Raw genomic sequence first — 56310 nt, 5'->3', positions numbered from 1 at the left:
TGCGCCCCGGCGCCGGACGCAATCAGATCCGCGCGATGGCCGCCGACAAGAAACTGGCCGAACTACTGGACACCCAAGCCGGCACCCCGCTGCTGATGCTGCAAGGCCAAGGCATGGACCAGCACGGCAAGCCGCTGGAATGGTTCACCACCTGGCACCGGGCGGAGCAGCTTGTGTTCGACGTCGACGTCAGCATGGGCCACGAGAGCGTGCAGCCCCGGCTGCAAGACACCGCCGCCCAGCCGGATGCCGCGCCCAATGGACACGATCCGCTTGAACGGGCGCAGGCCCTGGTGGCCGAGCTTTCCGCCGAACTGGCCAGGCTACGCAGTCAGTCCTGAACTTCGCGCCGTAGATCCTTGAGCCGTCAGGTTCTTGCTTGCGGCCATGGGATGCGTGCGGCAAAATAAGCCCCGCCTTCCGCCGCCTTCCCCCTCAGGGTTGGCCAGTCCAATGACCGACTCCGTCTTATTGTTCAACCGTCACCGGCCTCGTTTGTACGGGATCGCCTACCGCATGCTGGGCGCGGTCGCCGAGGCGGAAGATGTGGTGCAGGATGCCTGGCTACGTTGGCACGATACCGACCGTGGCGCCATCGAAAATGCCGAGGCCTGGCTCGTCACCGTCACCACCCGCTTGTCCATCGATCGCCTCCGCGCGGCCAAGGCCGAACGGGCCAACTATGTGGGTGTCTGGCTGCCAGAGCCGATGTTGATGGCCGCGCCGTCCACGCCGGAGCAGATCCGTGAGTTCGCCGATGACGTTTCGGTGGCGTTCCTGTTCATGCTGGAACGGCTGTCGCCGGACGCTCGCGCGGCGTTCCTGATGCGCGAAGTGTTCGACGCCGACTACGACGACATTGCCCTTACCCTGGACAAGACCCAAGCTGCGTGCCGCCAGCTGGTGCGGCGGGCCAAGCAGCAATTGCGCCAGGGCACCCCGCGCGAGGCGGTGCCGCGCGCGACGCTGCAACGCCTGCTGGTCACCTTTGCCGATGCCATGCAGCGTAGCGACTTCCATGGCCTGCACGCCTTGCTTAGCGACGATGCCGAGCTCATCGGCGATGGCGGCGGCAAGGTCACCAGCTTTGCCAGCCTGGTGGGCGGCAAGCGCCTGGCGCAGCTGTTCTACGCCGGCAAGCGGCGCTTTCGCGATGCGCTGGATGTTCAAGTGGTTCAGGTGAACGGGCAATGGACACTGCTGCGTTTCATCGACGGCAGCCTGGAGTCCGTGCAGTCCTACGAAACCGATGGCCAGCGCCTGACCCGAGTCCTGGTGCAGCGCAACCCGGACAAACTGGCACGCATCGCCGCCGCGCTGGTCCAGGGCTGACACCCGGCTTTGGTGCATGGCAGGCAACACGGTGATCCCCTGCGCGTGGCTACCGCCGCGCCGCCCGGGCTTCTACGATTGGCCTGCCAATACAGCCCAAGGAAAAGCCATGTCGAAGATCGCCAAAATCGGATTGCCCTTTATCGCAGCCGGCGCGCTGCTGAGCCCGTTGGCCCACGCAGCGCAGCATGCCACGCACGCCGCCACGCCGGCCGATCCCATCGTCACGGCGCTGATGAACAAGGACCTGCCGGACATTCCCGGCAAGGACGCGCTGATGATCGTCGTCGACTATCCGCCTGGCGCCGCCGACCCCATCCACCGCCATGACGCCTATAGCTTCGTCTATGTGCTGGAAGGCAGCATCATCATGCAAGTCAAGGGTGGCAAGGAAGTCACGCTGACGCCCGGCCAGACGTTCTACGAGGGCCCGGACGATATCCATACGGTGGGCCGCAACGCCAGCCAGACCCAGCCCGCCAAGTTCCTGGTTGTGCTGATCAAGAAGCAAGGCGCCCCCGCGCTGCTTCCCGCCAATTAATAAGGGACAAATCAACCCGATTTCCAAGGGTCGGTGCTGACACGGCTCACCGCTGGTCTTTCCCCGTATTTTTGGGAGAGCCAGCATTTTTTTTGCGACCAGTGTCACAACGGGGGCCAGCGCCACGTCTTAGCGATAGGATCAACCATTCGCGGCGCCGCCACCATGTCGACACCCTTATCAGTTCCCTCGATCACCACGCTCTCCAATGGGTCGGACTCCCTGGCCGACAGCTTTGCCACCAGTTATGCCGGCGTCGTGGCGTTTATCGCCGTCGCCGCCGAAGGCAACTTCGCCAAGGCCGGGGACCGTCTGGGCATCGGCCGGTCGGCAGTCAGCCGCAGCGTGCAAAAACTGGAAGACCAACTCGGCACGCGCCTGTTCGTGCGAACCACCCGCAGCACGACATTGACCAGTGAGGGCGAACGCTTCTTTGAAAACTGCCATCCGGGCGTGGATCGGATCGTCCAAGCCATCGACGACATGCGGGAATTGCGTGAAGGCCCACCCTCGGGCCTGCTGCGCGTCTGTTCCACCGTGGGCTTTGGACGCAAGGTCGTCGCCCCCCTGCTGAATGGCTTTCGTGAAGCCAACCCGAGCATCGCGGTCGAGCTGACGCTGGATGACCGCCCCACCGACTTCACGATGGACCGCATCGACGTGTCGTTCCGCAACGGCCGCATGGAAGACAGCCAGGTCATCGCCAAGAAAGTGATTCCCATGCAGATGCTGCTGTGTGCCTCGCCCTCTTATGCCGCCAGGCATGGCCTGCCCGGCGATATCGATGAATTGTCCAGACATGACTGCGTGAATTTTCGGCTGGCATCCGGGCGCGTGTATGAATGGGAATTCAAGGTGGGCGGCCATCTGCGCAAGGTGGCGCCACCCGCCATGCTGACCTTCAACGACGCGGATCTGGTGCTTCAGTCGGTGCTGGACGGCCATGGCGTCGCGCAGATGGCGGGCTATCAGGTCTGCGACCATCTGCGCAACGGCACGCTGGTGGCCTGCCTGCCGCAATACGCGCCCGATGACCGCGGCCATTACCTGTGCTTTCTCAGCCGCCAGCACCTGCCCACGCGCATGCGCGTGTTCATCGATTACATGACGGAACACATCCGCGCACTGGACTTGCCGATTCTGGATAGCCTGCTGTCCGCGCAACCCTGAATCGCTATTGCGTCAACGCCACCACGCTTTCGATTCCGTTCTGGGCCATCTTGGAATAGGGACAAAGGCGCTCCGTATTGCGCACCAGTTCCTCGGCCACGGCCTTGGCCACCCCAGGCAGGTGGATATTGATATCCGCGGTCAACGCAAACAAGCCATCGACCGGATCGCGGCCAAACGAGATGGTAGCCGTCACGGACGCATCCGGGATGAGCACGCCCGCGCGCTCGGCCAACATGCTGAGCGCGCCATGAAAGCAGGCGGCGTAGCCGGCCGCGAACAGCTGTTCGGGGTTGGTCCCGCCCCCGGAGCCGCCCAATTCGGCGGGCAATCGCAGGTTCACCAACAGTTCGCCATCGTCCGACGCGGCGATGCCGGAGGCACGTCCGTGCCCGGCCTCCCCGCCTCGAACGGTGACGCTGGTGGTGTACTGGGGATGAAAATCCTCCCCCCGGTACTTGTCCAGCAGTGTCTGGGGAGGAGGCCGTAGTTTGCTCATGAAGGTCCTTGCGTTCGCCGTTACTTTCTTGCGCCCGACTGGCTGAACCACGTCTCGAAGTCGATCGTGCCCAGACGCGGCCGGGTGCCGGGCACCAGGGTATCGTCATTGAGTAGCGCGCCAAAATAGCGCGCGCTGGCGTCCGCCTGCACGGTGCGGGCATCGCCCGTCTTACCCATGTAGCGTTGCGCCAGTTCGGCCAGACGCACGCGGTGGGGGCCAGCAATCTCGACAATGCCGTTCACCGGCGCCCCCAGCGTGGCATCGGCCATGGCCAATGCCACGTCATCGGAAGCAATCGGCTGCACATAGGCGGGCGACAGCCGTACCTCGTTGCCCTGCGTGCCCGATTGCACGATGCCGCCCAAAAACTCGAAGAACTGCGTGCTATGGACGATGGTGTAGGGGATATCCGCCGCTTCGATCAGAGCTTCCTGAGCGATCTTGCCACGGAAGTATCCACTTTCGGCCAGGCGGTGCGTGCCGACCACCGACAGTGCAACGTGGTGACGCACGCCCGCCTTGGCCTCAGCCGCCAGCAGGTTGCGGCCGGACGTCTGGAAGAATTCCAGCACGGCCTTGTCCTCAAAGGACGGCGAATTGGCCACATCGACCACGACATCAACGCCGGCCAGCGCGTCGTCCAGCCCTTCGCCGGTGATCGTGTTGACGCCGGTGGAGGGGGCCGCGCCAATGGCGTCATGTCCACGTTCAATGAGTCGTTTGACGAGTTTGGACCCGATCAGGCCGGTACCGCCGATTACCAGGATTTTCATGATGAGGTCCTTAGTTCAGTTGAGCCTTGTCCAGCCCGTAAGCCTTGTCCGCGGAGCCGGGAACGGTGCGGAACCCCACGTTGAGGCGGTTCCAGCCATTGATCGCCATGATCGCGAAACTGAGATCCGAGATTTCTTTCTCGGACAACTGGGTCCGCACACGCTCATAGATCTCGTCGGGCACGCCCGTCGCGGGCAAGGTCGTCAGCGCCTCGGTCCAGGCCAGGGCGGCACGCTCGCGGGGCGAGAATTGCGTGGATTCACGCCAGATCGCGATGTGGTGCAGGCGCAATTCGCGTTCACCGTGAATCTTGGCTTCTTTCACGTGCATGTCCACGCAAAAGCCGCAGCCATTGATTTGCGAGGCGCGGATCTCGATCAGATCCAGGATCGACTGTTCGATCGTCCCGGCTTTCAAGAGCATGCCGAATTCGACAAATTTCTTGAACAGCTCGGGCGATTGACCGAAAGCGTTTAGACGTTGACTCATGGTGACTCCCTCGATTGGTTGGCGCTGTCCGGCGGGGCTCAACCGGGTGCGGCGCATCTGGAACAACGCCCAAATCGTAGGTCGCGGGAGGAAGTGGCAGAAGACCCGGCCAAGGGATCACGATGTTGCCTCAATGGCAACAATCCGAAGACGGCGCGCGCGGCGGCCAAAGGGCCACGCAACGCGCCGTCCCTTTATTGCAGGACGCTGTTGGCGGCCACTTGCCGCGCCAACGCCTTGCGGTCGACTTTGCCCACCGCATTCTCTGGCAGGCGTTCAATCCACAGCACCTCGCGGGGCACGTAGATCCGGCCCAGCCGCGCCAGCACCTCGGCCTGTATGCCGGAGGCATCGGGTGCGGCCTCGCCATTGCGCTGCACGAAGATCACCGGCACTTCGCCCAGATCCTCGTCCGGGGCGCCCACCACGCAGCAGGCCGCCACCCCTGGCACCGCCGTCACCACGCCTTCGATCAAGGCTGGCGAGATGTTCTCGCCGCCCCGGATGATCACGTCCTTGATGCGGCCGGTAATGGTCAGGTATCCCTGCGCATCGAAACGCCCCAAGTCTCCCGTGTGAAAGCGTGACGCTGTCCCGCCATCCGCCTGCTCCACGCCCAGGTAGCCCAGCATCAGGCTATCGCCTTCAATGCTGATCTCGCCTTCACCGCCCGGCGCGGCCTCCGAACCGTCCGGCAACCGCAGCGTCACGCGCTGCCCGGCCAGCACCGTTCCCACTGAACCGACGCGCCGCGCGGCAGGCGGATTCATCGTCGACGTGCACGTGGCCTCGGACAGGCCGTAGGACACCACCAGCGGGCACCCCAGGAAGGCCTCGATACGCCGGTGCAGCGCTTCGGTGATGGGCGCCGACCCGCACCGTGCAAAGCGCAAACCCGCCAGGCTTTGCGGATCAAACGCCAGTTCCAGCATGCGGGCGTACATGGTGGGCACGCCGGTGATGATGGTCGGTTGGAACGCGCGCAGCAAACCCGGCATGTCGTCGGCCCGGAAACGGCCCGCCAGGGCCACGCAGGCGCCCGCCAGCAGCGGCGTGAAGATCTGGTTATTCAGGGCATTGGTGTGATGCAGGGGCATCACGTGCAGCAGACGGTCGTCCAGCCTTAGTCCGGTGTGCGCCAGCACGCCCCGTGCATTATTTGCCAAACCCAGATGGCTAAGCAGCACGCCCTTGGGGTTGCCGGTACTGCCCGAGGTGAACAGCAGCAAACCGGGATTCGCGGTCGGGACATCGCTGCCCGCCCAGTCCACCGGCCCCAACGCCACGCGGGCGGCTGGCAGCAAGCGGGCGGGTTGCAGGCCGCTTGCCTTCGCCGTCTCGGCATTGGCATCGTCGTGCAGCATCCACGCCAGGCCCACCGCCGACACGCGACGCGCGGTTTCCTCGACCGACAGCCGTGGCTCCAGCGGGCAAGGGCAAGCCCCCGCCGCCATCACGCCCAAAATGGCCACGACTTGCGCCAGCGAACGCTCCATCGCCACCGCCACAAATCCACCGCGCGGAACGCCAGCGGCGCGCAGGCCGCCTGCCACTTGGCCCACCCGGCGATGCAATTGCGCATAGCTCAGCGTTTCATCCGCGGTCACGATGGCGGGCCGCGTCGCCCATTCTGGCTGGCTCCACGCACGCGCAAACGCCGCCACCAAGGTGGCATCGGCAATCGTCATGGCGTTCTCCCCTAGCGCAGCGCGACAGCCGCGTCGCGTTCAAACTGCCCATCCGCGTCCAGCTCGCGCAAGGCGCGAGCCTCGTTCGCTGAAGGGGGCTCGGTCGGCACGGCGCCCGTGGCATCGAACTCGAAGCCGGTGCGTTCGCGCACTTCCGACAAGCTGCATTCCGGATGCCAGGATTGCAGCGCCAGCCGCCCGTCCCGCTTGATGAACACGGCGATCGGCGTGACCACGCCGTGGAAGCCGCCCCAAGACGTCATGAAATCCAGCTTCTGCACGAACGTGCGACGCGAATGCTCGGTGCGCCAGGTGCAGGCCCGCTTGGCCGTGGGCAGCATGACCGCCCCGCCGCCACCGCCGGGCAAGCGCACCTTGGGTTCATGCCAATCACCGATGCAGGAGTTGTTGGCGCAGCCAGCGCCATCGATCTGCGCCGCGCCCAGAAAGGTCAGATCCATTCGGCCGCGCGTGCACAGGTCGTAGAAATCCTCGTTCGAGAAGATCGACGCCGTCTGTTCGGCCAACACCGGATCAGAGCTGGAAATTGGAATGTGCGAGGGCTTCGGATTCACCCCGCCCGCCACGTTGATATAGACGAAGTCCCAGTCGTAGGCGCGCTTGGCCAGCAGGCAGGCCAACATCGGCATCGTGGAATTCACGCCGCTGAATGTGATTTCGTCGGGGCGGATGAACCGCGCCAGATTGGTGACGATGTACGAAAAACCCGACCATTGCTCAGCCATGATTCCCCCCTTGCGCTTCGGGCGCCGCGGCCAGATGCGCTTGCAGATCGCTGTTCTTGTCCATGTAGGCTTCCACCGCCGGATAGTCGATGGCGTAATCGGGCCAGCAAGACCCCGGCCACGCACTGCCCGGCGCCACTGCGTAGGCTTGCACCATGAAGTACGGCACCAGCGTGGATTCCGGCTGCGCCTGGAAAACGGCGGTATCCACCACCTTTTCAGCCACCACCAGCACGCTGCCCGCGGCACGCGACATGATGCGGTCCCAATGTGCCGTGCCATGAACACGCACATTGCCCTGAGCATCCACTTCCGACGCCTGGATCACGGCGAAGTCAGGCCGGATCGCGGGCACCACCCAGGTCTTCTGCCCACTGCCGTAGGGATCATCCAGGCAGGCCCAACCATTCAACGCCGGCAGGCCGCTGCCATGCAGGCCGCCACATGGCTGGAACGGCACGCCGAACGCCGCGGCGCGCAGTCCGGCCGTCAAACTGGCGCACGCATGTTCTTCCAATTCGATTTCTCGCCGCTCCACCGCACGCCGATACCACGGCGCCAGGCCGAAGTTGCCTTCCATCGCCACGATGCCCGCGCGCACGCGGCGCAGCACGCCAGCGCGACACAGAATATCGACGTCGTACCCGGGCGATTGCTTGATCAATTCCAAATCACGCTTGCCCTGGCGGATCAGTTCGCGCACGAACGCGAACGGCCCGCGATGCAAGAAACTACCGCCCAAGGCGATCGATGCGCCGTCCGGCACCAGCGCCGCCAGCTCTGCCAGCGAACACTGCTTGTTCTGTTGATTGAAACCCGAAGCCATTGTCATCCTCCCTGCTGATTTTTTTCGTTAGCGCGCTTGCAGATAGGCGGCCACGCGGTCTTTCAACCCCGGCGCGGCCGCCGACCGCACCAGACGGGCCAAGTCGGCGTCAGGTGTCTCAAGCGACAGCGCCGCATAGAGTTGGACGCGGCTGGCGTCCGACAACGCGGCAGCCGTATCCGATGCCTGCTGCTCCACGTCAGGCCATTCCTGCGGCGCCGCCAGGCGGCTGGCGAAGCCGTCGCGCAATGCGTCTTCCGCGCTGAACGTTGCGGCCTGCTCCAGCACCGTGCGAGCACGCTCGGCCCCCACCAATGAAGCAAAACGGCGCGAGCCCAGCACCAGCCCGAACTTCAAGCCCGGCATCCGGAACGTGGCGTCGGGCGCGCTGATGCGCCATTTGCAGGCGCCGAACACGTCGACACCCGCGCCGAAGTTGCGGCCATGCGCCAGTGCCACCGTCAGGCACGGCGATGCCGCCAGCCGTTGCAGCAAGGTCTCGATGCGCACGAAACGCAACAACAGATCACCCTCGCTTTGCGTCTGCCAATCGCTGAAATCAAAGCCAGCGCTGAAGTTCTTGCCCTCGCCCTTGAGCACGATCAGCTTTGCGCCCTGCGCCTCGGCATCATCCACCGCCGTCAACAACGCTTCCACCAGTTCGGCGGACAAGGCGTTCATCTTCTCGGCACGTGTCAACGTCAGCACGTGCCGTGTGCCCTGCTTGTCGATCCGCAGCACGCCGGTCATGCCGTCACCCCTTTCTTCGCGGCGCGCAACTTGCCCAGCACCTCGTCGTTGTGCTCGCCCAGCGCTGGCGGGCGCAAGCGCAACGCCGTGGTCTGACCGTCGAACCGCACCGGCAGGCCGAAGGTGCGGGTCTGCACGCCGTTGGGCAATTCAACCGGCTGCACCCACCCCATGTGCTCCACCTGCGGGTCCGCCAGCACTTCGGAATACGTGTTGATCGGCGCGCAAGGCACGCCCGCCGCGCGGAACCGTCCCAGCCATGTCTGCGCGTCCTCGGCGGCGAAGATCGCCTCCAGGATCTCGCGCAGCGCCGTCTGGTTGCGGGCGCGGGCGCTGGTGTCGGTAAAGCGCGGGTCGGCCAGCAGGTCTTCGCGGCCCACCGTGGCGCACACGCCCTTCCACAGCGCCTGGTTGCCTGCCGCCATGCCGAAATAGCCGCCCTTGCAACGGAACGCCTGATAGGGCGCGTTGCGCGGATGCGCGGAACCCAGCTTGACCGGATCCTTGCCGCTGCCGAAGAACTCCGACGTTTGCAACGCGGCGATACCCAGCGTGGCGCCCAGCATCGGCACATCGATATGCGTGCCCTGCCCGCTGGCCTGCGCGGCGCGCAATGCAGACGCGATGGCGAATGCGCCATACAAGCCCGCCGAAAAATCTGCCACGGGCACGCCGCATTTCACGGGTTCGCCCCCGGCTTCGCCCGTCACGCTCATCAAGCCGCTCATGGCCTGGATGGTCAGGTCGAAACCCCCTTCCTGCGAACGCGGGCCTGACTGCCCATAGGCCGAGATCGAGCAATAGACCAGCTTGGGATTGGCCTCGCGCAATTCCGCATAGCCAAGTCCCAACCGATCCATCACGCCCGGCCTGTTGTTCTCGATCAACACATCCGCGGTCAGCGCCAATTCACGCGCCAGGGCCAAGTCGCCGGGATCTTTCAAGTTCAACGTCACCGACTTCTTGTTGCGGTTCAAGGACGCGAAATTCTCGCTATAGCCGTCGGAAATAGGCGGCCAGCTGCGCAAGGTGTCGCCGCCCTCGGGGTTCTCGACCTTGATCACGTCGGCGCCCATGTCGGCCAACAACATGCCGCAAAAGGGTCCCGCCGCGACATTGCAAATCTCCAGCACCGTGATGCCGGCAAGTGCCGAACTGGGTGTCATGTCTGACCTCTCATTATAAAAATTCAATATTTAGGACTTATAAAACAGTATAAGAGCGCCGCTTTCCAGATGGCATCATTCTGGGCCAGCCTGCGCGGTCACGCCAGAGATGCCGATGATTACTAGAGCAATCCCTAGGTGCAGCGCTTAATTGTTGACCAGCATATCACCGTGTGGAATTCTAGGTAAACCATTTATTGGAATACGAGTCCTATATATTAGGACACATAAAAACTGGACCGCAGCGTTACCAGCGACCGCAACCGCGGCATGCCCTCACGCATGACGGCCCGCCCCACCAAGGAGACTTTCATGAAGCAGACGTGGCGCATTGCCCTTGCCAGCGCCGTGCTGGCGTTCGCCGCCAGCCCCGCCCTGGCACAAACCTGGCCTTCAAAACCCGTGCGCATGGTGGTGCCGTTCCCACCCGGTGGCGCCACGGATGCCGCTGCCCGCATCTACGCGCAGCACTTGGGCGACTTCCTGGGACAAGGCGTGGTGGTCGAGAACAAAGCGGGCGCGGGCGGCGAGATCGGAGCCGAATACGTGGCCAAATCGGCCCCCGATGGCTACACGCTGCTGATGGGCGCGGTGGGCAGCCACGCGATTCACGCTGCCATGCCGGACAAGCCGGGTTATGACTTCGCCACCGCTTTTGTCGGCGTATCCATGGCGACCAGCATGCCGATGGCCGTTGCCGTCAACAGCAAGGTGCCCGTCAAGAATGTGCAGGAACTCATCGCACTGGCAAAGAGCAAGCCAGGCACCATCACATTCGGCTCGGCCGGCCCTGGCACCTCGCAGCACATGGCGGGCGAACTATTCCAGGTGGTGACGGGCACCCGGCTGATGCATGTGCCGTACCGAGGCAGCGGCCCGGCCATCACCGATTTGTTGGGCGGCCAGATCGATATGGTGATCGAAACACTGCCCGCATTGCTGCCGCAGGTCGCCAGCGGCAAGATCCGGCTGCTGGGGGTCACGACCGCCACGCGCGCCACCGCCCTGCCCGACCTGCCCACGCTGATGGAACAAGGCGTGAAGGACTATTCCGTTGCCACCGCATATGCCCTGCTCGCGCCCGCCGGCACGCCGCCTGAGGTCGTGGAGAAACTGTCGGCAGGCATGCAAAAAGCCGCCGCCATGCCGTCGGTGCAGCAGGCCGCGCTGAAGCTTGGCGCCGACGCGGTGGCCACCTCGCCCACCGACACCAGCCGTGTGCTGAAGCAGGAAGTCGCCCGTTGGGCGGACGTGGTGCGCATGTCGTCGGCGAAATGATGCCAGCCGCCCCACGCTCTTCGTCGATGGCCGCGGACCTGGCCATCGTGGGCGGCGGCTCGGTCGCCGTCAGCCTGCTGTATCAGTTCCTGCTCGTGCGGGAAGCCGCCGGCGTCAGTCCTGCCTGCCCACCGCTCCACATCGTCCTGTTTGAACCCCAAGCCGAACCCGGGCCGGGCGGCGCCTATCAGGACGACTTGCCCAGCAACCTGCTGAACATCCCCGCCGGCAACATGTCGGCTCGGGCCGACCGGCGGATGGACTTTGTTGATTGGCTGCGCGAACAGGATCCCGCCTGGCTGCGCGGGATGGGCGTCGATGGAGTAGCCGCTTCGGACTTCCTGCCGCGCCCGCTGTTCGGCGCCTATCTGCGTGCCGTCCATGCGCGCTGCCGCAAGCTGGCGGCAGCGCTTGGCGTCACGCTGCTGCATGTGCAAAGCCGGGTGCGGCGTGTCGTCCCGTTGCCCGATGGCGGCGCGCGCATCGATCCCGAACACGGAGCTTCCTGGCTTGCCCGCCATGCCGTGCTGTGCAACGGCAACTTGCCCTCGCAGGCATTTCCGGACTTGCAGGACAAGCCGGGCTATTTCAACAGCCCATACCCCGTCTCGCAATTGGCCAGCACGATTCCCCAGGATGCCTCGGTGTGCGTGGTCGGAACCAGTCTCAGCGCGGTGGACGCCATCGCCGCCTTGCAGCAAAGCGGTCATCACGGCCCCATCTTGTGCGCGTCGCGCAACGGGCGGCTGCCATCGGTACGCAGCCCTCACAATCAAGCACCTGCCGCGTTGCGCCATCTAAGCCGGGACGGCGCCGTGCAATTGGCCGCGCGCCATGGTGGCGCGCTGTCGGTGGACGTGATCGCACAAGCGTTGAAAGACGAGGTGCAGGCATTGGGCGGGACCTTGGATCCGGACGAGATCGTGGGCCTGCCGGCCGACGCGCAAACCGCCCTGGATGAAGAGATCCGCCGTTCATCGCACGGCGCCCGGCCCTGGCAAGCCGTGGCCGCCGCCACCAACGCGGCGGTGGACCAGATCTGGCATTTGATGCCGGATTCGGAGCGCCATCGTTTTCAATCGCAATGGCGGTCCCTCTGGATGGCACGCCGCGCGACCTTTCCGATGCGCAACGCGCTCAAGCTGCAAGCGTTGTTGAAAACCGGCCAACTGCAAGTGCACGCCGGGTATGTGGACAGCCATTACGACCCGGCGAGCCAGCAGTTCCACACGCAACTGCGCAGCGCCGATGGCAATGTGACACATCGCAGCCAGTATCTGATCAACGCCACGAGTTTTTCGGTGGATGCGCAGCGCACCCGCGACCCGCTGATTGCCGCTCTGCTACACGACGGCCATGCCCGTCCCGATCCGTTCGGCGGTCTGGCGCTGGATTTTGAGACGGGCTGCCTGAAAGACACGAACGACTCAGTGCTACCGCAGATATCAGTGCTGGGCAGCTTGGCCGGCGGCACCTACTTCTGGACCACGTCAATGGACGTCAATGCGCGGCTGGCCCGTGATCAGGCGCAACGGATCGCGGCTGCGCTCGGACGCCCTGCCACGCTTACTGATCCAGAAACCCCCGCCGATAACCCATCCCCTGCGAGATGGACTGCGCACAGGCCGACACATCCGGCGCCAGCAGCTTCATCCTAGCGGCGCTCAGGCGGTCCAGCGGGCCCGAGATCCCCACGGCCGCCACGGGCTGGTCCAAGCTGTTGAACAGAGTCACGGCCAGCCCGCCCACGCCTTCGCGCCATTCGCCGCGATTCACGGCATAGCCCGCACGGGCGATCTTGCGCAGTTCGTCCTTCAACAGCGCCATGGACACGATGGTGGAAGGCGTGTGGCGCACCAGTTGTTCGGCGTAGCGCTCGACATATCCCTCAGGTTGGTACGCCAGCAAGGCCTTGCCGGTGGCGACCGCGTAAGCGGGCGCGCGTCCGCCCACCATCGAATAGGCGCGAATGGGCTGGGGGCTGTCGATCTTGTCCACGTACACGACGTCAAACCCGTCCAGCACCGACAAGTGCACGGTTTCGCCGGTCTGGTCCGCCAGGGTGCGCATGAATGGCGCGGCCAGTTTGCGCACATCCAACTGCGCCAGCTGCCGGGCAGCCAGTTCAAACAAACGCACCGCGCCGCGGTACCCGCCCCCGTCATCGTCCTTGATGACATAGCCCGCGTGGATCAAGGTCTGCAATGTGCGATGCGTATTGCTGCGAGTCAGGCCGACCCGGGCAGCCAGCGCATCGATGGTGCGCGGCGGATTGTCCACGTCAGTCACCGCCTCCAACACCATCAACCCCTTGAGCAGTGTCTTATCCATTTTCTTTTTTCCTAATATTTAGGACAGAAACATAGCATGAGACGCCACGTGCGAACAGCGCTTTCAGGCGACCGGCCGTTCGCTTTTCATCCAGGGATCGCCGCGCGCACGGCGGCGGAGCGGTCCCACAAGTTGGGCAGGCTAGGCGATGAATAGCCGGAAACAAACGGCTTGGGCTGCCCGGTCGCCGGATCATAAACATGACGCGACACGGCGCCGATATTGCCGCCGTAAAGGTGAACGCTGATCGACACGCGATCCGCGAAAGCGTTGGACACACGGTGGATGTCCCCCTCTTCGGGAGACAGGCGTTCAACATCCCCCGGCTGCAACGTAGTGGCCTCGCCCGCAGCCGTCAAGCGGCCGTCGGGCTGGCGCGTGTAGCGCTGATTGATCTCGGCGCCGCGCAACATGCCCACATATCCCCACACCTCGTGGTCATGCACGGGCGTGAATTGCCCCGCCCCCCAGACAAAGCTGACCAGCGAAAAACGCTCCAGGGGATCGCAATGCAGCAGGTACTGCTGGTAATACTGAGGATGCGGCGCGGTACAGGCGTCGGGCAGCCAATCGTCATGGCGCACCAGGTCAGCGAAGGCGGCTTGCAGCGCGGGCGTCTGCGCCAGCGCGTCCGGCGCCGCCAACCGGGTCGCGGTGGCGATAAAGCGGCGAAGCCGGTCCAGACCGGGGGAAGCATCAGACATTGCGGGTCTCCAACTCATGGGGCAAATCCCAGATGAGAAAAATAGTATCCACCATTCAGGATTCTTATGCACGCTTGCCCCTGCCGCCTTCCCGGCGATCGGCTGCAAGCCGCGCTTGACAGGCCTGCCCCTGAGCGCGCAGCGTAGCGGACTGTCTTCAAGGTTGGAAATGAAAAACACGCATCACGATATTCCGCCCGCGCTGGTGGATGCGTTGCGCAGCGCGCAGCGCATCGTCGTCTTCACTGGCGCAGGCGTCTCTGCGGAAAGCGGCATTGCCACTTTCCGGGATGCGTTGACAGGCTTGTGGTCGCGCTTCGACGCGCAGGCGTTGGCGACACCGGAAGCGTTCCGCGCGCACCCCGATATCGTTTGGGGCTGGTATGAATGGCGCCGCGCGCAAGCGCTGAGCGCCGAGCCGAACGCCGCGCACCGCGCCATCGCGGAACTGGCCCGCCACGTGCCAGAACTGATCGTCGTCACGCAGAACGTGGACGACCTGCATGAGCGCGCCGGCAGCACACGGGTGGCCCATCTGCATGGCAGTTTGCACGCGCCGCGCTGTTCTGCCTGCGCCGCGCCACATGCCTTTCCTGTTGCCATGCCAGACGAACCCGACGAAGGACGCCGCATCCCGCCACCCGCCTGTACCCAATGCGGCGCACCGGTACGGCCCGGAGTCGTGTGGTTTGGGGAAAGCCTGCCCGCCGACGCCTGGAGCGCCGCCTTGCGCGCAGCCGAACAATGCGACCTGCTGTTCAGCATCGGCACATCGGCGCTGGTCTACCCCGCCGCCGAACTACCGCAACGCGCGTTGGCCGCTGGCGCGACCGTGGTTCAGGTGAACCCCATGGCGACGCCGCTGGACCATCAAGCCCACTGCAATCTGCACGGCGCGGCCGCCGACGTGATGCCACGCCTGCTGGCAGCAAGCTTCGGGCCCGACGCCCGTTGATTCCCCCCTTTCAGCCCTGATCCATCAACGTATCGGCTACCCCTGGCACCCGGCAAAACACGCAAGCCATCAACCCTTGGCGACGGGCAACGCCGGGAGGATGGCGTCGTGTTTGGTGAGCATTTGTGAAGATCTTTAGGGGCAATGTGGAGTAGAAACAAGCTTGCCGCACCAGTCGAGGGGAAACCCCAAATCTCACCGCTTCCCCAGCAGATTACATTGATGGAAGTGGTTTCGGTCGTGGAGAGCATCATCCCTTTTTCCTGGAGACTTCCCGATGTTTTCGTGCGTTCATCAGACGGTGTCTTGCATCGTGTGGTGCGGCACGCCACAACCACGGAAACCATCGCCAAACTTGAGAACATTCCCAGCAATTTCCATCTGGATTGCGAATGCATGCTCGACAATGGCGAAACGCTTTCCTGGATAGGCAGTAATCGATACCGTCAGACCAATGGCGATACCATATACATCGCCGAATCCGACATCACGACGCCTCGTGGCGAATTCCGCAAAAGCGGTGCCACCAAACGGAACGTGCCGGATGCATACCGGACTGCCCCGCACAAGAAACTGACTGCGGCAAGCAATCCGCTACCACTAGCTGTCGTCAATCTAAAAACCGGCAACAATTGGAGTTTGATACGCGCCTGGCGTGAGCACCTCAATATCAGCACTGCGGATATGGCTGCCCGACTTGGCGTCGATCACTCTATATACATTGAATTGGAACGGCCACGTCCACGGCCACGCCAGGTAGTCCTGGACCGCGTATCAGAAGCATTGGGCGTGTCACCCGACCAACTCGATGATTCATTGTTAGGAGGACGTTTTCTTTAATGCCGCGCGGGGTTTCCCCGATTTCGTCTGGCATCTTGAAACGTCCACGTGACTTTGGCGCCGCAGGAATGACGGCCCGCGCAGGAGGTATGCAGTATGCTCGGCACCGCAAGACGATTGACGGATGTGCTTGTCACGTCCCCCGATGGCACCCTGTATCGCATTGAACGCTTCGTGGCCGATCTCGACGCTTATTCCGCGTTGGGCACATCGCGCTTCGACCCGAAGATGCATTGCATCTGCCGGACCAGTTCAGGCGAGAAGGTCACCTGGCTTGGCGGGCAGGCCTACCAGATGCTCAAGAACGGCATCTCATTGACGGCGGTTGATCGACGACGGCGCTGACCGCCCCCCTACCGCGTGAACCGCTCAACCAGGAAGTCCACGAAAGTCGTGAGCTTGGGCAACGCCTGCCGGTCCTTCGGATACAGCAGCGTGATCGGTCGCGCGGCAGGCCAATACGGCTGCAAGATGGGCACCAGCCGGCCCGCGCGCACATCCTCGCCCAACAACAGTTCGGGTTGCAGCACCACGCCAAAGCCCGCCAACGACGCCTGCCTCAGCGCCTGGCCATTGTTGGACACAAAGCGGCCACTGGGATACCCCACCTGGTTGCCGTCCTCGCTGTTCAACTGCCAACCCGTACGCCGCCGCCAATAGGAAAAATCCAGGCACTGGTGGCGCATCAGATCATCGGGCGTCATGGGGGTGCCGTAGCGTTCCAGATAGGCGGGGGCGGCGCAGATGATCATCTGATAGCGCCCGATCGTGCGGGCAACCAAACCCGAGTCCGCAGGTTCACCGATGCGTACCGCCAAGTCAAAACGTGCGGCCACGATGTCTTCCACGGCATCGCTCAACATCAGCTCCGTGCTCACATCGGGATAGATGGAAAGGTAATCGGCGATGGCCGGCGTCAGCGCAAACGACCCGAAGGTAACGGTCGATGTAATGCGCAGATGCCCTCGGGGAGTCAGGCGCAATGCCTCCGCACCCTGTTCCGCCTCGCGGATCTCGGCCAGGATCGTCTTGCAACGCGCGAAATACGCCTGCCCCGCTTCGGTCAGGCTCTGCCGGCGCGTGGTGCGGGTCATCAACCGCACCCCCAGGCGGGCCTCCAGGCCCTTGATGTGCTTGGCCGCCATCGCCGGCGACATCTCGTGCCGTGCCGCCGCAGCGGTCAGGCTACCCAGATCCACGACCGCCACGAACACTTCCATGCTGAGCAAGCGGTCCATGAATTACGCACCCTGAGTGTGAAGTGTTTCCACCATTACCGCATTTTTCCATGGAAATCGAACGGCGAGAATGGATGCATGCACTGGCACTGGGCCAGTGACCCAAACTCAGCAGGATTCGGGCAAGCCCCGGGAGAGACTCTATGAAAATCATCCTTATCGGCGCCACCGGCACCATCGGCCGGGCCGTCGCGGAAGTGCTTGGCCAACACCACGAGATCATTGCGGTCGGCAAGACCCACGGGCAATACCAGGTCGACATCACGCGCAGCGACAGCATCCGCAGCCTGTTCGAGCGTGTGGGCAAGGTCGATGCCATAGTCTCCACCACGGGCAACCTGCACTTTGGCCCCTTGTCCGAGATGACGGCGGAACAGTTCAAGATCGGGCTGCATGACAAATTGCTGGGCCAGGTCGATCTGGCGCTGATCGGCCAGCACTACGTCAATGCGGGCGGCTCCATCACGCTGACCAGCGGCATCGTCAGCGACGAACCCATCCGCTTCGGCGCCAACGCATCCGCGGTGAATTCCGCCATCGATGGCTTTGTGCGCGGCGCGGCGGTGGAACTGCAAGACATCCGCATCAACTCGGTCAGCCCGACGGTACTGCAAGAGTCGATGCCCAGCTACGGCCCCTACTTCCCGGGCTTTGAAGCCGCGCCGGCCAGCCGCGTGGCCCTGGCCTACCGCCGCAGTGTCGAAGGCGCACAGACGGGCCGTACGATCCGCGTATGGTGATCAGCGTAGGTGATCCGCATATGGTGATCCCAGGGGGCTGGATCCGAACGCATCTGTCCGGTGATCCCCCGCAGTCTCTGCCGCAGTCACAGCAATAAAAAAAAGCGGCTTGATGGAAGACCATCAAGCCGCTTTATCTATTGCTTTTGCCTTTCGGCTGAACCGCGGCATCAGTGATACCGCCTGTTCAAAATAAGTTGGTGCGCCCGGCAGGATTCGAACCTACGACCCCCTGGTTCGTAGCCAGGTACTCTATCCAGCTGAGCTACGGGCGCCCCGAAAGAGGCGTGTTTATAACATGAAAAAATACGATCATGCAAATCGCCAGATAAAAACATGCTGTTTTCGATGGGAATGGTCCGCATGCCTTGCGCCACATCAACGCTGGCGTGGCACTCGCGCATTACGCTGAATGTGCAGCAACCCGGGCCCCATCCCGACCGACATCAAGCACAGGCAGACCATGGCCAAGAAATTTCCAATGCATCCCAAACACCCCGAACGCATCTGCTGGGGCTGTGATCGCTATTGCCCGACAGATGCCATGAGCTGCGGCAATGGCTCCGACCGCACCATGCATCCCATCGAACTGCTGGGCGATGATTGGGCAAGCGTGGGCGATTGGGGATTTGAAGACGCAGAGGATGCGCAGCGTGGTTCGCAGGCATCGACCACGTAAGGTGAGGCCGCGACAGGCCATTCATCGATAGCGCATTGCGCGCCAACAAAACAAAAAGGCCTTCGATGCGAGATCAAAGGCCTTTCCATTTTCTTTGTCTTTCAGTGCTTGATCACGAATGATCGGCACTGGTTTTTGGTGCGCCCGGCAGGATTCGAACCTACGACCCCCTGGTTCGTAGCCAGGTACTCTATCCAGCTGAGCTACGGGCGCATCAAAAAGCAAGCCTTGAATAATAGCGTTGTTTCAGAAAACGCGCAAGTCGAGGCGGGGGAATTTCACATCAAAGCGCCTGCGCCGCTTGGCATCACTGCGGCATGCCGCACACGCATACAGCTTGATGACAGCGGATGGTCACATCGATAGAACCTTGACTCTTTAGCCTAGCGGCCGTGAACGATGCCGGCTGTCATCCGGCGATCCCGTAGCGCAATGACAGTGCGCCACGCCACCTGCTAGCTCAAGAGTCCTTCCTCATGTCTGACAAAGAAAAGAACACCGACGCACCGTCCGCCGCGCCTTCGGACGCGGAGCCCCCGATGCGTCCCACGCGCCGTGGATTTCTGACCGGCATCGCCGCGCTGGGCGCCAGTGCCGCGGCGATGGGCGCCCTGTCCGGCTGCTCCAGCGACGACGACGATGACAGCCCCGCCACGCCCGCGCCGCCCACTACGCCAACCACGCCCGTCCCCGCGCCCGATCTGACCAAGCAATTGCGCGACAACGTGAAGACGGTGGTGGTGATCTTTGCCGAGAACCGCAGCTTCAACAACTTGTTCGCCAATTTTCCTGGCGTGGAAAAGCCCCTGTCCGCATTGACTGCCGCGGACTACGCGCAGAACGACCGCGACGGCACGCCGCTGTCCGTGCTGCCGCCCGTGTGGAACGGCATGGTGCCCACCTCGCAGCAGGCCAACCACATCACGTATCAGGTCGACCAGGCCGCGCCCTACATGAACAACCTGCCCAACGCGCCGTTTTCGCTGTTGGGACCGCAAGGCGAACCGCTGCCACAGGGCGTCGTCACGCGCGACCTCTGGCACGTGTTCTATCAGAACCAGATGCAGATCAACGGCGGCAAGAATGACCGCTTCGTCGCCTGGGCCGACTCCGGCGCGCTCGTCATGGGCTACTACAGCGACTCCGCCTACAACCTGCGCTTGTGGAAGCTCGCCCAAGAATTCGTTCTGTGCGACAACTTCTTCCAAGGCGCGTTTGGCGGCTCATTCCTGAACCACCAGTATCTGGCCTCTGGACGCCCGCCCTTCTATCCCGATGTGGCGAACTCGGTCGCGAAGACCCAAATCGCGCAACTGCAAAGCGCCGACCCGACCGATCCGCGCCTGCAACCCAAGTCCACGTCGCCCGCCAGCGCACTGACGGGTATTCCGCAATTCGGCGCCAGCGCCTTGTCGCCTGACGGCTACGGCGTCAACACCATGGCTCCGCCCTATTGGCCTTCGTTCAGCCGCGACGCGACCGATCCGACGCTGGCCGACGCCACCAATCCGCAAACGATGGTGCCGCAAACGCACAGCAATATCGGCGACCTGATGACCGCCAAGGGCCTGGACTGGGCCTGGTATGCCGGCGGCTGGCAGGCCGCCGTGGACTCCACCGCCAACAACGGCTTTCCGTCGTCGCCCAACTTCCAGGCGCATCATCAGCCCTTCAACTACTTCAAGAGCACCGCGCCCGGTACTGCCGCGCGCACGGCGCACTTGCGCGACGGCGGCCTGGGTGATCTGTCGTCCACCAATAAATTCCTGGCTGATGCCGAAGCCGGCAAACTGCCTGCGCTGACGTTCTACAAGCCGCAAGGCAATCTGAACATGCACGCGGGATATGCGGACGTGGATTCAGGCGACCGCCATATCGCCCACATCGTCGACAGCCTGCGCAAGAGCGCACAATGGGAGAACATGGTGATTGTGATCACCGTGGACGAGAACGGCGGCTGGTGGGACCACGTGGCGCCTCCGCAGGGTGATCGCTGGGGGCCGGGCACGCGCATCCCCGCGCTGGTGATCTCGCCCTTTGCAAAGAAGGGCACGGTGGACCACACGGTGTACGACACGGGTTCGATTCTGCGCCTGGCGACGCGCGTGTTCGACTTGCCGATGCTGGAAGGCCTGAAGGCACGCGATGACGCGATGACGGCGCGTGGCCAGCTCGCCATGGGCGACCTGAGCAATGCGCTGACGTTCAGCGCTTAGGCGCGAAGACCCAGGCGGGCGGCGCCCACCTGGGTCATTCAGTAAAGCACCAGCGTCGGCCGCCTGGCGCTGCTACCGTTCCAGGCGACTGGCAGGCCAGTCGCTTCGGCGGTGCGCACAATCAATTCGCCGACCCGCAGCATGTCCGCATCCGCGCCTTCGGGTGCGCCCCAGAAAGCCAGGTCCAGTCGACCTTCTTTCTTTGCCCGGTTGCGGTCCTGCCGCGTGTAAAAGCAGAAGCCGTGCAGGCCGGCCGTTGCGCCGCCGCGCTCGTGAAAGATCTCCGCACAATCAGAAAACCCGTCCGACTGCGTCGTCCCCGCATCCTGCAACGCCACCAGGCCCGCCTCCGTCAACGACGCAAACAGCACATCCAGCCGGACTTGCGCCTCGCGCCATTGCGCGGCGCTGAGCTTGACGGGGTCGGGCTCCGGTTCCGGCACTTCCAGCGCCACGCCTGTCAGCGCGGACAATAACGCTTGTACCTCGGGCATCATCGCATTCACGGTGATGTGATTGCCGTGGGCATCACGAATATCCGCGTTGGCGCCCGCGTCGATCAGCAATTGCACCGCATCAGTACTGGGCGCGAACTCGGCGGCCAGATACAGAGCCGTGCGCCCTTCACTCTGGAATTCAAGCGGACTGCCGGCATCAATCAGCAATCTGAGCACCGCCAGATTCCCTGGGATGTCCGTGTCATTGGCCCCCATCGCGGCCCGCTGAAGCGCGGTGAATCCATACGAATCAACCGCTGCCGGGTCCGCGCCCGCCGCCAGGCAAGCGCCTACCCCTTTCACATCGCCACTACTGGCAGCGTCGAATATCTTGGTGAGCTTCATCGGTGGCTCCTAGGTTTGCGTCTTGCCCGCGCCATGCACGAGCATCGCATAGATCTCCGCAACCCGTTCTGTCGTAATGCCCCTGCGCTGCTCGACGGCCAGGGGATGATCGGTGGGTTCCAATTCAATCGAAGGCCTGAGGCCGCCGTCGCGCAGATGCACATGCGTCTTCAAGCTCAGCGTGTCCGGGTAAGGATCCAATCGCGTATTCAACCAGCCGAACATGGCAGGCGTTTGCGCCCGTTCCGGCGCATCGGACGTGCGTACCCACGTCTCGTAACTGGCCAGGCTGACCGACACCCATACCCCCCACACGAAGGGCTCGGGATAATCCTGGATGGGAAGCTCGATGCAAGCGCGCACGAAGAAATGCTGCTCGTCGATCACGCAGTCATCGCTGCCCAGATCACAGCGCTGTTCCCGCTCTTGCGGCGCGATGCGGTAGTAACTTTCAGGCGCATCGGCGCCAAAGCTCGGCAGGCCGTGGTGAACCTGATCACATGTGGCGCATTTGAATGAGAATTCCATATTCCTGGCAGGCAAGACGAATGCGGGGATGATAGCAACCCAGCGGATCAAACCCGCGCGGCGGGAAAGCCATTATTCTAGTGAGCTCTTTCCCGTCCTTTTCGATCAACGCAACGGCGCTTAACGTGAAACACCTGCTCGCCAGCCTAGACAAGCTGGCTGAATTCGACGAGATCATCGATGTGCGCTCGCCGCTTGAATACGCCGACGACCACATTCCCGGGGCCATCAACGCCCCGGTGCTCAGCAATGAAGAGCGCGTGCAGGTCGGCACCTTGTACCGCCAGGTCTCGCCCTTCGAGGCATCCCGCACCGGCGCCGCGATCGTCGCGCGCAACATCGCGCGCCACCTGGAAACCACCTTTGCCGACCGGCCACAGGGTTGGCGTCCGCTGGTGTATTGCTGGCGCGGCGGCAAACGTTCCGGTTCGATGACGGTGATGTTCAACATGATCGGTTGGCGTGCGCGCCAGCTGGATGGCGGCTACAAACGCTATCGTGGCGCCACGCTGGAAGCCTTGGATGCGCTGCCGGCGGCGTTGCAATGCGTGGTGCTTGTCGGCCCCACCGGCAGCGGCAAGACGCGCTTGCTCACCGCTCTGGACCAGGCGGGCGCACAGACGCTGGACCTGGAACGACTGGCCTCGCATCGGGGGTCACTGCTGGGCGCCTTGCCGGGCATCGCGCAACCTTCGCAAAAGCGGTTCGATACGCTATTGGCCGCACGCCTGCGCGAATTCGATGCCAGTCAACCGGTTTACGTTGAAGCGGAAAGCCGCAAGATCGGGTCGGTGGCGCTGCCGCCCGCGTTGCTGCAAGCCATGCACCAGGGCAACTGCGTCGAAGTGATCTCCACGCGCGAAGACCGCGCAGCCTTCCTGCAACAAGACTACGCACAACTGTTCGAGAATCCTGATTGGCTGAAGGCGCAACTGCAACGCCTGCTGGGCTTGCATAGCCGCGACGTCATCAACAGCTGGCTGCGGATGGTGGACGAAGGCCGTCGCATTGATCTGGCACGCGAATTGATCGACCGCCACTACGACCCTGCCTACACCCGCAGTTGCCACACGCACTTCACGCAATTGCCGCAAGCCCTGCAAATGCCATTCCGGCCGAACGACCCGGACGTTGTGGATCAGGCCCGAGCGCTACTCAATTCCGCACGCCCATAAACGATTGCTTCACGCCCTTGAATCCATGAAGAACATCACCGTTGAATATCGCCATAACTTTCCGCTGGATCCGCTGGACGTCGTTCGCGTCTTCGATCAATCGGGAATCAAGCGTCCGACCAGCGATCTCCCAAGAATCGCGCGCATGTTCGCCGCGCCCAGCCTCGTACTGTCGGCATGGGTTGATGGCGAGCTCGTGGGAGTGAGCCGATCACTGACCGACTATGCGTATTGCTGCTATCTATCGGATCTGGCCGTCAACAAGCAATATCAAGGCGCCGGCATAGGCAAAGAACTGATCAAACGCACCCAGGCCATCATTGGCGAAGAGGTGTCCTTGATACTGCTCTCCGCGCCCGACGCCATGTCCTACTACCCGACGCTAGGCTTTGAACTTGCCGGCAATGCGTACGTCATCAGGCGCAAGCGCTAGACAACACGCGGCCATCGCCAGGCGCCTTACAGCATGAAGGGCAAGAGGATGATGCCGTGGAGCAGAACAAACGCGCCAAATATAGCCATCAAGGTGTGCCTCTGTCAGAAAGCCCGTCAGGGAAGATAGGGCCAGCGGGAAAACGAGATGCCCGCGTCGCTGGCCCACATGATGACCGCAAGAAGGGTCATGATGCCCACCAGGATGGCTAGTGGACGAATCGTATTGGTGTAGGCGCGCTTCGTTGAATCAGAAGCGCCTTCCCCGCCCGCGTCGGCCGCCTTCCAAAGACGCTTGAGGATGGTCATTATCCAGATCCCAGATCTTGTTCTGACCGCATTCTACTGTCGAGGCGTGAAGACATCGAGCGTGCATTCACCCACGCAAACGCCGCCCATGAAAAAAAACCGCAATCACTTTCGCGATTGCGGGTTTTTTATCTTCAACGCTGGTACTGAGCCAGCGCCGAAGCTTATCTGGCGGAGACGGTGACACTAGCGGGATCTCCTAAAACCCGCCACCAGAAAGCGACAGTCAGTCCTAAAAAAAAAATACCCGCAACGAATTTGGCCGCATTACCAAGCAGAAATCATCACCAGACCCGTCCATGCTCTCGCAAAAAAAAACACAATATGTGACGCCACGTAACGAATGGGCTATAAAGCGGGAAGACAAATTTTCGAGTCACGCCATGCGTTCGCTTTTTCCTGGACACTACCGACCCAGCATACCGTTTCCTGATGCGCTAAAGGGCGCATTGGTTATCTTTGACACGAACGCACTATTGAACTTTTACAGCTTATCTGAAGCATCACGGAAAAAGTTGTTCGGTCTTATGGAGACGTTGGAAGATCAGCGTTGGATCCCTCATCAAGTTGCGCTGGAGTTCCATCGAAATCGGATAAACCTCGTCGATAAAGCCAATGCCACTTACCAAAAGATTCCCACCGAAGTAGCGGGCGCGGTGACTAAGGTCAGGCAGCTCTGCGACGCGCAGGATATTTTGCGCATAGCGCATGCCACACCGGGCCTCCTGCAAGCGTTCGAAGATAGCGGCAAAGCGCTCATCGAGCACTTGAGCGCCTGTGCCGCCGATCTTCCTAAGCACGGCAATCAAGACGCCATATCGGAAACATTTGCCGATTTGTTTGAACACCGCGTAGGTCCAGCTCCGGAGTCACAAGAAGCCCTAAATAAGTTGTGGGATGATGGTGACGCACGATACGAGGCGGAAATTCCGCCCGGGTTTGGAGACGTTAAAAAGGCGGAGGTTTACCGTCACGGCACGCTGCAATACAAGAGCAAATTTGGGGACTTGATCCTCTGGCGCCAGATCCTCGCTCACGTTGTGTCGTTGAATGCGCAAGGCCCTCGGCAACTTATTTTCGTGACCGACGACGCTAAGAAGGATTGGTGGCTAACGGCGGGATCGAACTCGCTTGGACCCCGGCCGGAACTAGCAATGGAGCTTAAAGAGGCAGATCCAAATTGGTCGCTTTGGATGTTCACATCCTCGAAGTTTTTCCAAGAAGTGGCGAAAGTCAATGCACATACCCTTGATAAAAACACCATTGCGGATGTGGAGCATGCGGCGAGGGCCGGCCAGCTCGCCACAATGGAACAATTCATCGACGTTGCACCACACGAAGAGGAACTGGCCCTAGACCTCACTCAAGATTTCGCGAGCCGGACTCTTAAGGATCACCTGATAGCGTTTCGAAAAAATGGAACGAAGCTCGCATCGTCCGCATTTGTCGATTGGCTGCGCACGCATTACGACGTGATTAAGGTTACCTCAGCCCCATTTAGCTCTGCCGTATTGCAAGCCATTGTCCGGCCAGAAGGTCAACCTGACGACGTTCTACCAACCGTAATGTTGTTTCTCCACGCCCATTTACCCGGCCGTGGATTTGAAAAGCAGCTCGAAGAATTAGGCAAATTTGCAAGCAAGGTAGGCAATCCAGTGATAGCCACGATTCACCTACGCAATCGAGCGAGCAGAACCACTTCGGGGATGGTGAAAATGAGCGCCACTGAAATGCAGATCGAAGCACTTAACATCGTTCACACCCATCCAGACGTTCAAAAGTTGGCAGGCGTTAATTTCAGCACCCATCGCCCAGAGTTCAATGTGTGGCCGGTGCTGCCATAGCCTTCATGTGATTCCGAGTTAGCTTTGCGTCGCAGCTGCGTCTATCTGAGTCGCATGCAATGCCCCCCCAGGCGGGATAAGCGCATCAAGCCTGACAGATGCCCCCTCGTGGGTGAGTCTTTTCCCCTAGATTTAGCGCGCAGGCGTGGAGGGGGGGAAGACTGCGCGCCAAAGGGTCTACCCACCCACATTGCTGTATGTATACACAGCACCATGAGAACCCCATCAGGTTGCGTTCCGTGCATCAGAGGATCGGCCAAAAAAAAGCGCCCTCCATGGGGCGCTGATTGGTACGCGCGGTGAGGATCAGCCTTTAAGCCACTGCATCCACCACCCTTGGTAGTAGCGCTTGCCGTCGATCTCCTCGAAGCCACAGACCATCATCCCCCGATCCGACGAGAACGTAAGCAGCTCGGGCTGTAGCAGGTCAGGGATGGGGCTTTTCGCAGTGGCGCCGAACTTGGCTAGATCATCCATCGTCATGACGCGGATGTACCGCTTCAAGCCCTCGCGCAGCACCGAGTACATCCGTACCGTCCCGGTGATGGTGGGGCCGGGGTCTCGATCGTGGCGTTTCTCGCCTGGGTGGTGGGTGCGAACGACAGTGCAGAGCATGATTTTCCGCTCGGAAACACTGTATAAGCATGCCTAGAATTCGCATGACTGAAGTGGAATGGACGCAGCGGGACGCTTACTGCTGGCAGGAGCCGCCAAGCTGGACGATCTGCTGCGTGTTTGTCGATGGCATGTGGCAGTACGAACTATTATCCAGCCGTAGCGGTACTGGCACTATCTACTTGTGCTTGTCGCGCGCCGCCTTCATCGTGACTTCGGGATAGACGCCCAGCGCCATCGTGCGTGCGCGGTCGATGAACCGATAGTCATAGCGCCAATACTTGCCACCATCCGCCTTGACCAGCAGGTACAGGCCGCCGCCGTCCGAAAGCTTGTGGTTCGTTCGGCCCGGGCTTGGCCGAACGAACGTTGATCTCTGTGAGCTTCTCCAGCGCCTTGACGGTCATATGCAGGTATTTTTCCGGTGTATGAACGGGTTACCCCGAAGTACCTGCAAAAATACCTGCCTATGTGGTGACCTGTCCAGGTACGAGCTGGGACAACGAGAACCAATGAAAAACCCGCAGAGCGTTAGCTTCTGCGGGTTTTGAGACATCGCGGTTTATCGCGGTATCTGTATTTGGCGGAGACGGTGGGATTCGAACCCACGATGCAGTTTTTAGCCACATACTCCCTTAGCAGGGGAGCCCCTTCAGCCTCTCGGGCACGTCTCCGAAAAGAGAACGAGATTCTAGCACGAATTTTTTCAGTGTTGCCCGCAAACGGGGCCATCATGAAAAAAAACGTGCCGGAGCCGTTGCCTTATTCCTTCGCGGCGGGCGCTTGGTCCAGGCCAAAGGCCTTGTGCAAGGCGCGCACGCCCAATTCCATGTACTTGTCGTCGATGATGACGGACGTCTTGATTTCGCTGGTGCTGATCATCTGGATGTTGATGCCTTCTTGCGAAAGCGTCTGGAACATCAAGCTGGCCACGCCCACGTGCGAACGCATGCCGATGCCCACGATCGAGACCTTGGCAACCTTTTCGTCGGTGGACAGTTCACGCGCACCCACGGCGGGGATGACTTCGCGCTTGAGCAAGTCCACGGCGCGCGCGAACTCGTTGCGGTTCACGGTGAACGAGAAGTCGGTCGTGCCAGCCACGGACTGGTTCTGCACGATCATATCGACATCGATATTGGCGGCGGCGACCGGGCCCAGGATGGAGAAAGCGATGCCCGGTTTGTCGGGCACGGCCAGCAAGGTGATTTTGGCTTCGTCGCGGCTGAAGGCGATGCCGGAGACAACGGCGGCTTCCATTTTTTCGTCTTCCTCAAAAGTAATCAGCGTGCCCGAGACCATTTCTTCGTCGAGCGGAATGAGCGGGTCGGTCAACGAGGACAGAACCCGGACCGGTACACGATATTTGCCGGCGAATTCAACCGAGCGGATCTGGAGCACCTTGGAACCCAGCGACGCCATTTCCAGCATTTCCTCGAAGGAAACGACGGCCATGCGGCGCGCTTCGGGCACCACGCGCGGGTCGGTCGTGTAGACGCCGTCCACATCGGTGTAGATCAGGCATTCGTCGGCCTTGACGGCCGCTGCCACGGCCACGGCCGAGGTATCCGAACCGCCACGGCCCAGCGTCGTGATGTGGCCTTCCGGGTCAATGCCCTGGAAGCCCGTCACGATCACCACGCGGCCCGCATCGAGATCGGCGCGGATGCGCGTGTCGTCAATGGACTTGATGCGCGCCTTGGTGAAGGACGAATCGGTGCATATGGGCACTTGCCAACCGGCATAGCTGCGCGCCGGCACGCCTTCGGCCTGCAAGGCGATAGCCAACAAACCGCTGCTGGCTTGCTCGCCGGTGGCGGCGATCATATCGAGTTCGCGGCCGTCGGGCTGGGGCGAAATTTCGCGTGCCAGGCCAAGCAGGCGATTCGTTTCGCCCGCCATTGCCGACGGCACAACAACAACCTGGTGGCCGGCAGCATGCCACTTTGCGACGCGACGCGCCACGTTTCTGATGCGCTCGACCGAGCCCATCGAAGTACCGCCATATTTGTGAACGATCAGGGACATCTCGTACTCTGGCTGGAAACCCGCCGCAAGAGTGTTGACGGGCAAAACCATATATTCTAGCGCGGCGGTAAAAATTTGCTCAGTTTGAGGAAATTTATGTTCATTGCACGGCTATTTTTCTGCGGATTCTTTCCAAGACAGCCATTTTCACCCTCTGGGCTCTACCCAGACGCGCCCCCGGTGGCAACGGACGACATGCCCCGCCTGCTCCACCCGCAGCTGGCGGTCATGCCCCAGGCTGTGTAGTTCACGCAGTTGGCGCAGCAAGTCGCGCAGGCGCGCGTCGGTCGGCATCCGGGCACCGTTTCGGGCAAGCCAGTGGCGCAGCACGTGCGCCTGGCGTGCCGCGGACAACGCGCGCCACGCCAGCAATGAAAAACTCACGCCGTCCGGGCTGGGTTCCAACCGGGCGAAATCCTCGCGCGCCACTTCGTCCAGAATCTGCGCCGCTTCGGCCATGTGGCCTGCGTGCCGGGCGACGATGCCCCGCCAACCCGGCCAACGGCCATCCAGCACGGGTGCCAGCAGTTCACGCACCGCGGCCCGCGTGTAGCGGGGGTCGGCATTGGTCGGGTCTTGCACCGGCTTCCAGCCGCAAGCGGCCTCCACCGAAGCCGCAGCCTGCAAGATCGCCGCGCGGTCCTGCGCGAGCCATGGGCGCAGGTACAGAATCCCGTCACGCTGCGTGGCCGCAGACATGGCCGCCATGCCGGCCAGCCCCGTGCCGCGCAACAGGCGCAGCAACACGGTTTCGGCCTGATCGTTGCGGTGATGGGCCAGCAACACGTGGCGCGTGCCGTGCGCATCGGCCAGTTGGGCCAACGCCGCGTAGCGCGCGTCACGAGCAGCAGCCTCGATGCCTTTGCCCGCGGCTTGCTCGACCTGGACCCGGGCCTCGGCCACGGGCACGCCCAGCAAGCCGCCCAGCGCATGCACCTGACCGCCCCAGGCATCGGCTGCGGCTTGCAAGCCGTGATGCACATGGAACAACGACACGCCGATACCCAGTTCGCGGGCCACCGCCGCCGCATGCACGGCCAGCATGGCCGAGTCCGCGCCGCCGCTGACGGCCACCGCGATGCGCGCGGGGCGCTCAGGCAGGGCCAGCAGCGCCTGCCGCAATGCGACGGCCAGATCAGGGGACAGGGGTAGCGCAGGCGGCCCGGAATGCACAACGCCCGACGGGACCGCTAAGGGAGTGTCGGGCGTTGGCCGGGCGTTCATGAGGGGTGGCGCGGAAAGCGCGGTCGTGGAGCAGGCACTACTGCCGACTCCCCTGGCCGCGTCAGGCGCGCACTTCCTGGTAGGCGCCGTAGGACAGCAGGCGTTGCACGCGCTGTTCCACGAGTTGCTCGGGCGTCATGCCCTGAAGCTGGCGCAGGGCATCGCCCAGCGCGCGGCGCAGCAAGCGCGCCATGACGCGGGGGTCGCGGTGCGCGCCACCCACGGGTTCGTTCACCACGCGGTCCACCAGGCCCAGGTCCTTCAGGCGCGGCGCGATGATGGCCAGCGCCTCGGCGGCGTCGGGCGCCTTGTCGGCGCTGCGCCACAGGATCGAGGCGCAGCCTTCCGGCGAAATCACGGCATAGGTGGCGTATTGCAGCATCAACACGGCATTGCCCACGGCAATGGCCAGCGCCCCGCCCGAACCGCCTTCACCGATGATCGTGCAGATCACGGGAACCTTGAGTTCGGCCATGGCGTACAGGTTATGGCCGATGGCTTCGGACTGGCCGCGCTCTTCGGCGCCGATGCCGGGATAGGCACCCGGGGTGTCCACGAAGGTGAACACGGGGATGCCGAATTTCTCAGCCAGGCGCATCAGGCGCAGGGCCTTGCGATAGCCTTCAGGACGCGGCATGCCGAAATTGCGCGCGGCGCGTTCCTTGGTGTCGCGGCCTTTCTGGTGACCGATCACCATGCAGGGGGTGCCATTGAACCGCGCCAGGCCACCGATGATGGACTGGTCATCGGCGTACATGCGGTCGCCGTGCAGTTCATGGAAGTCGGTGAACATTTCGCGCACGTAGTCCAGCGTGTAGGGACGCTGGGGGTGGCGGGCGACAAGAGCCGTCTGCCAGGGCGTGAGCTTGGCGTAGATTTCCTTGGCCAAGGTCTGGCTCTTCTGCTGTAGACGACCGATTTCATCGGAGATGTCTACCGCGGAATCGGCCTGCACGTAGCGCAGCTGCTCGATCTTGTTCTCAAGTTCGGCCAGCGGCTGTTCAAATTCCAGAAATGTATTGCGCATGTAGTGTGGTTCCGTAGATGGGCTGCCTGGGATGCATCAGTATTGAACCGGTGTCGGTTCCAGACTGCGCCATAAGTACCAGGTTGCCACGGTACGCCAGGGCTGCCACGCCAGCGAGACTTCGCGAGCCTCGAAGCGCGAGACAGGCTCGCCACTGAAATAGTGTAGCGAGATTGCCTTGAGCAACCCGGGATCATCCAGCGGCAGAACGTCAGGCCGCTGTAGATTGAAAATCAAAAACATCTCCGCCGTCCAGCGCCCGATGCCCCGGATGGCGACCAATTCAGAAATAACCGCCTCATCGTCCATGGCCGCCCACTTTTCGGGGTGGACTCGGCGTTCGCCGAAATGCACGGCCAGATCCTGTACGTATTCCGCCTTGCGCTGGGACAGGCCGGCCTGTCGCAAGCCCTCCACGCCCACGCGCAGGACGGCGATCGGCGTGGGGCGCTTGCCCACGGCATCGATGAACTTGGTCCAAACGGCGTCGGCCGCCTTGGTGGAGATCTGTTGGCCGATGATTGCCCGCGCCAGCGTCACAAACGGCGTGCCGCGCGAGGTCAGCCAAACCTCGGGATGCTGAGGAATGACCTTCTTCAGGATGCGGTCGCGCCGCATCAGGTGGGCAACAGCGGCCTCCCAATACTCGGGCTTGGGGATGTCGAGATCGGCGGTGGACATATCAGGCGTATCCACTGGGCTCACGCCCGGCGCCATTGCGTCAAGCCACCCGGCTTGTCGTCAAGCTCGATGCCGGCATCGCGCAATTCCGCACGGATGCGGTCTGCCTCGGCGAAGTTGCGGGCCGCCTTGGCAGCCGCGCGGGCGTCGATCAGGGACTGGATCGCGTCGGCTTCCAGCATGGCGCGCTGGCCTTGCTCGATGGCTGCCGCGGAATAACGGGTGGGCGACTGGAAATATGCCGCCGGATCCTGTTGGAGCAAGCCCAACAGCGACGCCAGCGCCTTCATTTGCCCAGCGCTGCGTGCGCTTTTGCCACGATTGGCCTCGGACGCGAGTTCAAACAGGGCCGCCACGGCGCCCGAGCTGTTGAAGTCATCGTCCATGGCCGCCTTGAAGGCCTGGGCCTGCGGCTCGTTCCAGTCGATGCCCTGGTCGTCGGCCGCCACGTTCTGCAGCGCCTGGTACAGACGGTCCAGCGCGTTCTGCGCGTCGACCAGATTGTCCGGCGTGTAGTTCTGCGGGCTGCGATAGTGGTTGCGCACGATGAAGAAGCGCACCATTTCGGCTTCACGCAGGTTGACGCGATAAGTCGCTTCGTCGGCGGTCGGGTCACCCTGGGCAATCGTCTGGCGGATGGTGCGGAAATTGCCCAGCGACTTGGACATCTTGTCCGAATCAACCATCAGCGGGCCGCAATGCATCCAGATATTGGCAAGCGCGCCGCCAAAGGCGCCTTCAGTCTGGGCGATTTCGTTTTCGTGGTGCGGGAATTTCAGGTCTGGACCGCCGCCATGGATATCCAGCGGCAGACCCAGCAACGACTTGCTCATGGCCGAGCACTCGATGTGCCAGCCCGGGCGGCCCAGGCCGTAAGGGGACTCCCACTTGGTGTCGGCGGGTTCCTCGGCCTTGGCCGATTTCCACAGCACGAAATCCAGCGGGTCGCGCTTGGCCGAACCCACGGCCACGCGCTCACCGGCGCGCAGGTCGTCCAGGGTCTTGCCCGACAACTTGCCGTAGCCCGGGAAGCCCCGAACGGCGTAATTCACGTCGCCGTCGTCAGCTTGGTATGCCAAGCCTTTTTGCTCCAGCTTGCCGATGATGTCCAGCATTTCGCCCACGTACTGGGTTGCCCGCGGCTCGCGGTCGGGGCTTTCGACACCCAGCGCCTGCTCGTCGGCGTGCATGGCGGCAATGTAGAACTCGGTGACTTCGCCAATACGGCGGCCGGTTTCAACGGCGCGACGGATGATCTTGTCGTCGATATCCGTGATGTTGCGCACGTAATCCACCGCCAGCCCGCTGGCGCGCAGCCAACGCTGCACGACGTCGAACGAGACCAGCATGCGGGCGTGACCCAAATGGCAGAAGTCGTACACGGTCATGCCACACACGTACATGCGCACCTGACCAGCCTGGGCCGGTTTGAACGGTTCTTTGGTACGCGATAACGTGTTGTAGATTTGCAGCATGGCGCTTTAGGATTCGTCTAATTGCTTCCGTGGCGGATTCGGAAAGTTGCTGGCGAAGGACGATACCTTCGCAAGCCTGCCGCCAACACCATCATTACAGGGCCTTGCTCACAGTCTCAAATACTGGGCTTGCTCCCAGTTTCAAGAGCGGCTGTCCCCGGTCTCAAGGCCAATGTCGAGCCAAAAACTCAACCGGGGCTAAAATGGCGGTCGTCAAGTATAGCAAGCGGCCCGGTCGCGCGCGTAAGTGCGGGCCGGCCACGACTTTTAACGGATACCCACGTGACTATCAAGCCGCGTTTTTGTGTCGCCCTGCTCGCCCTGGCTTTTGCCGGTGCTCCGCTTGGAACCGCCCTTGCCCAGTCGATGGCCGGCGGCGGGGGATCCAGCCCCAACGCCAGCCGCACCACGCTGGACCCGATTCCGCCTGAAGGCGGCTGGGAAGGCCTGGCCAAACTACTGGAAGCCGCCAAGCCCGCTGTCGACACCCGCCTGGCTCCTTCGGCTTCGCAGGTGACCGCGCGCATCGAAATGCTGCTGAACCGCGGCGACGCCGATGAAGCCCTGGCGCTGATCGAGAAACGCGAAGAAGAGACCAAGGACCAGCGCGGCACCGACGTGCAACTGATGTTCCAGCATGCACGCGCGTTGGCGGCGCTGCACCGCACCAACGAGGCCATCGACATCTACACGGACATGACCACGCGCTTCCCGGAGCTACCGGAACCTTGGAACAACCTGGCGGCTCTATATGCCAGCCGCGGTGAACTTGAAAAAGCGCAGGATGCCCTACAAATGGCATTGCGCGCCGACCCAGGCTACGCCGCCGCCCGCGCCAATTTGGGCGACCTGCAACTTCTGCAAGCCTTGCAGACCTACAAGAAGGCCGCCAGCGATGGCGTGCCGGGCATGCAGGACAAGGCCCGTGAAGTCGAAACCATGCTGAAGGATAAACAAGGCAAATGATGTCCCGTTACTCCCCCTTCCACCTGCTGCGCCTGACGGCGTGCTCGTTCGCGCTGGCCGCATTTGCCCCAGCCCTAGTCAGCGCCGCCCCGGCGGCCACTTCTTCCACCTCCACCACTGAAGGCACAAAAGCCATGAGCACCAATCCCCGCGTCAAGCTCCACACGAACCTCGGCGACATGGTCATCACCCTGGACGCCGCCAAGGCTCCCAAGACCGTTGAGAACTTCCTGACCTACGTCAAGGAAGGCTTCTACAACGGCACGGTGTTCCATCGCGTGATCGATGGCTTCATGATCCAAGGCGGCGGTTTCGAGCCCGGCATGAAGCAAAAGCAGACCCATGCCACCATCGAAAACGAAGCCAACAACGGCCTGAAGAACGACAAGTACACCCTGGCGATGGCCCGCACCAGCGACCCGCACTCGGCGACTGCCCAGTTCTTCATCAACGTGTCGAACAACGACTTCCTGAACTTCACGTCGCCCACGCCGAATGGCTGGGGCTACGCAGTGTTCGGCACCATCACCGAAGGCACGGACGTGGTCGAGAAGATCAAGGGCGTGAAGACCGGCAACAAGGGCTTCCACCAGAACGTGCCGAACGAAGACGTAGTCATCGAGAAGGCCGAGATTCTTGAATAAGATTGCCCTGTCCGGCCCGATCTGGCTGGCGTCCGACCTGCACTTGGGGCCGGCCACGCCGGCTACCTCGGAGGCCTTCCTGGCCTTTTTGCAAGCCGCGCAAGAAGACGCTGCCGCCCTGCTCCTGCCGGGCGACATCTTCGACGCCTGGATCGGTGACGACGTGATCCGCGCTGCCCCACCGTGGCTTGCCACGGTGTTGTCGGCGCTGCGGGAAACCGCCGGGCGCATCCCGGTATGGCTGGGCCGCGGCAACCGCGACTTCCTGATCGGGGAAGAACTGGCCACCACGGTAGGTGCCAAGCTGCTGCCCGAGCCTGCGCTTCTGGAAACGGATTTCGGCCAGGTATTGCTGACGCACGGCGACGAGTTCTGTACGGACGACGCCGCGTACCAGCAGTTCCGCAAGATGGTGCGTGATCCCAAATGGCAGGCCGAGTTCCTGGCCAAGACCATTCCTGAACGCCTGGCGATGGCGCAACAGGCCCGTGGCGAAAGCCAGGCGGCCAACCAGACGAAATCCATGGAGATCATGGACGTCAACGGCGCCGCCATCGACGCCATCTTCCGCGAGACCGGCGTGCGCGTGCTGGTGCATGGCCACACGCACCGTCCTGCCCGCCACGTGCTGGAAGTGGACGGCAAGAAGCGCGAACGCTGGGTGCTGCCCGATTGGGACTGCGACCACGTATCGCCTGCCCGCGGCGGCTGGCTCGTCATCGACCGCGACGGCCTGGAGTTCTACGACCTGGAAATGTAGGATGGGTGAAGTGTGGCAGGATCTACCGAAGAGGTCGGGTGCTTGCCGCCAAGCGACAGGTCTACCGAAGACGTCAGAGACTTGCCGCACGGAATCCATCGTGCTCATGTTGATGATGGGTTGCGCGCGGCGAGCGTTCTGGCTTTTTCTCCAGGACTTGCCGCGCTACACCCATCCTACGGACACACCATAGGATGGGTGTCGCGCAAGATAACGTAGGTTAGGTGCCGCGCACGATACCGTAGGATAGGTGCCGCGCACGATAACGTAGGATGGGTGTCACGCAAGATGCCGTAGGTTAGGTGTCGCGCAAGATACCGTAGGATGGGTGTAGCGCAAGATTGCGTAGGCAAGAACACGGTATCCCGCACGCGCAACCCATCAGGCAGCATGTAAAAAGGGCCTCGCACAACGCGAGGCCCTTTTCTTTGCCGTGCCGGACACGCACCTAGCGCGTGAAGACCCACGCGGCGACCACGGCGCCGAACACGATCCGGTACCAGGCAAACACGCGATACGTGTGGTTGGCCACGAAACGCAGCACGGCGCGCACCACCACCATCGCGCTCAGGAAGGCCGCGATGAAGCCCACGGCGATGCCGGACAGGTCATGCTGGGTCAGCACGCCGAAATTCTTGTACATGTCGAAGACCGCCGCGCCCAGCATCGTGGGCATGGCCAGGAAGAACGAGAACTCGGTGGCCGTCTTGCGTTGAATACCCGCAATCATGCCGCCGATGATGGTAGCGCCCGAACGCGACGTACCGGGAATCATGGCGAAACACTGCGCCACGCCCACGCCAAGCGCCTGCTTCCAGGTGATCTGCTCCAGCGTGTGCGCCGATGCCTTTTCGTCGGAGGCCGTGTCGTCCGCCGCTCCCGGCACATCGCCCGGGGTGTGGTGCGTCTTGCGTTCGACGTACAACATGATCAAGCCGCCCAGCACCAACGTCACCACCACCACCCCCGGGTGGTAGAACACCGATTTGATTGCCTTGATGAAGATTGCGCCGATGACGGCGGCGGGCAAGAAGGCAATGATCAGGTTGCGGGCGAAGGCCACTTCACTGGGCACGCCCGTCAGCGCGCCGCGGATCAGCTGCATCAGCCGTGCGCGGAACACCCACATCACAGCCAGGATGGATCCCAGCTGGATCACGACCTCGAACACCTTGCCATCGCCGGATTGGAAATTGATCCAATCGCCGACCAGGATAAGGTGGCCTGTACTGGAGACCGGAATGAATTCCGTCAGGCCTTCCAGGATGCCAAGGATGAAGGCCTTGATCAGATAGAGCGCGTTTTCAGTCACGATGCGTTAGCGGTTCCGGTTAATCGTTTGCTAGGGATGCTTCATCGGAGAGCATTTCATGGGGCCGCTTTTCAACGCGCACCAGCGCAATGCGACGGCCATCCATTTCAAGGACTTCAAAGCGGAAATGCTGATGGTGGATTTCGTATTCGCAGACATCGCCCGGCTTGGGCAAATGGCCGAAACGCGACAACAGATAGCCCGCCAGCGTTGAAAAATCCTGGGCTTCGTCGACCAGGCCTTCGGTTTCCAGCACCTGTTCAACATGGTGCAAGTCAGCCGCCCCGTCGATCTTCCAGGTGTTATCGCCATCGGCCACGATGTCCGGCAATTCGTCTTCATCGGGGAATTCACCCGCGATTGCCTCGAAGACGTCGATGGGCGTGACAAGGCCCTCGATGGCGCCGAATTCGTCGGCCACCAGCACAAGCTGGCCACGCGAACGCTTCAGCGTATCCATCAGGCGCAGGATGCCAATGGCCTCGTGCACGATGATCGGGTCACGCAGGCGGTTGCGGCGCACCCGGCCTTCCGTGATCAGGTCGGCCACCAGGTCCTTGGCGCGCGCGATCCCCAGCACCTCATCCAGCGAACCCCGGCACACGGGGAAGAAACTGTGCGGCGCCTCGGTCAGCTGGTGACGGATGATTTCCGGATCGTCGTCGATATTGATCCAGGACACGTCCGTGCGCGGCGTCATGATCGACCGGATGGAGCGTTCGGCCAGGGTCAGCACCCCGCTCACCATGTTGCGTTCCTCGACGCCAAATGCCGGCATGGCCGGGCCGTTGGCGTTGGGCAGGTCGGGCTCGTCGCTGGCGGGCGGGCGCTTGCCCAGCATGCGCAGCACGGCCGACGCCGTGCGTTCACGCATCGGACGGCGGGCGTCCAGCTTCAGCAAGTTGCGGCGAGCCACCTGGTTGAGCGCTTCGATGGCCACCGAGAAGCCGATGGCGGCGTACAGGTAGCCCTTGGGCACTTTGAAGCCAAAGGCCTCGGCCAACAGCGAGAAGCCGATCATCAGCAAGAAGCCCAGGCACAGCACGACCACGGTCGGGTGCGCGTTGACAAAGCGCGTCAGGGGCTTGGAGGCCAGCAGCATGATGCCGATGGCGATGATGACGGCGATCATCATGATGGCCAGGTGGTCCACCATGCCCACGGCGGTGATCACGGAGTCCAGCGAGAACACGGCATCCAGCACCACGATCTGCGTCACGATGACCCAGAAGCTGGCGTACACGCGCGGCCCGGAGGAGCCAGCATGCTGGCCGCCTTCCAGGCGCTCGTGCAGTTCCATCGTGCCCTTGAACAGCAGGAAGAGGCCACCCACCATCAGGATCAGGTCGCGACCCGAAGGGGACACTGGACCCACGGAAAACAGGGGAGTGGTCAAGGTGACCAGCCACGACATGACGGACAGGAGGCCCAGCCGCATGATCAGCGCCAAGCTCAACCCCATGATGCGCGCACGATCGCGTTGCGCAGGGGGTAATTTGTCCGCCAGGATGGCGATGAAAATCAGGTTATCAATGCCCAGGACGATCTCAAGGACGACCAGGGTAAGCAAGCCGACCCACGCAGCGGGGTCTAGCAGCCACTCCATCAGGAGCTCCAGAAGTTACACGACCGGTAATCGTACATGGAAAAGCCGTGACACGCCGGTGACACGGCCCGTCCGTATGCCTGACGGCCAATGGTTTTCAGCCTTTGGGACGAGTGACGGAACAAAAAAAGCCGGCGCGAAAGCCAGCCTCTTTCAACCCGGGGTCAGCGAAAAATCAGCCGCCCAGCTTCAGAACCCCCTTCATCATGGCCCAATGGCCGGGGAAGGAGCAGAAATAGGCGTAGGTTTCGCCTGCGGCGAGCTTGGACACGTCAAAGGTGACCGAATCGGATTCGCCGCCGCCGATGACCTTGGTATGGGCAATGACACGGGCATCGCCCGCCTTGACATAGTCCTGGGCCAGGCCGGCGCCCATGCCATCCGTGGCGACTGCCTGCTTGTCGGCATCCTTCGTCACGACCAGATTGTGGCCCATCGCGACCTTCGCCATCTTGCCCACGTGCTTCAAATGCACGGTGAACTGCTTGCAGCTCTTGTCGACGACGATCTCCTTGACGTTGTACTGCATGGCGTCGTTGCTTTCGACGGTCGTCTCGCATTGCGCGGCGAGCACGGGCAGGCTGGCTGCGGATAGAAGAATGGCCAGGGTGGTTTTTGCAAGCATGAATCTCTCCGATGACAAGGCGGTTTGTCTGCGCGTCCGCGGCACATGCCCTTAGCGCTACCGCCTCTGCCGAGTCTAGGGCCCGCTCAACGCCCATCGGTTGATGCGCATCAATAGCAAGCGGCCTTAACCACGTACACCCCTATGGTCAATAGGGGTATTACTGATGTCACTGCTCCGTTTGACAAACCGCAACGTGGCTCGCGCGGCACGTTCGTAGGATGGCTGCAAATAAACAGAACCAATAAGAGCGAGAGCATGCGCGGCAGTTCGGCGGTACGTCACGGATCCACCCCCTTCATCCGGGCCCTCTGCATCGCATGGCTGTTCTGCGCCGCAATGCTCGGACACGCCGCTCAGGCGCAGCGGCTTCCCGATTACCTGGCGGCCGCGCCGATTGCCGAGATCTTCCCCGGCGCCGACCGCATCGGCCCGCCCGAGGGCAAGCCGATGAGTGCCCGCGCGTATGCCGGCGACCGTCCGCTGGGGCGAATCTACCTTACCTCCGATGTGGTCAACACCCGCGGCTACTCCAGCAAACCCATCGACGTGCTGGTCGGCCTGGCGGACGACGGCCGCATCGTCGGGGCAAAGCTCGTCGAGCATCACGAGCCCATCGTCCTGATCGGCATCCCGCAGTCGAAGGTGGATCATTTCATCCGCGGCTACGTCGGCCTGAATTTCGTGGACTCCCCGCCCCGCCATGGCGCACCGCCGCCCGTGGACATCGTCAGCGGCGCCACGGTCACCCTCATGGTCATCGGCGACAGCATCACACGATCGGCCATCGCCGTGGCCCGCGCCTATGCCATCGACAAGGCACCCGCGACGCGACACGCCGCGGCGGCCGCCCCTCCCGCACGGGAGGTGGACGATACGCGCGATGCCGTCTTGGCCTGGCCGGCGTTGATCGAGACTGGTGCCGTCAAGAACCTGCGCCTGACGCCCGCGGACGTAGACCTGGCGTTCCGCCAATCCGGCCGGCAAGACGCCGCCGGGCATGGCCAGGCAAGCGCGCAAGACGACACTTTCATCGACCTGTACGTGGCGCTGGTCAGCGTGCCCGCCATTGGACGAAGCCTGCTCGGCGACACCGAATGGCAACGCCTGAAAGACCGGCTCAAGCCCGGACAGCAGGCGATCTTGGTGGCGGGCAACGGCGCCTATTCGTTCAAGGGCTCGGGCTATGTGCGCGGCGGCATCTTCGACCGCATCGAGATCATCCAGGACGAAGACAGCTTCCGCTTCCGTGATCGCAACCATCAGCGGCTGGCCGACATCGAGGCGCAGGGCGCGCCGTCGCTGAAGGAAGTCGCCCTGTTCGTGGTGCCCGAAGACACGTCGCTGGACCCCGTGAAGCCCTGGCGCCTGCAATTAATGGTGCAGCGCGTGCTGAGCGTGTCGGACAAGGCCTTCGTGACCTTCGACCTGCCTTATGAACTGCCTGCGGCCTACACCCGGACCCGCCCGCAAGCCACGGTCACGCAGCAAGCCTCCGCCGCCACGCCCGTGACGACGGAAGCGGCGGCCGACGAAGGCGCCGCTCCTGCCCTGTGGAAGCAGATCTGGCGGGGCAAGCTCGGCCAAGTGGCCATCCTGACGGTGGCGTTGATCGTGCTGGTCGGCATTTTCTTCTTCCAGGACCAACTGACCAGCCGCCCTCTTCTGCATGACCGCCTGCGACTGGCATTCCTGGCGTTCGCCCTGTTCTGGATCGGCTGGTATGGCCAAGCGCAACTGTCCATCGTCAATGTGCTGACGTTCTTTTCAGCGCTGCGCAGCGATTTCCGCTGGGAGTACTTCCTGATGGATCCGCTGGTGTTCATCCTGTGGTGCGCCACTGCGATCTCGATGGTCTTCTGGAACCGCGGCGCATTCTGCGGCTGGTTGTGTCCGTTCGGCGCCTTGCAGGAATTGACCAACCGCATCGCCAAGCGGCTGGGCGTGCGCCAGATCACCATCCGCCACGGCGTGAACCAGCGCCTGTCGACCTTGAAGTATGTGATTTTCCTGCTGCTGTTTGGCTTCTCGCTGTATGACCTGGCGGTGGCCGAGCAACTGGCCGAGATCGAGCCCTTCAAGACGGCGATCATCCTGCGCTTCATGCGCTACTGGCCCTTCGTGGCGTTCGCGGTGGCGCTGCTTGTCGCCGGCCTGTTCGTAGAGCGCTTTTTCTGCCGCTACCTCTGTCCGCTGGGAGCCGCGCTGGCCATTCCCGCGCGCCTGCGGATCTTCAACTGGCTGCGCCGCTATCGCGAATGCGGCAATCCCTGTCAACGCTGCAATCACGAATGCCCGGTGCAAGCGATTGAACCCACCGGCGAAATCAATCCGAACGAGTGCATTCAGTGCCTGCATTGCCAGATGCTCTATCACCACGAGCAGAAATGCCCGCACCTGATCCAGAAAAGGAACAAGCGCGAACGTCGGCGCGCGCCGGACGCGGAACCGGTCGAACAAGAGATCGTCATGCATCGCAAGCCGAACCCGAACGTCCCCGCCAGCCCCGAGCCATCCGAATCATGAAACTGAATTTTCGCACTGCGGCGCCAAACGCCGTCCCTCTCAAGGAGTTATCCATGTCCGACAAGAACCCCGACAAAGCCGGCCTGACCCGCCGCAGCTTCCTGGGAACCGCCGCCATCACCGGAGCCGCCGGCCTGGTCGGAGGCGCGCAGCTTTCCACCGCCCACGGCAAGGAGGCGAAAGCCAGCGGCGGCGAAGTCCTGGGCCACGTCGCACCGGGTGACCTCGACGAATACTATGCCTTCAACTCCAGCGGCCAATCGGGCGAGGTGCGCGTACTGGGCCTGCCGTCCATGCGTGAACTGCTCCGCATCCCCGTCTTCAACCATTGCAGCGCCACCGGCTGGGGCCGTACGAACGAAAGCCGCAAGATCCTCACCGACGGCCTCACGCCCGAAACGCGCGAGTACCTGAAGGACAAGGGCGGCGTATTCCTGAACGGCGATGCACACCATCCCCACCTGTCGTTCACCGACCGCACCTATGACGGGCGTTACCTCTTCATCAACGACAAGGCGAACAACCGCGTCGCGCGCATCCGCCTGGATGTCATGAAGACGGACAAGATCACCGAACTGCCGAACGTATCCGGCGTGCACGGCCTGCGCCCCCAGCGCTACCCGCGCACCGGTTACGTATTCGCCAACGGCGAACACATCATTCCGCTGCCCAACGATGGCAAGATCGTCGACGATCCCAAGAAGAATTTCTTCGCCATCTATACCGCGCTTGACGGCGACACCATGAAGGTCGCCTGGCAAGTACTGGTTGACGGCAACCTGGACAATGGCGACGCGGACTATCAAGGCAAGTACTCCTTCTCCACCTGCTACAACTCGGAGAAGGGCGTCACGGTGGAGGAAGCCTCGGCCAACGAGCAAGACTGGGTGGTGGTGTTCAACATCAAGCGCATCGAGGAAGCCGTCAAGAAAGGCGACTTCAAGACGATGGGCGGCGTGCCGGTGATCGACGGGCGCCATGGTTCCAAATACACCCGCTACATCCCCGTGCCCAATTCGCCGCACGGCTGCAATGCCGCACCCGACGGCATCCACCTGGTGCTCAATGGCAAGCTGTCGCCGACCGTGACGGTGCTGGACGTGCGCACGCTGGACGACTTGTTCGACGACAAGATCAAGCCGCGCGATTGCGTCGTGGCCGAGCCGCAGTTGGGCCTGGGCCCCCTGCATACGGCCTTCGACGGCCGCGGCAACGCCTACACCACGCTGTTCATCGACAGCCAGATGGTCAAGTGGAACATCGATAAGGCCAAGCGCGCCTTCAAGGGCGAAAAGGTCGATCCGATCATCCAGAAGCTGGACGTGCACTATCAGCCCGGCCACAACCACTCCACCATGGGAGAGACGAAGGAAGCGGACGGCAAATGGCTGGTCTCGCTGAACAAGTTCTCCAAGGACCGCTTCCTGAACGTCGGGCCGCTCAAGCCGGAAAACGATCAGCTCATCGATATTTCCGGCGACGAAATGAAACTGGTGCATGACGGCCCAAGTTTCGCGGAGCCGCATGACATGTGCCTGGTGCACCGCTCCAAGATCCATCCCGTCAGCGTCTGGAAACGCGACGATCCCATGTGGGAGGAAGCCCGCCAGATGGCCAAGAAGGACGGCGTCGCGCTGGACGACGCCGCCAAGGTCGTACGCGACGGCAACAAGGTGCGCGTGTACATGATGGCGGTTGCCCCCATGTTCAGCGTCAAGCGGTTCGAGGTCAACCAGGGCGACGAGGTCACCGTGGTGGTGACGAACATGGAGGTGATCGAAGACCTGACCCATGGATTCACGCTTGAAGGCCACGGCATTGCCATGGAGATCGGGCCTCAGGCCACGGCGTCGGTGACCTTCACCGCAGACCGGCCGGGCGTGCATTGGTACTACTGCCAATGGTTCTGCCACGCGCTGCACATGGAGATGTCGGGCCAGATGGTCGTTCATCCCAAGAAGACCGCGTAGTGTCCATGACGTTCATCGCAAGGTTGACGATGGGCGCCAGGAAGGCTGCCGGCATCGCGCTGGCGGTCTTCGGGCTGGCGCTGTCCAGCGCCGCCAGCGGCGCCCAGGTGCAGGTGGACGCCGGCGCCGACCTGGCGGCGGCCATCGCGGCCGCCCGGGAAGGCGACGTGCTGACGCTGGCGCCGGGCGTCTACGCCGGCGGCATCGTCATCGACAAGCCGCTGACCTTGGAAGGGCCAGTGGACCGCTCCGCCATCATCCGGGGAACCCGCCAGGGACGCACGCTGTGGGTCAAGGCCGCCGGCGTGTCCGTGCGCAACCTGACGATCACCTTGTCCGGGTTGAGCCTGTCCGACATGGATGCAGGCATCTTCCTGGACCGCACGGCGCATCGCGCCGTGATCGAGCAAAACGACATCCTGGACAACCTGGTTGGCGTCCACGTATGGGGCCCCTTGGACGCGACCGTCCGGGCCAACCGCATCGTGGGCAACCGCGAGCTCCGCGTAGCCGAACGGGGTAACGGCGTCACGCTCTGGAACACGCCAGGCACGCGCATCCTGGACAACGACATCTCCGCGGGACGCGATGGCATTTTCGTGAACACCAGCAAGCTGAACACGTTCAGCGGCAATCGGTTTCACGACCTGCGCTATGCGATCCACTACATGTACACCAACGACAGTGAAGTGAGCCGCAATGTCGCAACAGGCACCGACATCGCCTACGCGATCATGTATTCGCACCGGTTGGTGATCAAAGACAACGTGGCGGTCGACAGCCTTGAGCAGGGCCTGATGCTGAACTATGCCAACCAGTCGCAAATCACCGGCAATACGGTCGACCATGCCGGCAAATGCGTGTTCATCTACAACGCCAACAAGAACGCCTTCCTGGACAACCGCTTTGCCAATTGCGACATCGGCGTGCATTTCACCGCAGGATCCGAAGGCAACCAGATATCGGGCAACGCATTCATCAACAACAAGAACCAGGTCAAGTACGTGGGCACGCGCACGCTGGACTGGTCCGTCGACGGGCGCGGCAACTTCTGGAGCGACAACACCGCCTTCGACCTGAATGGCGACGGTATCGCCGACACCGCTTATCGGCCCAATGATGTCGTGGACCAATTGCTATGGCGCGCACCGGCTGCCCGCATCTTGCTCAACAGCCCGTCGATCTCCATCGTGCGCTGGGCGCAGTCGCAGTTTCCCGCCCTGCTGCCCGGTGGCGTCATCGATAGCGCGCCGCTGATGAATCCGCCGCCGCCGTCGACCCGCTTGAAGGAAACACCATGAATACCGAACTTGTGACGCTGTCCAACGTCAGCAAGCACTATGGTTCGCAGCAGGCCATAGAAGGCCTGGACCTGCAATTGCACGAGGGCGAGTGCGTGGCGCTGGCCGGGCACAACGGCGCGGGAAAAAGCACCTTGATCAAGCTGATCCTGGGCCTGATCCGCCCTACCCGCGGCCGTGTCGCGCTATTCGGGCATGACGCTCATGGCGCCGCTGCCGCGCGCCTGCGCGGCAAGATCGGTTATCTGCCCGAGACGGTTGCGCTGCATCCGTCCATGACCGGCGCAGAAACGCTTGCGTTCTACGCCAGGCTCAAGCGTCAACCCATCTCCGGCAACGCCGCGCTGCTTGAGAAAGTTGGCATTGCGGGCGCCGCCCACCGGCGCGTGGGAGACTATTCCAAGGGCATGCGCCAGCGTCTGGCCTTGGCGCAGGCGCTGCTTGGCCAACCCCGTGTCCTGCTGTTTGACGAACCCACCACCGGGCTGGATCCGGCGTCTCGCCTGATGTTCTACGAGATCGTGCATGAACTGCGGACAGCAGGCGCCACCATCCTGCTCAGCACGCACGCCTTGTCCGAACTGGCAGGGCACGCCGATCGCATCGTGGTGATGAAAGCCGGCAAGAAGATCGCCGACGGCGCGCTGTCCGCGCTGCGCCGCTCGACCGGTCTGCCCATTCGCATCCGCCTGACGTTGGAAGAGAGCCCCGAAGCCAGCGCACCGCTGCCGCAAGCCTGGCGCCGGATCGACGCCGGACGCTATGAATTGGCTTGTCTGGAACGCGACAAGATCGACGCGATACGCGGCATCGGCGCGATCTCCCAACCCATCGCCGACCTGGACATTCAGGTACCCGGCATGGACGACATCTATGCACACCTGCTTGAACGGGAAGACGTATGAACGCGGTACTCACCATCATCGGCAAGGAAATACGCGACGGTCTGCGCAACCGCTGGGTATTGGCCACCGCCCTGCTCCTGGCCGCGCTGGCCCTGGCGCTGGGTCTGCTGGGCAGCTCCCCCACGGGCACGGTCAAAGCCGATCCGCTGGCCGTCACCGTGGTCAGCCTGTCGAGCCTGTCGATCTTCCTGGTTCCGCTCATCGCGATGCTGCTGGCCTACGATGCCGTGGTCGGCGAGATAGACCGCGGCACCATGGCCCTGCTGCTGAGCTACCCGGTGTCGCGCGGGCAGGTGATCGTGGGCAAGTTCGTCGGCCACCTGGCCATCCTGGCGCTGGCGACCGGCGCAGGCTATGGTTCCGCAGGCTTGGCGCTGCAATGGGCCTACGGCGGCCTGGACGCAAGCGCCTGGCAACCGTTTGCGCTGCTGATTGGCGCAAGCGTGCTGCTGGGCGCCAGTTTCCTGGCCATGGGTTACCTGATCAGCACGCTGGTGCGCGAACGCGCAACCGCAGCGGGCATCGCCGTCGGCGTATGGCTGTTTTTCGTGGTGATCTACGACATGGCGCTGCTGGGCGTGCTGGCGGCGGACCAAGGCCGTCACGTCAGCCCCGGCCTGCTTAACGCGCTGCTGTTGCTCAACCCGTCGGACGTGTACCGCCTGTTGAACCTCACTGGCTTTGAAAATATCTCGCAGTACGCAGGCATGACCGGTGTCAGCGACCAAGCCAGCCTGCCCATGTCCGTCCTGGTAGCGGCGCAACTGCTGTGGATCGCCATTCCCTTCGTGCTGGCATCGGGCGCTTTCGGGAGAAAGCCGCTATGAGACGCCTTGCGCTTTCCTTGAGTCTGGCCGCCCTCATCGCCATCACCGCTTGCGGCGACAACCGAGGGTCAACTCCCCCGCCCCCGCCGCAATCCGTCACGCAGCAATCGGTCGGCCATTACTGCGGCATGGCGCTGGCCGACCATGCGGGCCCCAAAGGACAGATCTTCATCCAGGGACGTCCGGACCCGGTATGGTTCTCGTCGATCAAACAGGTCTTCGCCTACACGTTGCTGCCCGAGGAACCGAAAGCCATCGCTGCCATCTACGTCAACGACATGGCGGCGTCCGGCCCGGACAGCGCGCCGGATCCCAGCGCCTGGATCGACGCGCGCCAGGCCTTCTATGTCATCGAAGGCCGCTTCATCGGCGGCATGGGTGCGGAAGACGCCATGCCGTTTTCCCAACGCGCCAGCGCCGATGCGTTCGCCCAGGCCCACGGCGGACGGGTCGTCACCTTCGCCGACATGCCGGAACCGTACGTCTTCGCGCAATAGATGCCGCCGCGCCCACGCCCCTTGAGCTCTCACGCCATGAATCCCACCCGCCGCCGTTTCATCGGCATCGCCGCTGCCTCCTCGCTGATGCTTGCCTCCCTTCCGATGCGCCGCGCCGCGGCCGCCATCGCCCCGATCACCTGGCAAGGCGTCGCACTGGGCGCCGACGCGGAGCTGCGCATCTATCATCCCGATCCAGACGCGGCGCGGCGCCTGATCACGCAGTCGCTGCAAGAGCTGCACCGGCTGGAAACCGTGTTCAGCCTGTACCGGGACGACAGCGCCCTCTCTCGATTGAACCGTCAGGGATTCCTGAACGAACCGCCCGCCGACCTACTGCGCCTGCTTAGCGAAAGCCGCCGATGCAGCCAATTGACGGACGGGGCGTTCGACCCCACCGTGCAGCCGTTATGGCGGTTGTATGCCGGGTACTTCGCGCAAGCGGGCGCGCTTGCCGATGGCCCCGCTGCCGCGGACATCGCGCAGGCGCTATCGCGCGTGTCGTACCTGGACGTGATGCTGGATAGCCGGCGCATCCAGCTGATCAAACCCGGGATGGGCATTACGCTGAACGGCATCGCGCAGGGCTATATCACCGACCGCATCACGGACCTGCTCAGGCAAGGCGGATTGGAACGCGCGCTGGTGGACATGGGTGAGATACGCGGGCTGGACACACGCGCATCGCCAAGCGAATGGCGGGTCGGACTGGCGGACCCGCTGGCCCCCGAACGAATTCTGACCGGGGTGCCCATCAGAAACCAGGCGCTGGCCACCTCTGGCGGCTACGGCACGGCTATCGATGCCGCGGGGCGGCATACGCACTTGTTCGATCCGCACACAGGCAGCGCGCAGCCGCGCTACCGCAGCGTGTCCGTCAGGGCCTCCGACGCCACCACGGCGGATGCGCTTTCCACGGCCTTTTCCCACATGCCGCTGCAAGCCACCGCGCGGATTGTGCAGGAACAGGGATTGCGCGCCTGGTTCGTCCTTCCGGACGGCCAACTGGTCCGCCAGGGAGCGCCCGCATAACTGGCGTCATACCCAGGTCCACCCGGTAGCCTCCGGGACGACGCCATAAAAAAAACCGGCCAATGGGCCGGTTTTTACTTGCAAGACGGATCCGTCCAGCGTCAGGCGGCCGACGGCGGGTTCAGCGACGTCAGCATTTGCGTGAAGATCTTCGGGCTGGCAGCCAGCACGTTGCCGCTGTCCATCCAGCCTTGTTCGCCGTCGAAGTCGGCGATCAGGCCGCCAGCTTCCAGCACCATCAGGCTGCCGGCCGCCAAGTCCCAGGGCTTCAGGCCCACGCCGCAGAAGCCGTCCAGGCGACCGCAGGCCACGTAGGCCAGGTCCAGCACGGTGGCGCCCAGGCGGCGCACGCCCGTGGCGTTTTCCGCCATCTGGCGAAAGCGCTGCGAACCTTGCTCGGGATCACCGGCGCTGGGCCAGTGAGCGCCCAGCAGGGCCTCGTGGAAGCGGGTACGGCCCGAGACGCGCACGCGGCGGTCGTTCAGGAAGGTGCCGCTGCCACGGCTGGCCGTGAACAGTTCATTGCGCGACGGGTCATAGATGACCGCCTGCGTGACCTGGCCGCGCTGCGTCAGCGCGATCGACACGGCGTAGTTGGGCAGGCCGTGAATGAAGTTCGTGGTGCCGTCCAAGGGATCGATGATCCACTGGAATTCAGCCTGGTCGGGACCTTGCAGCCCGAATTCCTCGCCCAGCACGGCATGGTCCGGGTAAGCGGCATGCAGTGTCTCGACGATGGACTCCTCGGCGGCGCGATCGACTTCCGTGACATAATCGCGCGGCCCCTTGCGAGCCACGCTGAGTCGTTCCAAATCCATGCTGGCACGGTTGATAATGGTGCCGGCACGCCGGGCCGCCTTGATGGCGATGTTGAGCATCGGGTGCATAAAATTCCGTACGTATGCGGTGGGTTCGCGTGATGGTTGGCCGCTTGCCGCCCCCTCGGGTCCGTCGTTGCCCCAACCGGGGAAATCGACCCAAAAAACCAGGAAGGCACTTAGCCAAACGTGCCATTTTAAATGACTCAAGCATTTTCACGTGTTCGCTTCGTTATGGTGAACCCCAGCCACCCCGGAAACGTCGGTTCGGCGGCCCGTGCAATCAAGACAATGGGCTTCTCGGAACTGGTGCTGGTGGAACCAAAATTTCCAGATGTAACCAGCCAGCCGGAAGCCGTTGCGCTGGCTAGCGGCGCGCTGGACGTGCTGGAGAACGCCCGCATCTACCCGTCGCTGGAAGCCGCTCTGGCCCCCGTCACCATGGCCTTCGCCCTGACCGCGCGGGTGCGGGACCTGGGCCCTCCGCCTTGCGACATCCGCCAGGCGGCCGATTTGGCCTGCGCCCATTTGGCCGATACGGGCGAGGGCGTGGCCGCCATCGTGCTGGGCACCGAGCGGGCTGGGCTGACCAACGCGCAAATCGCGCTGTGCCACCGCATCTGTCATATCCCCGCCAATCCCGAGTACAGCTCGTTGAACGTGGCCCAGGCGCTGCAACTGGCCGCTTGGGAACTGCGCTACGCGCTGCTGATGGATCAGGGCGCCCCGCTGCTGCCCGTCTCCACCGCCCAGGAACCCTCACGCGGTGCGGAACCGGCCTCCAGCGAAGCCGTGCAGGCCTTCCTGGCGCACTGGGAAGAAGCCCTGATCGGCATCCAGTTCCTGGACCCCGCGCATCCCAAGAAGCTGATGCCGCGCATGCGCCACCTGTTCTCGCGCCCGGCCCTGACCCGCGACGAAGTGGACATGATGCGCGGCGTTTGCACCGCCATGCTGGCCACGGCACGGCGCAACGGCGGCGCAAAAAAATAGGGACAGGAAAAAGCCCGTCCCTTTCTGATCGCCCCCCTGGCGGCTGGCCGCCAGGGAATCCGATAGGTGCTTAGTCCACCGTGGCGCCCGAGGCCTTGATCACCGGCGCCCAGCCTTCCACTTCCGACTTGATGAACTGGCCGAATTCGGCCGGCGTGGTCTTCACGCCCACGGCGCCCAGCTTCTCGAAGCTGGTCTGCACGGACGCCTTGTCCAGCGCTTGCTGCATGGCAGCGTTCAGCTTGTTGATCACTTCCGGCGGCGTGCCGGCCGGGGCCAGCAGGCCAAACCACGAGGACACGTCGAAATCGGGGAAGCCCGATTCCTTCATCGTGGGCAGATCCGGCGCGCTCTTGGAGCGATCGCTGGTCGTGACGGCCAGGGCGCGCAGCTTGCCCGACTGGGCATGCGGCCATGCCGAGGGCATGTTGTCGAACATGAATTGCACTTGGCCGCCGATCAGGTCGGTCATGGCCGGCGCGCTGCCCTTGTAGGGCACGTGCAGCACGTCAATGCCGGCCTTCATCTTGAAGAGCTCGCCCGCCATGTGGATGGAGGTGCCGCTGCCCGACGAGGCGAACGCCAACTTGCCGGGATTCTTCTTCGCGTATTCGACCAGCTCTTGCACCGACTTCACCGGTACTTGCGGGTTCACGACCAGGATGTTCGGCACCTTGGCGCCCAGGGCCACGGGTGCGAAGTCCTTCGTCAGATCGAACGTGACGTTCTTGTACAGCGTCTGGTTGATGGCGCTGGTCACGGCCACGAACAGCAGCGTGTAACCGTCAGGCGTGGCGCGCTGCACTTGATCGGTGGCGATGTTGCTGCCAGCGCCCGGCTTGTTCTCAACTACGAACGATTGGCCCAGGCTCTCGGTGAGCTCCTTGGCCATGATGCGGGCGATCACGTCAGTCGTGCCACCAGCAGAAAAACCGACCACGATGCGGACAGGCTTGTCAGGGTATGCAGCATGGGCGGAACCCATGGCGAGTGCGCTTGCGGCGGTGGCCAGAAGGGTGGCGGCCAGACGCCGCAGGCCAGGCTTTTGACCTGTAGTCATAATGTCTCCGTGCAGGTACTGTCCATCTAGTGGACGATTCGAATTATTGGATGATGCATTCTGAGCTATACACGGCGATTGCATCAAGGTAGAGTCCACGCTACGGACGATGGTTTTCCCTTGATCGTTCCGCAATAACCTAGAGCTCTCAGAGATTTGCATGCAAGACAGTGATGCCGCGGCCGCAGGCCCACGCACGTTGCGGCGCGGTTTGGCCGTTCTAGCCGCCCTGCGCGATCAAGGGCCCGATGGCCTCAGCGTGACGGATATCGCCCGCCTGACGGGCATACAGCGCCCCACCATATACCGCTTGCTGGCCGCCCTGCTCGACGCGGGCCTGGTCCTGCCGGTGACGGGCACCAAGAAGTACCGAGCCCAACTGGCGGTGGACCCGGACACGCGCTCGCGTGATCCCCGGGTGCGCCAGTTGCTGCCCGTGTTGCGCCGCTTGGCCGACCGCACGGGCGATGCCGTATTTCTGGTCGTGCGCGACGAGGACGACTCCATCAGCCTGCATCGCGAAATCGGCAGCTACCCGGTGCAAATCCTGGCCACCTACGCCGGCAAGCGCCAGCCGCTGGGCGTGGGTTCGGGCGGCATGGCCTTGCTGGCGGCGTTGCCCGACGATCTGGCGCGCAGCATCGTGGAACGCAATTCCGGACGGTTGGACGAATACGGCGGCATGACACCGCAGGAAATGTACCGACTGATCGAAAACACCCGGGCGCGCGGCTATTCGGTGGTGGGCAACCACGCCGTGCGCGGCGCGCTGGGCGTGGGCTGCGCCTTGCTGGACTCGCACGGCCTCCCCTTGCTGGCGGTCAGCGTCACGGCCATCATCGACCGCATGCCGGCCCAGCGCCAGCGCGAGATCGCGGGCTGGATCAAAGCAGAATTGGCGCGTCTGGCCGTCCAGGCCTGAACGCCCGAGGCAGAACCAAAGGAACGGGCGCCCGAAGGCGCCCGTTCCTTTGACCAAACCCTAGGCTGACACCTGGATGATCAGGTCGCCGCGCTGCTGGCGGCCTTGTCGGCCTTGTCCGCGGCCTTCGGGTTCTGGATCTCGCGCAGCGGGATCGGCGGTTGGAAACCCGCGGCTTCCAGCGAACTGCGGATCTGCTGGTACAGGCCCCAGCGCAAGTCCCAGTACTTGCTGGCTTCGGCCCACACGCGCACATTCACGATGACGCCGTTTTCCTTGTACTCGAACACCTTGACCAGCGGTTCGGGGTCTTTCAGGGCATCAGGACGCGCATCGACGATTTCCTTCAGCTTGGCCAACACCACTTCCAGATCATCGCCATAGCGCACCGGCACCGGGATATCCAGGCGGCGGGTCTTGTTGCGGCTGTAGTTCGTGATGGTGGCGTTCCAGACGGTGCTGTTGGGCAACGTCAGGTGGATGCCGTCGACCTGCACCAAACGGGTCAGGAACAGGCCGACTTCCTCGACCGTGCCGTCCGCGCCCGAGCTAAGCGCCACGTACTCGCCCGCGCGGATCGGACGCAGGATCAGCAGCATGATGCCTGCCGCGATGTTTTGCAGCGTGCCCTGCAAGGCCAAACCCACGGCCAGGCCGGCAGCACCCAACACCGCGATCAGGCTGGCCGTTTGCACGCCGAAACGTGCCAACACGGCAATGACCGTGAAGATGCGTACCGTCCACACGACCGTGCTGTAGAACATCGGCACGATGGTGGGATCGATCTTGGTGGAGCGCGTGGCGGCACGGCGGACCCATCCGCCCAACAGCGACGACACCCACCAGCCGACGACCAGAATCAGTAAGGCAACCAACAGATTGGCGCCCATATCCACCAGCCTGGGCGCCCAGGCGCCCAATTCCCTCAAGGCATCTTCCATGGAATCTCCCGCAAAAAATTGACAACCAAAAACTGTATCAGAGGAACGATACGCCAAGGGCCGCAACGCGGCCCCGGTATGTCAAGCTTTGTAAGAATACGCCAATGCAGGCGCCATGCCGCGTCACGCAGGCACGATGCGGAAGTGATTGTCCCAGGACACCTCGCGTGACGGCGGCAACACTGGCGACTCCCGGCCCGCGGCGTCGGTGCGCAACATCGCGCCCAGCCCGCTGCTGACCAGAAAGCCGGCATCGGCCGCAGGCGCCACGCCGCATCCATCGGCCAGCCGTGTCGTGCCCAGGCAGCGGCCACTGGCCGCGTCCCAATAGATCACCTGTCCGCCCACCGGACTGGACGTGGCGACGATGCCACCCGAGGCATCCACGGTGACCGAGCCGACATAGTTGCGCATGTTGCGCAGGGTCTCGACCGGTCCTTCAAACAGTTCCAACGCCGCGCCACGGCGGTGACGGCCCACCAGTGCAGGGCGATCCGCTGCCGGCCCCATGTATTGGCAGCCAAACCACACGCAACCATCCGAGGCCAACGCCAGATGCCGGATCGACAAGCGATGCAGTTCGGGCGCGAACTCCACCTTTTCAAGCAGTTGGCCGCTGGCGGCGTCGATATAAGCCAGCGATGGCCGCATCGTGTCCAGGTTCAGTTCCAGCTTGCCGTAGTCGGGGTGCGTCAAGATACCGCCGTTGGCCACGCATAGCGTTTTGCCGTCGGGCATCAACACGACTTCATGCGGACCAATGCCGCCGGAATCGAATTCACCAATGCGCCGCCAGGCACTGCCGGGCGAGGCATCATAAATGCCCAGCACGCCGCGGCCTGCCTCGAAGTCGTTTTCGGTGGCGGCCAACAACCTGCCCCCGTCCACAAAGGCGCCGTGACCGAAGAAATGGCGTTCATCGGGCATCGGCAGCGCCTGCGGTTCTTCACCGCCACGCAGCGAAAACGCCACCGCGAAGAATCCGGGCTGACGGCCAAACACCACCGCCCGCTGCGTCGCGGGATCAATGGCGAAACTGTGCCCGCGCGCCGGCATGGGCACCACCAGCCGGTCGCCGCCGGTTTCGTCCAGCAGCACCGCTTCGTCACGCCCGCCGCGCTTGCGCGCGCTAAGGTACAACGGCCCGCCATTGGCGGGCAGCACTGCCAGCGCGGCGCCGGGCGACAGCCCCAGCGCGGCGGCCAGCGACAGGAAACGGCGGCGGTCAATCACCATCGAGCGCATTGAATCCGATAGTGACACCCAACGCTGGCGCCAGGTCCTGGTCCACAATGGCCTTGGCGTTCTTGATCGTCAGCGAGGCCAGTTGCAATTGGCGCCGGCCGTCCTCATTTTGCAGCGCCGTTTCAAGCGGCGTGGGCACAGCCTGCAAGGTCTGGGCGGCATTCTGCAATTCACCGCGCACGGACACGTCCATCCAGTCGCTGCCCGCAGGCAGCGGATAGGCGCCCGCCTGATAGAACGCTTTCAATCCGTCCAGGTTGGCGGCCAGCAAGCGCGTGGACAGATCGCTGCGCCAAAAGGCCGCGCGCTTGGGCCGCGCGGCATCGGGCGAATCGCCCAGCACCGGCAGGATCTTCACATCGCGCGCGAATTGCAGCCCGGTGGACAAGGCCTTCATGGCTTCGGCCGCGACTTCCTGCGAGTCACGGTACAGGTCGTTGGCGGCTTGCGGCTTGGCGAACTGGCGGCCGAACTCGCCTTGGGGGCTCCAGGCCTGTGCCACATCACGGGAAATCGTCGCGACATTGCCGGCCACCGCGCGGGCATAGCCGCAGGCGTAGGCGAATGTCGGCGCACTGGTCTGCTTGAGCAGCGCGGGGTCACCGTACAGCACATATTCCAACGCTGGCAGCCCTTGCACCGCCACGCTGCGGCCCGCCAGCGCGCCCGGCGCCAGCAATGCCGGGTCACCGGCGGCGATCAACTGCTGCACCTGCCTGGGCATCACGCCGCGCGTGTCGGGCCAGAAGGCCACCCGCTCGAAACGGTTGGCCTGCACCAGCGGGCCAAAGCGCAGAATCTCAACACCCGACCACGCCAGCGCCAGCTTCGTGAACGCATCACCAACGCGCGTCGCGCCTGCCGCGTCCGGCTTGGCGCACCAGCCGCCCAGCGCGCTGTCCAGCGCAGCGGCGGCGTCCACCATGTTGCCCACGGCCGGACGGGCGTAATCACGCGCCAGACGCTCGCCCAGATCGGCGGGCAATTCGGCCTGCGCGGCCAGCGGCGCAGCCGTCAACAGCGCGACCGCCAAGGCGTGTCCAAGCACAGGCGGAAAGGATCGGACCATTACAACGACTCCAGGAAACGAATCAGGTCAGCGCGTTCTTCGGGCGTCATCGCCACGACGCGGTCACGCGCGGGCTTGCCCGCGCCGCCATGCCACAACACGGCTTCCAGCAAACTGCGGGCACGCCCGTCATGCAACCAGGTGGCACTGGGGTTGACGGTCTTGGTCAGGCCAATGCCCCACAGCGGCGGCGTGCGCCATTCGCGTCCGTTGGCTTCGCCATCGGACACGCCGTCGGCCAAGTCATCACCCATGTCATGGACCAGCATGTCGGTGTAGGGCCAGATCAACTGAAAGCGATGCTCGGGCTGCTTGGCGTCGCGGCTTGTCACGTACTTGGGTACATGGCAGGCCACGCAATTGGCTTCATAGAAGAGCTTCTTGCCTGCCAGCACGCGCGCATCATCGGCGTCGCGGCGCTGCGGCACGGCCAGATTGGTGGAGTAGATCGTCACGAAGTCCATCAACTTGGCTGGCACTTCCTCGGGGCCAAAGCGCGGCTGCGCGCCATGCGGCATGTCCAGGCACTGCTTCTGCGCGGGCGTGCAGTCGCCCGAGTGCTTGGGGAACATCGGCGTGGACAACCCCATGTCGTTGGAAAACGCGGCGGCGCTTTGCTGTTCGACCGTCGGCTGCCCGGCCTTCAGGTTGAAACGGCCCAGCACGCGCGCGCCCGTGCGCGCATCCGTCACCCAGTTGGCCTTGCCGACGATCCCATCGCGCTTGTCCGCCCCCACGTTGGCCAGGATATCGGCTTGGTGGATGGATTCCAGCAGACCCAACCCGATCATGGGCGGCGCCAGGCGCGGCGAAATCTGCGTATCCGCGCGCATCGGGCCGTAGCCCAGGTTTTCAATCCGGTACGTGGGCTTCATCAACGTGGCGGTTTCGCCCCCGTTGAGCGCCACCGCGATCGATTCGTACTCGATCTCCATGCGGCCTTCGGCGGGCAGGCCCGCCACCGCGAAGTTCTGGAGTTGCACGCCATACACCGGTTCCGGCAAAGCGGCGATTTCGCCCGGGGCAAGTGTGGGATGCCCGCGATCGGGGCCTTGCGGCACCGCCAGGCGCAGCAGCAGCGCCACGGCATCCGTGCGTTCCAAAGGATCGAAACCCGGCACCGTGCCGCGTCCGTCCTTGGTATGA

Annotated in this window: 56 protein-coding genes, 3 tRNA genes and 1 pseudogene (2 of these 60 cut by a window edge); 27 read left to right on the top strand and 33 right to left on the bottom strand. The window is 63.1% G+C overall.

What is annotated here, in order from left to right:
* From HV753_RS08405 to HV753_RS08390, 4 genes are all read left to right on the top strand, one after another.
* Positions 1–341 carry the final stretch of a GntR family transcriptional regulator gene (locus HV753_RS08405; protein WP_175173995.1) on the top strand. It extends 550 nt beyond the left edge of the window, so only the last 341 of its 891 coding nucleotides appear in the window; its start codon lies beyond the left edge, outside the window; the stop codon is at positions 339–341.
* Positions 342–453: 112 nt separating this feature from the next.
* Positions 454–1332: an RNA polymerase sigma-70 factor gene (locus tag HV753_RS08400; RefSeq protein ID WP_175173994.1), complete on the top strand. Its 879-nt coding sequence runs from the start codon at positions 454–456 to the stop codon at positions 1330–1332.
* Between the two features lie 109 nt (positions 1333–1441).
* Complete coding sequence (locus HV753_RS08395; RefSeq protein ID WP_175173993.1) at positions 1442–1873, top strand: cupin domain-containing protein; 432 nt, start codon at positions 1442–1444, stop codon at positions 1871–1873.
* A gap of 165 nt (positions 1874–2038) precedes the next feature.
* Entirely contained in the window at positions 2039–3043 is a 1005-nt protein-coding gene (locus HV753_RS08390; protein ID WP_175173992.1) for a LysR family transcriptional regulator, read from the top strand.
* 4 nt (positions 3044–3047) lie between these two features.
* On the opposite strand, the gene HV753_RS08385 is transcribed toward HV753_RS08390, so the two are convergent.
* From HV753_RS08385 to HV753_RS08350, 8 genes are all read right to left on the bottom strand, one after another.
* Positions 3048–3542 carry an Ohr family peroxiredoxin gene (locus HV753_RS08385; RefSeq protein WP_175173991.1) on the bottom strand — a complete coding sequence of 165 codons (495 nt, stop codon included), beginning with the start codon at positions 3540–3542 and terminating at the stop codon, positions 3048–3050.
* A gap of 20 nt (positions 3543–3562) precedes the next feature.
* The gene (locus HV753_RS08380) at positions 3563–4318 is read right to left on the bottom strand and encodes an SDR family oxidoreductase (RefSeq protein WP_175173990.1); all 756 of its coding nucleotides are present in this window, start codon (positions 4316–4318) and stop codon (positions 3563–3565) included.
* Positions 4319–4328: 10 nt separating this feature from the next.
* Entirely contained in the window at positions 4329–4808 is a 480-nt protein-coding gene (locus HV753_RS08375; protein WP_175173989.1) for a carboxymuconolactone decarboxylase family protein, read from the bottom strand.
* Between the two features lie 194 nt (positions 4809–5002).
* Entirely contained in the window at positions 5003–6496 is a 1494-nt protein-coding gene (locus tag HV753_RS08370) for a class I adenylate-forming enzyme family protein (RefSeq protein ID WP_175173988.1), read from the bottom strand.
* Between the two features lie 11 nt (positions 6497–6507).
* Positions 6508–7242, bottom strand: coding sequence for a CoA-transferase subunit beta (locus tag HV753_RS08365; protein ID WP_175173987.1), 735 nt, complete (start codon positions 7240–7242; stop codon positions 6508–6510).
* Entirely contained in the window at positions 7235–8068 is an 834-nt protein-coding gene (locus tag HV753_RS08360) for a CoA transferase subunit A (RefSeq protein ID WP_175173986.1), read from the bottom strand. The genes HV753_RS08365 and HV753_RS08360 overlap by 8 nt, the downstream gene beginning before the upstream one ends.
* A 27-nt stretch (positions 8069–8095) precedes the next feature.
* Positions 8096–8818, bottom strand: a complete 723-nt coding sequence (locus HV753_RS08355; RefSeq protein ID WP_175173985.1) for an enoyl-CoA hydratase/isomerase family protein — start codon at positions 8816–8818, stop codon at positions 8096–8098.
* Complete coding sequence (locus HV753_RS08350; RefSeq protein WP_175173984.1) at positions 8815–9984, bottom strand: CaiB/BaiF CoA transferase family protein; 1170 nt, start codon at positions 9982–9984, stop codon at positions 8815–8817. Before HV753_RS08350 ends, HV753_RS08355 begins: the two co-directional genes overlap by 4 nt.
* Before the next feature lie 312 nt (positions 9985–10296).
* Here HV753_RS08350 and HV753_RS08345 point away from each other — a divergent pair, with 312 nt between their 5' ends.
* A complete protein-coding gene (locus tag HV753_RS08345) occupies positions 10297–11262 on the top strand; it encodes a Bug family tripartite tricarboxylate transporter substrate binding protein (RefSeq protein WP_175173983.1) in 966 nt (321 codons plus the stop codon).
* Positions 11262–12920 (top strand): FAD/NAD(P)-binding protein, encoded by a 1659-nt coding sequence (locus tag HV753_RS08340; RefSeq protein WP_246288199.1) that lies wholly within the window; start codon positions 11262–11264, stop codon positions 12918–12920. The genes HV753_RS08345 and HV753_RS08340 overlap by 1 nt, the downstream gene beginning before the upstream one ends.
* Here HV753_RS08340 and HV753_RS08335 read toward each other — a convergent pair.
* Complete coding sequence (locus HV753_RS08335) at positions 12829–13593, bottom strand: IclR family transcriptional regulator (protein WP_175173982.1); 765 nt, start codon at positions 13591–13593, stop codon at positions 12829–12831. The two genes, HV753_RS08340 and HV753_RS08335, sit on opposite strands and share 92 nt — an antisense overlap.
* Positions 13594–13679: 86 nt before the next feature.
* Complete coding sequence (locus HV753_RS08330; RefSeq protein WP_175173981.1) at positions 13680–14297, bottom strand: cysteine dioxygenase family protein; 618 nt, start codon at positions 14295–14297, stop codon at positions 13680–13682.
* 169 nt (positions 14298–14466) lie between these two features.
* Between HV753_RS08330 and HV753_RS08325 the strand changes: the two genes are divergently transcribed.
* From HV753_RS08325 to HV753_RS08315, 3 genes are all read left to right on the top strand, one after another.
* Positions 14467–15252, top strand: coding sequence for an SIR2 family NAD-dependent protein deacylase (locus tag HV753_RS08325; RefSeq protein ID WP_175173980.1), 786 nt, complete (start codon positions 14467–14469; stop codon positions 15250–15252).
* Positions 15253–15474: 222 nt separating this feature from the next.
* Positions 15475–16092: a helix-turn-helix domain-containing protein gene (locus HV753_RS08320; protein ID WP_246288198.1), complete on the top strand. Its 618-nt coding sequence runs from the start codon at positions 15475–15477 to the stop codon at positions 16090–16092.
* 96 nt (positions 16093–16188) lie between these two features.
* Positions 16189–16437 carry a hypothetical protein gene (locus HV753_RS08315; RefSeq protein WP_175173979.1) on the top strand — a complete coding sequence of 83 codons (249 nt, stop codon included), beginning with the start codon at positions 16189–16191 and terminating at the stop codon, positions 16435–16437.
* An 8-nt stretch (positions 16438–16445) separates the two neighbouring features.
* Here HV753_RS08315 and HV753_RS08310 read toward each other — a convergent pair whose 3' ends face one another.
* Entirely contained in the window at positions 16446–17330 is an 885-nt protein-coding gene (locus HV753_RS08310; protein ID WP_175173978.1) for a LysR family transcriptional regulator, read from the bottom strand.
* A gap of 143 nt (positions 17331–17473) precedes the next feature.
* Between HV753_RS08310 and HV753_RS08305 the strand changes: the two genes are divergently transcribed.
* A complete protein-coding gene (locus HV753_RS08305; RefSeq protein ID WP_175173977.1) occupies positions 17474–18070 on the top strand; it encodes a short chain dehydrogenase in 597 nt (198 codons plus the stop codon).
* 198 nt (positions 18071–18268) lie between these two features.
* On the opposite strand, the gene HV753_RS08300 is transcribed toward HV753_RS08305, so the two are convergent.
* Positions 18269–18345 (bottom strand) — tRNA-Arg (locus HV753_RS08300).
* Between the two features lie 188 nt (positions 18346–18533).
* Here HV753_RS08300 and HV753_RS08295 point away from each other — a divergent pair.
* Positions 18534–18749 carry a DUF3079 domain-containing protein gene (locus tag HV753_RS08295; RefSeq protein WP_175174633.1) on the top strand — a complete coding sequence of 72 codons (216 nt, stop codon included), beginning with the start codon at positions 18534–18536 and terminating at the stop codon, positions 18747–18749.
* A 136-nt stretch (positions 18750–18885) separates the two neighbouring features.
* On the opposite strand, the gene HV753_RS08290 is transcribed toward HV753_RS08295, so the two are convergent.
* Positions 18886–18962, bottom strand: a tRNA-Arg gene (locus HV753_RS08290).
* A gap of 263 nt (positions 18963–19225) precedes the next feature.
* Here HV753_RS08290 and acpA point away from each other — a divergent pair.
* Positions 19226–20965 carry an acid phosphatase gene (gene acpA, locus HV753_RS08285; protein ID WP_175173976.1) on the top strand — a complete coding sequence of 580 codons (1740 nt, stop codon included), beginning with the start codon at positions 19226–19228 and terminating at the stop codon, positions 20963–20965.
* A 38-nt stretch (positions 20966–21003) separates the two neighbouring features.
* On the opposite strand, the gene HV753_RS08280 is transcribed toward acpA, so the two are convergent.
* Positions 21004–21807 (bottom strand): ankyrin repeat domain-containing protein, encoded by an 804-nt coding sequence (locus HV753_RS08280; protein WP_175173975.1) that lies wholly within the window; start codon positions 21805–21807, stop codon positions 21004–21006.
* Between the two features lie 9 nt (positions 21808–21816).
* Entirely contained in the window at positions 21817–22335 is a 519-nt protein-coding gene (locus HV753_RS08275; RefSeq protein ID WP_175173974.1) for a DUF2199 domain-containing protein, read from the bottom strand.
* Positions 22336–22460: 125 nt separating this feature from the next.
* Here HV753_RS08275 and mnmH point away from each other — a divergent pair, with 125 nt between their 5' ends.
* Together mnmH and HV753_RS08265 are read left to right on the top strand one after the other, a co-directional pair.
* Entirely contained in the window at positions 22461–23510 is a 1050-nt protein-coding gene (gene mnmH, locus HV753_RS08270) for a tRNA 2-selenouridine(34) synthase MnmH (RefSeq protein WP_175173973.1), read from the top strand.
* A gap of 25 nt (positions 23511–23535) precedes the next feature.
* Positions 23536–23943 (top strand): GNAT family N-acetyltransferase, encoded by a 408-nt coding sequence (locus HV753_RS08265; RefSeq protein WP_175173972.1) that lies wholly within the window; start codon positions 23536–23538, stop codon positions 23941–23943.
* Positions 23944–24059: 116 nt separating this feature from the next.
* Here HV753_RS08265 and HV753_RS08260 read toward each other — a convergent pair whose 3' ends face one another.
* Positions 24060–24251, bottom strand: a complete 192-nt coding sequence (locus HV753_RS08260) for a hypothetical protein (protein WP_175173971.1) — start codon at positions 24249–24251, stop codon at positions 24060–24062.
* A 299-nt stretch (positions 24252–24550) separates the two neighbouring features.
* Here HV753_RS08260 and HV753_RS08255 point away from each other — a divergent pair, with 299 nt between their 5' ends.
* Entirely contained in the window at positions 24551–26095 is a 1545-nt protein-coding gene (locus HV753_RS08255) for a PIN-like domain-containing protein (protein ID WP_175173970.1), read from the top strand.
* A 306-nt stretch (positions 26096–26401) separates the two neighbouring features.
* On the opposite strand, the gene HV753_RS08250 is transcribed toward HV753_RS08255, so the two are convergent.
* The 8 genes and pseudogenes from HV753_RS08250 to cysS all read right to left on the bottom strand — a co-directional run bounded on the left by HV753_RS08250 (position 26402) and on the right by cysS (position 33145).
* Entirely contained in the window at positions 26402–26710 is a 309-nt protein-coding gene (locus tag HV753_RS08250) for a hypothetical protein (RefSeq protein ID WP_246288197.1), read from the bottom strand.
* 178 nt (positions 26711–26888) lie between these two features.
* Positions 26889–27050: pseudogene (locus HV753_RS31380) on the bottom strand (Arm DNA-binding domain-containing protein); the annotation flags it as partial.
* A 241-nt stretch (positions 27051–27291) separates the two neighbouring features.
* Positions 27292–27384 (bottom strand) — tRNA-Ser (locus tag HV753_RS08240).
* A gap of 88 nt (positions 27385–27472) precedes the next feature.
* Entirely contained in the window at positions 27473–28738 is a 1266-nt protein-coding gene (locus HV753_RS08235) for an aspartate kinase (protein WP_175173969.1), read from the bottom strand.
* A gap of 147 nt (positions 28739–28885) precedes the next feature.
* Entirely contained in the window at positions 28886–29860 is a 975-nt protein-coding gene (gene tilS / locus HV753_RS08230; RefSeq protein ID WP_175174630.1) for a tRNA lysidine(34) synthetase TilS, read from the bottom strand.
* Between the two features lie 163 nt (positions 29861–30023).
* The gene (locus HV753_RS08225; RefSeq protein ID WP_006225512.1) at positions 30024–30989 is read right to left on the bottom strand and encodes an acetyl-CoA carboxylase carboxyltransferase subunit alpha; all 966 of its coding nucleotides are present in this window, start codon (positions 30987–30989) and stop codon (positions 30024–30026) included.
* A gap of 36 nt (positions 30990–31025) precedes the next feature.
* Positions 31026–31670, bottom strand: a complete 645-nt coding sequence (locus HV753_RS08220) for a DNA-3-methyladenine glycosylase family protein (RefSeq protein ID WP_175173968.1) — start codon at positions 31668–31670, stop codon at positions 31026–31028.
* A gap of 20 nt (positions 31671–31690) precedes the next feature.
* Positions 31691–33145: a cysteine--tRNA ligase gene (gene cysS, locus HV753_RS08215; protein ID WP_175173967.1), complete on the bottom strand. Its 1455-nt coding sequence runs from the start codon at positions 33143–33145 to the stop codon at positions 31691–31693.
* A 282-nt stretch (positions 33146–33427) separates the two neighbouring features.
* Between cysS and HV753_RS08210 the strand changes: the two genes are divergently transcribed.
* The 3 genes from HV753_RS08210 to HV753_RS08200 all read left to right on the top strand — a co-directional run bounded on the left by HV753_RS08210 (position 33428) and on the right by HV753_RS08200 (position 35515).
* Complete coding sequence (locus HV753_RS08210) at positions 33428–34111, top strand: tetratricopeptide repeat protein (RefSeq protein WP_175173966.1); 684 nt, start codon at positions 33428–33430, stop codon at positions 34109–34111.
* A gap of 134 nt (positions 34112–34245) precedes the next feature.
* Positions 34246–34755 (top strand): peptidylprolyl isomerase, encoded by a 510-nt coding sequence (locus HV753_RS08205; RefSeq protein WP_175174629.1) that lies wholly within the window; start codon positions 34246–34248, stop codon positions 34753–34755.
* Entirely contained in the window at positions 34748–35515 is a 768-nt protein-coding gene (locus HV753_RS08200) for a UDP-2,3-diacylglucosamine diphosphatase (RefSeq protein WP_175173965.1), read from the top strand. Before HV753_RS08205 ends, HV753_RS08200 begins: the two co-directional genes overlap by 8 nt.
* Positions 35516–35963: 448 nt before the next feature.
* Here the strand turns inward: HV753_RS08200 and HV753_RS08195 are convergent, their stop codons facing one another.
* The 3 genes from HV753_RS08195 to azu form a co-directional block, all read right to left on the bottom strand.
* On the bottom strand, positions 35964–36827 hold the full coding sequence (locus HV753_RS08195; RefSeq protein ID WP_175173964.1) for an undecaprenyl-diphosphate phosphatase: 864 nt from the start codon (positions 36825–36827) through the stop codon (positions 35964–35966).
* 19 nt (positions 36828–36846) lie between these two features.
* On the bottom strand, positions 36847–38433 hold the full coding sequence (locus HV753_RS08190; protein ID WP_175173963.1) for a TerC family protein: 1587 nt from the start codon (positions 38431–38433) through the stop codon (positions 36847–36849).
* 175 nt (positions 38434–38608) lie between these two features.
* Positions 38609–39058 (bottom strand): azurin, encoded by a 450-nt coding sequence (azu, locus tag HV753_RS08185; RefSeq protein WP_175173962.1) that lies wholly within the window; start codon positions 39056–39058, stop codon positions 38609–38611.
* A 339-nt stretch (positions 39059–39397) separates the two neighbouring features.
* Between azu and HV753_RS08180 the strand changes: the two genes are divergently transcribed.
* Genes HV753_RS08180 through HV753_RS08150 form a run of 7 tightly spaced genes read left to right on the top strand, consistent with a single transcriptional unit; the run spans position 39398 to position 48116 of the window.
* Positions 39398–41584 (top strand): NosR/NirI family protein, encoded by a 2187-nt coding sequence (locus HV753_RS08180; protein ID WP_175174628.1) that lies wholly within the window; start codon positions 39398–39400, stop codon positions 41582–41584.
* Positions 41585–41637: 53 nt separating this feature from the next.
* Complete coding sequence (gene nosZ, locus HV753_RS08175) at positions 41638–43554, top strand: TAT-dependent nitrous-oxide reductase (protein ID WP_175173961.1); 1917 nt, start codon at positions 41638–41640, stop codon at positions 43552–43554.
* 5 nt (positions 43555–43559) lie between these two features.
* A complete protein-coding gene (locus HV753_RS08170) occupies positions 43560–44855 on the top strand; it encodes a nitrous oxide reductase family maturation protein NosD (protein ID WP_175173960.1) in 1296 nt (431 codons plus the stop codon).
* On the top strand, positions 44852–45760 hold the full coding sequence (locus HV753_RS08165) for an ABC transporter ATP-binding protein (RefSeq protein WP_175173959.1): 909 nt from the start codon (positions 44852–44854) through the stop codon (positions 45758–45760). Before HV753_RS08170 ends, HV753_RS08165 begins: the two co-directional genes overlap by 4 nt.
* Positions 45757–46587, top strand: coding sequence for an ABC transporter permease (locus tag HV753_RS08160; protein ID WP_175173958.1), 831 nt, complete (start codon positions 45757–45759; stop codon positions 46585–46587). Before HV753_RS08165 ends, HV753_RS08160 begins: the two co-directional genes overlap by 4 nt.
* Positions 46584–47084, top strand: a complete 501-nt coding sequence (locus HV753_RS08155) for a nitrous oxide reductase accessory protein NosL (protein WP_175173957.1) — start codon at positions 46584–46586, stop codon at positions 47082–47084. The genes HV753_RS08160 and HV753_RS08155 overlap by 4 nt, the downstream gene beginning before the upstream one ends.
* Positions 47085–47120: 36 nt before the next feature.
* On the top strand, positions 47121–48116 hold the full coding sequence (locus HV753_RS08150) for an FAD:protein FMN transferase (protein ID WP_175173956.1): 996 nt from the start codon (positions 47121–47123) through the stop codon (positions 48114–48116).
* Between the two features lie 101 nt (positions 48117–48217).
* On the opposite strand, the gene HV753_RS08145 is transcribed toward HV753_RS08150, so the two are convergent.
* The gene (locus tag HV753_RS08145) at positions 48218–49003 is read right to left on the bottom strand and encodes an inositol monophosphatase family protein (RefSeq protein WP_175173955.1); all 786 of its coding nucleotides are present in this window, start codon (positions 49001–49003) and stop codon (positions 48218–48220) included.
* A 132-nt stretch (positions 49004–49135) separates the two neighbouring features.
* On the opposite strand from HV753_RS08145, the gene HV753_RS08140 reads away from it, so the two are divergent.
* Entirely contained in the window at positions 49136–49927 is a 792-nt protein-coding gene (locus tag HV753_RS08140) for an RNA methyltransferase (protein ID WP_175173954.1), read from the top strand.
* 70 nt (positions 49928–49997) lie between these two features.
* Here the strand turns inward: HV753_RS08140 and HV753_RS08135 are convergent, their stop codons facing one another.
* Positions 49998–50987, bottom strand: coding sequence for a Bug family tripartite tricarboxylate transporter substrate binding protein (locus HV753_RS08135; RefSeq protein WP_175173953.1), 990 nt, complete (start codon positions 50985–50987; stop codon positions 49998–50000).
* Positions 50988–51147: 160 nt separating this feature from the next.
* Between HV753_RS08135 and HV753_RS08130 the strand changes: the two genes are divergently transcribed.
* A complete protein-coding gene (locus HV753_RS08130; protein ID WP_175173952.1) occupies positions 51148–51909 on the top strand; it encodes an IclR family transcriptional regulator in 762 nt (253 codons plus the stop codon).
* Positions 51910–51989: 80 nt separating this feature from the next.
* Here the strand turns inward: HV753_RS08130 and HV753_RS08125 are convergent, their stop codons facing one another.
* From HV753_RS08125 to HV753_RS08110, 4 genes are all read right to left on the bottom strand, one after another.
* Positions 51990–52850, bottom strand: a complete 861-nt coding sequence (locus HV753_RS08125) for a mechanosensitive ion channel family protein (RefSeq protein WP_175173951.1) — start codon at positions 52848–52850, stop codon at positions 51990–51992.
* Between the two features lie 123 nt (positions 52851–52973).
* Positions 52974–54086, bottom strand: coding sequence for a DUF1513 domain-containing protein (locus HV753_RS08120; protein ID WP_175174627.1), 1113 nt, complete (start codon positions 54084–54086; stop codon positions 52974–52976).
* Positions 54076–55164 (bottom strand): imelysin family protein, encoded by a 1089-nt coding sequence (locus HV753_RS08115; RefSeq protein ID WP_175173950.1) that lies wholly within the window; start codon positions 55162–55164, stop codon positions 54076–54078. Before HV753_RS08115 ends, HV753_RS08120 begins: the two co-directional genes overlap by 11 nt.
* Positions 55164–56310: the 3' portion of a di-heme oxidoreductase family protein gene (locus tag HV753_RS08110; protein ID WP_175173949.1), read on the bottom strand. It continues 371 nt past the right edge of the window; the window shows 1147 of its 1518 coding nt (coding positions 372–1518); its start codon lies beyond the right edge, outside the window — the gene reads right to left on this strand; its stop codon occupies positions 55164–55166. Before HV753_RS08110 ends, HV753_RS08115 begins: the two co-directional genes overlap by 1 nt.

The sequence above is a fragment of the Achromobacter pestifer genome (genome assembly GCF_902859625.1).
GTDB classification, from domain to species: Bacteria; Pseudomonadota; Gammaproteobacteria; order Burkholderiales; family Burkholderiaceae_B; genus Achromobacter; species Achromobacter pestifer.
The sequence above is the reverse complement of the archived record's forward strand: the minus strand, read 5'-3'. Positions and strand labels throughout refer to the sequence as shown.

Coding starts and splice junctions, on each gene's coding strand:
- acpA (WP_175173976.1), top strand. CDS start 19,226: ATGTCTGACAAAGAAAAGAACACCGACGCACCGTCCGCCGCGCCTTCG.
- HV753_RS08255 (WP_175173970.1), top strand. CDS start 24,551: ATGCTCTCGCAAAAAAAAACACAATATGTGACGCCACGTAACGAATGG.
- HV753_RS08375 (WP_175173989.1), bottom strand. CDS start 4,808: ATGAGTCAACGTCTAAACGCTTTCGGTCAATCGCCCGAGCTGTTCAAG.
- HV753_RS08265 (WP_175173972.1), top strand. CDS start 23,536: ATGAAGAACATCACCGTTGAATATCGCCATAACTTTCCGCTGGATCCG.
- HV753_RS08275 (WP_175173974.1), bottom strand. CDS start 22,335: ATGGAATTCTCATTCAAATGCGCCACATGTGATCAGGTTCACCACGGC.
- HV753_RS08400 (WP_175173994.1), top strand. CDS start 454: ATGACCGACTCCGTCTTATTGTTCAACCGTCACCGGCCTCGTTTGTAC.
- HV753_RS08315 (WP_175173979.1), top strand. CDS start 16,189: ATGCTCGGCACCGCAAGACGATTGACGGATGTGCTTGTCACGTCCCCC.
- HV753_RS08335 (WP_175173982.1), bottom strand. CDS start 13,593: ATGGATAAGACACTGCTCAAGGGGTTGATGGTGTTGGAGGCGGTGACT.
- HV753_RS08115 (WP_175173950.1), bottom strand. CDS start 55,164: ATGGTCCGATCCTTTCCGCCTGTGCTTGGACACGCCTTGGCGGTCGCG.
- HV753_RS08220 (WP_175173968.1), bottom strand. CDS start 31,670: ATGTCCACCGCCGATCTCGACATCCCCAAGCCCGAGTATTGGGAGGCC.
- HV753_RS08360 (WP_175173986.1), bottom strand. CDS start 8,068: ATGGCTTCGGGTTTCAATCAACAGAACAAGCAGTGTTCGCTGGCAGAG.
- HV753_RS08260 (WP_175173971.1), bottom strand. CDS start 24,251: ATGACCATCCTCAAGCGTCTTTGGAAGGCGGCCGACGCGGGCGGGGAA.
- HV753_RS08395 (WP_175173993.1), top strand. CDS start 1,442: ATGTCGAAGATCGCCAAAATCGGATTGCCCTTTATCGCAGCCGGCGCG.
- HV753_RS08280 (WP_175173975.1), bottom strand. CDS start 21,807: ATGAAGCTCACCAAGATATTCGACGCTGCCAGTAGTGGCGATGTGAAA.
- HV753_RS08325 (WP_175173980.1), top strand. CDS start 14,467: ATGAAAAACACGCATCACGATATTCCGCCCGCGCTGGTGGATGCGTTG.
- HV753_RS08380 (WP_175173990.1), bottom strand. CDS start 4,318: ATGAAAATCCTGGTAATCGGCGGTACCGGCCTGATCGGGTCCAAACTC.
- HV753_RS08385 (WP_175173991.1), bottom strand. CDS start 3,542: ATGAGCAAACTACGGCCTCCTCCCCAGACACTGCTGGACAAGTACCGG.
- HV753_RS08125 (WP_175173951.1), bottom strand. CDS start 52,850: ATGGAAGATGCCTTGAGGGAATTGGGCGCCTGGGCGCCCAGGCTGGTG.
- HV753_RS08250 (WP_246288197.1), bottom strand. CDS start 26,710: ATGCTCTGCACTGTCGTTCGCACCCACCACCCAGGCGAGAAACGCCAC.
- HV753_RS08365 (WP_175173987.1), bottom strand. CDS start 7,242: ATGGCTGAGCAATGGTCGGGTTTTTCGTACATCGTCACCAATCTGGCG.
- HV753_RS08345 (WP_175173983.1), top strand. CDS start 10,297: ATGAAGCAGACGTGGCGCATTGCCCTTGCCAGCGCCGTGCTGGCGTTC.
- HV753_RS08370 (WP_175173988.1), bottom strand. CDS start 6,496: ATGACGATTGCCGATGCCACCTTGGTGGCGGCGTTTGCGCGTGCGTGG.
- HV753_RS08310 (WP_175173978.1), bottom strand. CDS start 17,330: ATGGACCGCTTGCTCAGCATGGAAGTGTTCGTGGCGGTCGTGGATCTG.
- HV753_RS08145 (WP_175173955.1), bottom strand. CDS start 49,003: ATGCACCCGATGCTCAACATCGCCATCAAGGCGGCCCGGCGTGCCGGC.
- HV753_RS08320 (WP_246288198.1), top strand. CDS start 15,475: ATGGAAGTGGTTTCGGTCGTGGAGAGCATCATCCCTTTTTCCTGGAGA.
- HV753_RS08235 (WP_175173969.1), bottom strand. CDS start 28,738: ATGTCCCTGATCGTTCACAAATATGGCGGTACTTCGATGGGCTCGGTC.
- HV753_RS08170 (WP_175173960.1), top strand. CDS start 43,560: ATGACGTTCATCGCAAGGTTGACGATGGGCGCCAGGAAGGCTGCCGGC.
- HV753_RS08135 (WP_175173953.1), bottom strand. CDS start 50,987: ATGACTACAGGTCAAAAGCCTGGCCTGCGGCGTCTGGCCGCCACCCTT.
- HV753_RS08155 (WP_175173957.1), top strand. CDS start 46,584: ATGAGACGCCTTGCGCTTTCCTTGAGTCTGGCCGCCCTCATCGCCATC.
- HV753_RS08180 (WP_175174628.1), top strand. CDS start 39,398: ATGCTCGGACACGCCGCTCAGGCGCAGCGGCTTCCCGATTACCTGGCG.
- cysS (WP_175173967.1), bottom strand. CDS start 33,145: ATGCTGCAAATCTACAACACGTTATCGCGTACCAAAGAACCGTTCAAA.
- HV753_RS08140 (WP_175173954.1), top strand. CDS start 49,136: ATGACTCAAGCATTTTCACGTGTTCGCTTCGTTATGGTGAACCCCAGC.
- HV753_RS08130 (WP_175173952.1), top strand. CDS start 51,148: ATGCAAGACAGTGATGCCGCGGCCGCAGGCCCACGCACGTTGCGGCGC.
- HV753_RS08150 (WP_175173956.1), top strand. CDS start 47,121: ATGAATCCCACCCGCCGCCGTTTCATCGGCATCGCCGCTGCCTCCTCG.
- HV753_RS08225 (WP_006225512.1), bottom strand. CDS start 30,989: ATGCGCAATACATTTCTGGAATTTGAACAGCCGCTGGCCGAACTTGAG.
- HV753_RS08305 (WP_175173977.1), top strand. CDS start 17,474: ATGAAAATCATCCTTATCGGCGCCACCGGCACCATCGGCCGGGCCGTC.
- HV753_RS08120 (WP_175174627.1), bottom strand. CDS start 54,086: ATGGTGATTGACCGCCGCCGTTTCCTGTCGCTGGCCGCCGCGCTGGGG.
- HV753_RS08160 (WP_175173958.1), top strand. CDS start 45,757: ATGAACGCGGTACTCACCATCATCGGCAAGGAAATACGCGACGGTCTG.
- HV753_RS08390 (WP_175173992.1), top strand. CDS start 2,039: ATGTCGACACCCTTATCAGTTCCCTCGATCACCACGCTCTCCAATGGG.
- HV753_RS08205 (WP_175174629.1), top strand. CDS start 34,246: ATGAGCACCAATCCCCGCGTCAAGCTCCACACGAACCTCGGCGACATG.
- HV753_RS08165 (WP_175173959.1), top strand. CDS start 44,852: ATGAATACCGAACTTGTGACGCTGTCCAACGTCAGCAAGCACTATGGT.
- HV753_RS08355 (WP_175173985.1), bottom strand. CDS start 8,818: ATGACCGGCGTGCTGCGGATCGACAAGCAGGGCACACGGCACGTGCTG.
- HV753_RS08340 (WP_246288199.1), top strand. CDS start 11,262: ATGCCAGCCGCCCCACGCTCTTCGTCGATGGCCGCGGACCTGGCCATC.
- HV753_RS08350 (WP_175173984.1), bottom strand. CDS start 9,984: ATGACACCCAGTTCGGCACTTGCCGGCATCACGGTGCTGGAGATTTGC.
- HV753_RS08190 (WP_175173963.1), bottom strand. CDS start 38,433: ATGGAGTGGCTGCTAGACCCCGCTGCGTGGGTCGGCTTGCTTACCCTG.
- HV753_RS08330 (WP_175173981.1), bottom strand. CDS start 14,297: ATGTCTGATGCTTCCCCCGGTCTGGACCGGCTTCGCCGCTTTATCGCC.
- azu (WP_175173962.1), bottom strand. CDS start 39,058: ATGCTTGCAAAAACCACCCTGGCCATTCTTCTATCCGCAGCCAGCCTG.
- HV753_RS08295 (WP_175174633.1), top strand. CDS start 18,534: ATGGCCAAGAAATTTCCAATGCATCCCAAACACCCCGAACGCATCTGC.
- nosZ (WP_175173961.1), top strand. CDS start 41,638: ATGTCCGACAAGAACCCCGACAAAGCCGGCCTGACCCGCCGCAGCTTC.